Genomic DNA, 49,224 nt, shown 5'->3' with positions numbered 1-49,224 from the left:
TAAGAAATCTGGTAAAGGTAAAAAAGCTGCTGGCGCTGCGGGTGCTGCCGGTGTTGCTAAACATCACCATGATGAGAAAAATAAAAATCATGAAGACAAACATGCTAGTCATGATCAACATCATGACACTAATGACAAACGCAATAACCAACATGACAAAGATTTCGATCATGAACGACGTAACAATGATAATAAAGATCATGATAAGAAATCTGGTAAAGGTAAAAAAGCTGCTGCTGTTGGAACTGGCGCTGCAGGTGCCGCTGGAGCTGCTGGATTAGCAAAACATGAACATGACAAACATAAAGATAATCGCAATCAACATGACCATGGGCGTAGAGACGATAGAAACAACAATAGAGACGACCGCAATTATGACCGTAGAAATGATAACCGTGACAATAAGAAAAAAGGTGGAATAATGAAGATATTATTACCACTGATTGCTGCAGTGCTTATACTTGGTGCAATTGCTATCTTTGGTGGAATGGCATTAAACAATCATAATAATAGTAAAAACGATGATAATAAAGTTTCTGACCAAAGTAAGAAAGATTCTGATAAAAAGGCAAATGATAAAGATAAAGCTTCTTCAGACAAAGACAAAGATAAAAATAAAGATGGCAATAAAGACAGCGACAAAGATAAAGCTTCTTCAAATAATAGCGCTTCAAATTCAGATGAAAATGGTAATAGTGCTAACGGTGGTGCTGCTGGTTCAGATCAAAATGCAAATAGCACAGATAATTCATCTAACCAAAACGGTACTGCTAACAACCAAAACCAAGGTACACAAAATAATCAACAAAATAATGGTAACTCTACACAAGGTAACAATAACAATCAACAAAATACCCAAGGTCAACAATCTCATACTGTAAACGGTAAAGAAAACCTATATCGTATCGCAATCCAGTATTACGGTGAGGGTACTCAGCAAAATGTTGATAAAATCAAACGTGCTAATGGTTTAAGTAGTAATGACATTCATAACGGTCAAACGTTAGTTATTCCTCAATAGAAACCATAAAGCACACTATAAAAAACGTTCTCTCGGCAATTGCCAAGAGAACGTTTTTTAATTTAACTTCATTCTTTTATATTTATATTCACATGAATATACTCAATTTTTTTTAATTTTATTCTTTTCATGCTTAGCTAAAATCATTAATAACTGATATAATAATTTGGTGATTAAAGGAGGGCAAATCATGCAAAGAGTTGAAAGCATTATAATTGGTGGTGGCCCATGCGGTTTAAGCGCTGCTATAGAGCAGAAGAAAAAAGGGATTGAAACTTTAGTAATAGAAAAAGGGAATGTTGTAGAATCAATTTACAATTATCCAACTCATCAAACTTTCTTTTCATCAAGTGATAAGTTGAGTATCGGAGATATTCCATTTATTGTCGAAGAAAGTAAACCGAGACGAAATCAAGCGCTCGTCTATTACAGAGAAGTTGTTAAACATCATCAATTAAACATACATCCATTTGAAGAAGTTTTAACAGTTAAAAAAATTGATAATAAGTTTACCATTACAACAACTAAAGATGTTTATGAATGCAAATTTTTAACTGTCGCGACAGGTTATTACGGCCAACATAATAAATTAGAGGTTGAGGGCGCTGAATTACCTAAAGTATTTCATTACTTTAAAGAAGCACACCCATACTTCAATCAAAATGTGGTAATTATTGGTGGTAAAAATTCTGCAGTAGACGCAGCTTTAGAGTTAGAAAAAGCTGGAGCAAATGTAACAGTCATTTATCGTGGTGAAAGATATCCAAAAGCGATTAAACCATGGATATTACCAAATTTTGAATCACTCGTTAACCATGAAAAAATAACTATGGAATTTAACGCTAATGTAACACAAATTACTGAAGATACAGTCACTTATGAAAAGGATGGACGTACAATTGAGATTCCAAATGATTACGTGTTCGCAATGATTGGTTACCATCCTGATTACAATTTCCTAGAATCTATTGGTATAGAAATCAATACTAATGAATATGGTACAGCACCTGTTTACAATCGTGAAACGTATGAAACAAACGTTGAAAATTGCTATATCGCAGGAGTCATTGCCGCAGGTAATGATGCTAATACTATCTTCATTGAAAATGGTAAATACCACGGTGGCATTATTACACAAAGTATACTTAGTAAAAAACAAACACCACTTGAGTCATAATAAAATAAACGAGTTGTATACCTTGACTTAGAGGCATACAACTCGTTTTTTATAAATTATTCTTCAAAATAATTTTTTAATTTTTGATGATTCATGTTTTGACTTAGACCAACTAATAATTTAAGTCTTGCTTTAGGTCCATTTAATCCATTTGAAAATATAACACCCTTTTCAAACAAATCAGCACCGCCACCTTCATAAGCATAGACAGGACTTACAATACCGTTAAACGATCTTGAAACAAGAACGATAGGGATGTAGTTATCAAGGATTTGCTTAAGTCCATGTAAACATGTAGTGGGTAAGTTACCTTGCCCGAGAGCTTCTACGACTATACCGTCGACACCTTGGTTCGCATAAAACTCTAAAAGGTCACTACCCATTCCCATATAAGACTTAATAAGAGGCACATACAATTGATGGTTTATCATCTTAAAAGAAGATTGACGATAGGGATGATGATGAAATTGTACTCTATCTTTTGTTAAAACCCCAAGAGGTCCATGGTTAGGGCTTTGAAATGTATTGATATTAGAAGTGTGGGTTTTGGTTACATTTCGAGCTGTATGTATTTCATCATTAAAGACCACCATTACGCCTTTTCCTGAGGCATCATTAGAAGAAGCAACTCTTATTGCAGAAATGAAATTATATAAACCGTCAGAACCAATTTCATTAGAGGATCTCATGGCTCCAGTAATAACAACAGGTTCTTCAATTTTAAGTAATAAGTCGAGTAGAAATGCTGTTTCTTCCAAAGTATCAGTTCCATGAGTAATAACATAACCATCATATTCACTTATTTCAACGCATTGAATAATTTTATGTTGAAGTTGAGTAACTTTTTCTATAGTCATGTGGGGAGAAGGAACATTAAATAAATGTGTCTCTTCCACTCGAGCGTATTGACCAATAATATCTTGATGTTTTGATATAGGATTATCATCATTGGTTACAACTTTATTTGAAGCATCTTGTGACATACTAATAGTGCCACCAGTATGTATAACAAGGAGTTTTTTCATTGTCTTTCCTCCTATTAATCTTTTACTTTTTTATGATAAAATAATATTTACAAAACAACAAGGAAGGTTAATGAATAATGAGTTCAATCAATATTGCATTAGACGGTCCAGCAGCTGCAGGAAAAAGCACCATTGCTAAGCAAGTTGCTAGCCGTTTAACTATGATATATGTTGATACAGGAGCAATGTATCGTGCCATAACATATAAATACTTACAAAATGGCAAACCAAGTAATTTTGACGAGTTAATTCAAAGTACTGAGTTAGAATTAACTTATGATAAAGAAAAAGGACAAAGAATTATTTTAGATGGGAAAGATGTGACTGATTATTTGAGAGAAAATGACGTCACTAATCATGTTTCTTACGTTGCTTCAAAAGAACCTGTTCGTTCATTTGCAGTACAAATTCAAAAAGATCTAGCAGCCAAAAAAGGGATTGTTATGGATGGAAGAGATATAGGTACGGTTGTATTGCCTAATGCTGAACTTAAAGTTTACATGATTGCTTCCGTTGAAGAGAGAGCAGAACGTCGTCAAAAGGAAAATGAATTACGTGGTATTGAATCTAATCTAGAGCAATTAAAACAAGAAATTGAAGATCGTGATAACTACGACATGAATAGAGAGATTTCACCATTAAAGAAAGCTGACGATGCAATCACATTAGATACAACTGGAAAGTCTATTGAAGTAGTAACTAACGAAATTTTATCTATGGTAGATCATCTTAAATAAGTATAATTTATTAAAGACTATAATTGATGTACCACTTGGTATATGATTATAGTCTTTTTATTAAGCATATCAGTTTAACTAAGTATTAATGTTCTATATAATTAACTTGGAAAATAAGATTTGCATCCGTGAATAGTTACAAACTATATTTTTTCAAATTTATAATTTAACATATCTTAATAAGTAGATATCATTGAAATAATATTAAGGAATTGATGGATGCATTTAAAAGATTTAAATCATAATCTAAGCCATAATATTAAATGAAGTGGTTGGCTTATGACTGACAGTCAACTTTCTTAAGTGATTAACTTGAATAAGAAAGTATATTTAAAGTAGAATTTCTTGACAATTCTGTCAGTTTATAAGATGTTATAATTATGTAGTGTATAAGGAGGCAAACAAGATGACTGAAGAATTCAATGAATCAATGATTAATGATATTAAAGAAGGTGACAAAGTCACTGGTGAGGTTCAACAAGTTGAAGATAAACAAGTTGTTGTGCACATCAACGGTGGTAAAGTTAATGGTATCATCCCAATCAGTCAACTTTCTACTCACCACATCGAAAATCCAAGTGAAGTAGTTAAAGTCGGCGATGAGGTTGAAGCTTACGTCACTAAAATTGAGTTTGATGAAGAAAACGACTCAGGCGCGTATATTTTATCTAAGAGACAGCTTGAAACTGAAAAATCATATGAATACTTACAAGAAAAACTTGATAATGATGAAGTGATTGAAGCTGAAGTTACTGAAGTAGTAAAAGGTGGATTAGTCGTAGATGTTGGTCAAAGAGGATTCGTACCAGCTTCACTAATTTCAACTGATTTCATTGAAGATTTCTCTGTATTTGATGGACAAACTATTCGCATTAAAGTGGAAGAGTTAGATCCTGAAAACAATAGAGTCATTTTAAGCCGTAAAGCTGTAGAACAAGCTGAAAATGATGTTAAAAAAGCATCATTATTAGATTCATTAAGCGAAGGTGACGTTATTGACGGTAAAGTAGCTCGCTTAACTAACTTTGGTGCTTTCATTGATATCGGTGGTGTAGATGGTTTAGTTCACGTTTCAGAACTATCACACGAACATGTTGAATCACCTGAACAAGTTGTATCTGTAGGTGACAATGTAAAAGTCAAAGTCAAATCAGTCGAAAAAGATTCTGAGCGTATCTCATTATCAATTAAAGACACTTTACCAACACCTTTCGAAAATATCAAAGGTAAATTCCACGAAGATGACGTTATTGAAGGTACAGTTGTACGTTTAGCTAACTTCGGTGCATTTGTAGAAATTGCACCTGCCGTACAAGGTTTAGTTCATATTTCTGAAATCGACCATAAACATATTGGTTCACCTAGTGAAAAATTAGAACCAGGTCAACAAGTTAACGTTAAAATCTTAGGAATAGATGAAGAAAATGAAAGAATTTCTTTATCAATTAAAGCTACATTACCTAAAGAAGATGTTATCGAAAGTGATGAATCTACAACACAATCTTATTTAGAAAATAATAATGATGAAGATAACCCAACTTTAGGGGATGTTTTCGGAGATAAATTTAAAGACCTTAAATTTTAATATAATCGATTAATTTTCTTGTATATTTTATATTATAAACTCCAATTAAGTCTTAGAACTTTAAGTAGTTCTTAGAACATTAATTGGAGTTTTATTTTTCTATGAAAATTGTAAAAAGCCCTTTATACATGACGATAAACATCTAATGAAGTTTTGAATAAGCGCATTCATGTGATAAAATTATAGAGATTAAGAAAGAGAGGAAGTTACCTTATGACTAAACCGATAGTTGCAATTGTAGGCAAACCTAATGTTGGTAAATCTACAATTTTTAATAGAGTAGTGGGCGAACGTGTATCGATTGTTGAAGATACCCCAGGCGTAACACGTGACCGTATCTATTCTTCTGGTGAATGGTTAACTCATGAATTTAATATCATTGATACGGGTGGTATTGAAATTGGGGATGCACCTTTCCAAACTCAAATACGTGCACAAGCAGAAATTGCTATCGATGAAGCGGATGTTATCATTTTCATGGTGAATGTAAGAGAAGGACTTACACAAAGTGATGAAATGGTTGCACAAATGTTATATAAATCTAAGAAACCTGTTGTATTAGCAGTAAATAAAGTAGATAATCCTGAAATGCGTAATGATATTTATGATTTCTATTCATTAGGTTTTGGGGATCCTTATCCAATATCTGGGTCACATGGCTTAGGACTTGGGGATTTACTTGATGCCGTAGTTGAGAACTTTGGCGAAGAAACCGAAGATCCTTATGATGAAGATACAATTAGACTTTCTATTATAGGTAGACCAAATGTTGGTAAATCTAGTCTAGTTAATGCAATTCTAGGGGAAGAGCGTGTTATCGTTTCAAATGTTGCAGGTACAACTAGAGATGCTGTGGATACTGAATATTCATATGAAGGACAGGATTATGTTCTTATTGATACTGCAGGTATGCGTAAAAAGGGGAAAGTCTATGAATCCACTGAAAAGTATTCAGTATTACGCGCTTTAAAAGCAATCGAACGTTCAAATGTCGTACTTGTCGTCATCGATGCTGAACAAGGTATTATTGAACAAGATAAACGTGTAGCTGGATATGCTCATGAAGAAGGTAAAGCAATTGTTATTGTTGTAAATAAATGGGACACCGTTGAAAAAGATAGCAAAACAATGAAAAAGTTCACTGAAGATGTTAGAAATGAATTTCAATTCTTGGATTATGCTCAAATTGCATTTGTATCAGCTAAAGAGAGCTTACGTTTAAGAACACTTTTCCCATACATAACTGAGGCAAGTGAAAATCATAAAAAACGTGTTCAAAGCTCAACACTTAATGAAGTCGTAACGGATGCAATTTCAATGAATCCAACACCAACAGACAAAGGGCGAAGATTAAATGTATTCTATACAACACAAGTTGCAATAGAACCACCTACCTTTGTAGTTTTTGTTAATGATGTAGAATTAATGCACTTCTCATATAAACGTTATCTAGAGAATCAAATTAGAAATGCGTTTGGTTTCGAAGGAACGCCAATCCATATTATTCCTAGAAAGAGAAATTAATTAAAAAAGGGGATTTAATTATGACAAAAATAACAGTTTTTGGCATGGGTAGTTTCGGTACTGCACTTGCTAATGTTTTAGCCCAAAATGGTCACGACGTATTAATGTGGGGAAAAAACAACGATAGTGTTAACGAATTAAATACGCACCATATGAATAAAAATTATTTAAAAGATGCTAAATTAGATGAAACGATTCAAGCAACAACTCATCTTGAAGAAGCAACACAACATGCAGATGTTTATCTAATGGCTCTACCTACGAAAGCAATGAGAGAAGTAGTTACTAATATTGATAAACTGCTTACTTCTAAAAAAACATTTATACACGTTGCTAAGGGAATTGAAAATGTACCATTTAAACGTGTGTCTGAAATGATAGATGATTCTATTTCATCAGAACACAATGCGGGTATTGGTGTTCTTTCAGGTCCAAGTCATGCAGAAGAAGTAGTTATTAAACAACCCACTACTGTAGCAGCATCTTCTAAGGATGAGAAAATCAGTGCTTTAATCCAAGATCTATTTATGAATGATTATTTACGTGTTTATACTAATAATGACTTGGTGGGTGTTGAACTTGGAGGCGCACTCAAAAATATTATAGCCGTTGCTAGCGGTATTGTAGCGGGTATGGGCTTCGGTGATAATGCTAAAGCTGCGCTAATGACGCGCGGTTTAGCAGAAATTAGTCGTCTAGGAGAAAAATTAGGTGCTGATCCAATGACTTTCTTAGGATTAGGAGGTATTGGTGATTTGATCGTGACATGTACCTCAACACATTCAAGAAACTATACGCTTGGCTTTAAATTAGGACAAGGTAAAACAATGGATGAAGCTTTACAAGAAATGAAAATGGTAGTTGAAGGTGTTTATACGACTAAATCTGTTTATCATTTAGCTAAAAAAGAACATGTAGATATGCCTATTACAAGTGCATTATATCGTGTACTATTTGAAGATGTACCTGTTAATGAGAGCGTTAAAGAGCTTATGGGTAGAGGTAAAAAAGCTGAATGACAAGTGTATAATTACACTTTTAGAAGGAATATTCAAAAAATTCATCATGAAACGCGTAAAATCAATGTTTCTAACGCATAAATCGTTGCGATGACAGTAATCAGTGTGTTAAAGTCAAAACATAATGATATTTAATATATCATTATAAAACCTCAGGAGGTGAATTCATAATGAATAAGACAGATTTAATCAATGCAGTTGCAGAACAAGCAGACTTAACTAAAAAAGAAGCTGGTTCAGCAGTTGACGCTGTATTCGAATCAATCCAAAAATCACTTGCTAAAGGTGAAAAAGTACAATTAATCGGTTTCGGTAACTTCGAAGTACGTGAACGTGCTGCTCGTAAAGGTCGTAACCCTCAAACAGGTAAAGAAATTGACATTCCTGCAAGTAAAGTACCAGCATTCAAAGCTGGTAAAGCATTAAAAGATGCTGTTAAATAATTTTACTTACAAAAAGCCCCACAGGGGCTTTTTTTATTTTTAGACCAACTTTAACAACTCTGTTGTTATTAGTTGGTTTTATGCATTAGTCAAAGACAAATGTAATCCTTTTACTTTTTTATAAATAAATAGGTGTTCTTATGCATTAGTCAAAGACTAAGGCATTCATTTTACAACTCTGTTGTTATTAGTTGGTTTTATGCATTAGTCGAAGACTAATGTAATCCTTTTACTTTTTTATAAATAAATAGGTGTTCTTATACATTAGTCAAAGACTAATGTATTCCTTATATTATTTAATAGTAGGTATTCTTTTTTACATACTTAATTTTCTTTTTAAATAAAATAAATTGACTAAATAGGGGGAGGATAATGAACCTAACAAAGGAATTAATTTTTTATTCTACCCCCAATTTTTTTACATATATAACATTAAGAGTAATATTTACATTAACACTTTTAAACAAATGGAGTTTTACTTAAAAGAACAACTCCTATAGATTTTAATTTCATACATATAATGTTAATATTATTATGATAATATCGTGAGGTGTGAACATGGAAACGACAATAAGCAAACTAAATAAACAAATAGAACAAAGGCTTAAAGGTATAAACGATTACGAATCAATTCATATTAATTCTTCTTTAGGAAATTTACTTGATTCATATTCTATTCCTGAAAAAGCTAAGCTTGCTTGCCTCACTATTGACACTTCAATGAGTCATCTAGATGATATTGCTAAGAATAACTTATCTAAAAATGGAATTTTAATTGGAGATTTGCTAAGTGCTCATTATTATACGTTATTAGCAGAAATTAATGATCTTTCTTACCAATTATCAATGAGTGAAGCTATTGTAAAAGTAAACGAATTAAAATCTTCACTTCATCAGCAAACATTGTCAGAATATGAGATAAATGAAGCTATCATTGATATTGAAGTACTTTTCCCTTATATTACGCTTGCTCATTTTGGAAAGAAAGTTGATAAGTACGCTTTATTCTATGAATTAACTAACAATGATGATGGCTATTATCCTTCATATTTAAATCAATATGATGAACAAGCAATCGACCAATATTTCAATACAATTAATCAAAGCTATATAAAAAGAAGAGGTAATTAACATGGGTGAAAATCAAGCAAAAAAAGAACAAGTACATACAGTATTCCAAAATATTTCTCAAAAATATGATCGATTAAATAATATTATTAGCTTTGAACAACACAAAGTTTGGAGAAAACACGTGATGAAACACATGCGTGTTAAAGAAGGTAGTCAAGCATTAGATGTTTGTTGTGGCACTGCTGATTGGACAATCGCATTAAGTAAAGCAGTCGGCAACAAGGGACATGTGACTGGATTAGATTTTAGCGAGAACATGCTAGAAGTTGGAAAAGAAAAAACATCTTCATTAAACAATGTGAAACTTGTTCATGGTGATGCTATGAACTTACCATTTGATGATAATACATTTGATTATGTGACAGTTGGATTTGGACTTAGAAATGTACCAGATTATCTTGTTGCATTACAAGAAATGCACCGTGTACTAAAACCAGGTGGTATGGTAGTATGCCTTGAAACAAGTCAACCTACTTTACCATTATTCAAACAAGTTTATAGCTTATACTTCAAGTTTGTAATGCCTATATTCGGTAAAATGTTCGCTAAGTCTAAAGAAGAGTATGAATGGTTACAGCAATCAACATTTAATTTTCCTGATAAGCAAACGTTAAAACGTTTATTCTTTGAAGCAGGATTTAATGATATAACAGTACGTAGCTTTACAGGTGGCGTTGCTGCAATGCACCTTGGCTATAAAGAAAAAGATTCTACCAAAGGTGATTAACGTGGCAAAGTTAAACATTAATAATGAAATAAAAAAAGTTGAAGAACGTTTGGAACGTGCGATTCAAAGTACGGATCAAACTCTAGAAGAGGCTTCTTTCCACTTATTATCTTCAGGTGGTAAAAGAGTACGTCCTGTTTTTGTAATTTTAAGCAGTCAGTTTGGCACAAGTGAAGGTACTTCAGAAGATACCTATCGTGTGGCTGTAGCACTAGAACTCATTCATATGGCTACACTCGTCCATGATGATGTTATTGATAAGAGTGACAAGCGTCGAGGACGTCCCACAATTTCTAAAAAATGGGATCAAACCACTGCTATATTAACAGGAAACTTCCTACTTGCATTAGGTCTTCAACATCTATCTGAGATTAAAGATGCTCGCGTTCACTCTATTATTTCTAACTCTATTGTAGACGTATGTAGGGGAGAGTTATTTCAATTTCAAGATCAATTTAATAGCGAACAAAATATTACAAATTATTTGCGTCGTATTAATCGTAAAACTGCTTTACTGATTCAATTAGCTACTGAAGTAGGTGCAATTACTTCTGGTGCTTCTAAAAAAACTATACGCAAATTGAAACTTATTGGTCATTATATTGGAATGAGTTTCCAAATCATTGATGATGTTTTGGATTTCACAAGCTCAGAAAAGAAATTGGGCAAACCTGTAGGTAGCGATTTGATGAACGGTCATATTACTTTGCCAGTACTTTTAGAAATGAGAAAGAATAAGGATTTCAAACAAAAAATCACTAACTTAAATGCTCAAAGTCCTCAATCTGATTTCGATACATGTATTCAAACTATTCGAAAATCCGATAACATTGAAGAATCTAAAGCAATAAGTGAGAAGTATTTAAATAAAGCAATTGCTTTAATTGAGGAATTAGAAGAGGGACCTAATAAAAATTTATTTAAAAAACTCATTAAAAAAATGGGCAGTAGAAATAAGTAAGTTCTGCGAAAAGTATTGAAAGCGCTTCACTATCCTGTTACTATGAAATGGTGGCAGGATAAAAGCTTATCTTGTTCGATAGGAAATAAACCTATACATATTTCGGTAAATGAATGAAACACAACTTACGGGGGGACACGCAAAGTGGAACGTACATTTTTAATGATCAAACCAGATGCAGTACAAAGAAATTTAATTGGAGAAATTATTTCAAGAATTGAAAACAAAGGGTTAAAACTTGTTGGTGGTAAATTGATGCAAGTACCTACTGAATTAGCTGAGAAGCATTACAGCGAACATGAAGGTAAACCTTTCTATGAAAAATTAATTTCATTTATAACTTCAGCTCCTGTTTTTGCGATGGTTGTAGAAGGTGAAGATGCTGTCGCAGTATCTCGTCACATTATCGGTAGTACTAATCCTTCTGAAGCCGCACCTGGTACGATTAGAGGCGATCTTGGTTTAACAGTTGGAAGAAACATTATTCATGGTTCTGACTCTGTAGAATCAGCGCAACGTGAAATTAGTTTATGGTTTAATAGCAATGAAATTGCTGATTATACATCACCAAGAGAAGACTGGTTATACGAATAAAAAATATAAATAAATGAATTTCATTTTATCCACTAAGAACCGATTTAGCGAAAGTTAAATCGGTTCTCTCTATTTTCACCAATGAAGTTACATGACGCTAAAGTTCAAGACTTATGTTGTGTGTATGAATATGATAATATATTAAACATATTACAATTTAATGCATTAAAGAAGAGAAAGGAGTGTGCGCTCATGAGATACCTCACTTCAGGTGAATCACATGGTCCACAACTTACAGTCATCATTGAAGGTGTACCAGCTAATTTAGAAATTAAAGCTGAAGATATTAATAAGGAAATGTTTAAACGTCAAGGCGGATATGGTCGAGGACGTCGTATGCAAATCGAGAAGGATGCAATTGAAATTGTTTCTGGAGTAAGAAATGGTTATACGCTTGGGAGTCCAATTACTTTAGTCGTGACTAACGATGACTTTACGCATTGGAGAAAAATTATGGGCGTAGCACCAATAAGCGATGAAGAAAGAGAAAACATGAAGCGTACCATTACAAAACCTAGACCTGGACATGCTGATTTGGTTGGAGGAATGAAATATAATCATCGTGATTTAAGAAATGTATTAGAGCGTTCATCTGCTAGAGAAACCGCAGCACGCGTCGCTGTAGGGGCTGTCTCTAAAATACTCTTAGAACAACTAGATATTCATATGTACAGTCGTGTGGTTGAAATAGGTGGCGTTAAAGATGAAGGCCTTTATGATACTGAAACTTTCAAAGCCAATATTGACAAAAACGATGTACGTGTAATTAATGAAGATATCGCACAACAAATGCGTGATAAAATTGATGAAGCAAAAAAAGAAGGCGACTCAATTGGTGGTGTAGTTCAAGTTATGGCAGAGAATATGCCTGTTGGCGTAGGGAGTTATGTTCACTACGATCGTAAATTAGATGGTCGCATCGCGCAAGGCGTTGTAAGTATTAATGCTTTTAAAGGTGTTAGTTTTGGCGAAGGATTTAAAGCCGCTGAAAAACAAGGTAGTGAGATTCAAGATGAAATTCATTACGATAGCGATAGTGGTTATTATAGAGCTACGAATCACCTTGGAGGATTTGAGGGTGGTATGAGTAATGGGATGCCAATCATTGTAAATGGAGTAATGAAACCTATTCCAACACTCTATAAACCTTTAAACTCAGTAGATATCAATACTAAAGAGGACTTCAAAGCGACGATTGAACGTTCTGATAGTTGCGCGGTTCCTGCTGCAAGTGTGGTATGTGAACATGTTGTAGCTTTTGAATTGGCAAAAGCATTACTGGAAGAATTCCAATCTAATCACATCGATCAATTAAAATCACAAATCGAAGAACGTCGTCAGTTAAACATTGAATTTTAAATACACCATCCTTAAGAGGTGATAAGATGAAACTTGAAACAACTTATGAAAATAACAACTATCCAATTATTGTGGAGCACGATGCAATTGAATACTTGGATTCTTTTACCAAAGATTATGACAAAGTATTCTTCATTATTGACGCTAATGTGTATCACCAATTTTCAGAGAAAATAGATACCTTAACTAAAAAGCATCATGCGCAGAAAATTATCATTCCTGCTGGCGAACAAACTAAAACATTTGCCCAATACAATCAAACAATGGAGTCATTATTAAGTCATCAATTAACACGACAAACATGTATTATCGCTTTAGGTGGAGGGGCAACAGGTGATTTCGCCGGTTTCATTGCTGCAACTCTATTAAGAGGTGTAGGATTTATCCAAGTTCCTACTACGATTCTCGCACATGATTCAAGTGTTGGCGGAAAAGTAGGTATTAATTCAAAGCATGGTAAAAATCTTATCGGTGTCTTTTATCGACCTAAAGCTGTCATCTATGATTTAAATTTCTTAGAAACGCTACCTTATACTGAAGTTTTGAGTGGTTATGCTGAGGTCTATAAACATGCATTATTGAATGGTAAGGAAGCTACGCAAAATATAGAGGCGCATTTTAGTTCTGATAAACAGTTAAAATCTTTAAATCAACTAGACTATTACTTATTTAAAGGCATAGAAACGAAATTGCACATCGTTGTTGAAGACGAAAAAGAAAAAGGTATGAGAAAATTTCTTAACTTAGGTCACACTTTTGGTCATGCTGTGGAATATGAACATAAAATACCACATGGTCATGCAGTAATGATAGGCATTCTCTATCAATTTATTGTAGCTAATGAAATGTTGCATACCGAATATGATATTCAACATTTCATTAATTATCTCCAATGTTTAAATTATCCTTTAGAAATTATCCCTAAGCTTAGTTTTGAAGACACATATCAATTTATGTTACTTGATAAGAAAAATAACAGTGAAGGTATTCAAATGGTCTTACTTCAAGATTGGGGTAGTCCTATTGTACTTCATGTTGATAAAACGAGACATCTTAAAGCATTTAATCAATTACAGTCATATTTTAGGTAGGTGATAAACATGACTAATAGTGAAGTTATCGACATCAATGGCCCTTTAAAGGGTGAAATAGAAGTTCCCGGAGACAAGTCCATGACACACCGAGCAATCATGCTTGCATCTCTAGCGACAGGTCAAACTACAATTTATAAGCCTTTACTTGGAGAAGATTGTCGCCGTACTATGGAAATATTTGAGTTATTAGGTGTTAAAATAACTGAACATGAAGAGACAATCATTATTGACTCACCTGGTTATCAACAATTTAAGACACCACACCAAGTGTTGTATACGGGGAATTCTGGAACAACAACACGTTTATTGGCGGGACTACTTAGTGGTTTAGGAATTGAAAGCGTACTATCTGGTGATGTTTCTATTGGTAAAAGACCTATGGATCGTGTCCTAAAACCATTGTTACAAATGAATGCTCATATTTCAGGTATTGAAGGAAATTATACCCCTTTAATTATTAAGCCATCTATTATTAAAGGTATAGAATATCAAATGGAGGTTGCTAGTGCTCAAGTAAAAAGTGCAATTTTATTTGCGAGTATCTTTTCAGAGGAAGCAACAACCGTCACTGAAATTGATGTGAGTAGAAATCATACAGAGACAATGTTTGAACATTTTAATATTCCAATAGAGATTGAGGGTAAGACGATTCGAACTTCACCTCATGCAATTCAACACATCAAAGCACAGGATTTCCATGTGCCTGGAGATATTTCGTCAGCAGCGTTCTTTATTGTAGCCGCGCTAATTACACCTGGAAGCGATATTACAATTCATAATGTTGGCATTAACCCGACACGTTCAGGTATCATAGACATCGTTGAACTTATGGGGGGTAATATTGAATTAAACAACGTGACTCACGACGCTGAACCTACAGCTTCTATTCGAGTTAAATACACCCCAACTTTAAAGCCAATTACTATTGAAGGTGATATAGTACCTAAAGCGATTGACGAACTTCCTGTAGTCGCATTATTATGCACTCAAGCTTCAGGTACTTGTATTATCAAAGATGCAGAAGAATTAAAGGTAAAAGAAACGAATCGAATAGATACAACTGCTGATATGCTCAATATGCTAGGTTTCAGCCTACAACCAACAAACGATGGATTGATTATACATCCTTCTGAATTTAAAGCGAATGCAACAGTAGATAGTCAAACGGATCATCGTATAGGTATGATGTTAGCTGTAGCTTCGTTACTAAGTTCTGAACCTTTAACAATAGAGCAATTTGACGCAGTTAATGTATCTTTCCCAGGTTTCTTACCAAAATTAAAGCTTTTAGAAAATGAGGGAAAATAAATTATGGAAGATATCTATAAATTAATAGACGATATCAATCTACAAAAATTAGAGAATTTAGACTCTCGTGTAAACGAAGCATTAAGTTCAAATAACGATGACGCGTTATTTATCTTAGGCGAAACATTATATAATTTCGGTTTAACACCTCAAGGTTTAGAAGTGTTTAGAACGTTATATCATAAATATCCTGATGAAAGTGAATTACTTATTTACTTTATTGAAGGATTAATGTCTGAGAATCAAACTGATGAAGCATTAGAATATTTAGCTGAAGTTGAAACATCAACTGAAAAGTTAATGCTAGAAGCTGATTTATATCAACAAATTAATATGTTGGAAGTTGCCATTGATAAGCTTCAAGAAGCGTTAGAAATTGAACCTAACGACCCAATTATACATTTCGCTTTAGCTGAATTACTATACTTTGATGGACAATATTTACGCGCTACAACTGAGTATGAGACAGTACTAGAGACAGGCGAATACCAAGTGAATGGCGTTAATTTATTTTCAAGAATGGCCGACTGTAGTTTACAAAGTGGTAACTATACCGATTCTATTGGGTTATTTGATGAAATTAGTGAAGATGAAATGAACTCTGAGGATTATTTCAAGAAGGCTATTGCTTATGAAAAGAACGATTTAACGCAAGAAGCGATAAAAATCATGAAGACATTATTGTCTAAAGATCCTGACTTTATTCAAGGTTATTTCTACTTACAATCATTATATGAAAATGAAAAGAACTACCCAGATGCGATTGAAACTGGTAAAGAAGGGCTTAGACTAAGTCAGTTCTACAAAGAGCTTATGGTGTCTACAGGTAGCTTAGAAATAGAGCATGGCGATGCGAATGAAGGTGTTGAATTATTAAAACAAGCACTTGAAGTCGACAATGCCTATCATGAACCATTGCTAATATTAAGTGATTTATACCGAAATGAAGAAGATTATGAAGCAATTATTCAACTTCTTACCTTTGTAGATGAGGAAGACTTAGACCCTGTGTTTATGTGGCATTTAGCATATGCTTATGGTCATGAAGAACGCGATAAAGAAGCTCAACATTTCTTCGAATTAGCATACCCGACTTTAAATACACAGTCTGAATTTTTAAGCGATTATTATTTCTATCTATTAGAAATTGGACATAAAGACAAAGCAAAATCAATTTTAGATAAATTATTAGAAATTGACCCTAGTAATGAAACTTGGCATGATGAAGCTACGAGAATCCAATCTTAAGTGGGTGAATACTAATGAATGAATCGCTCATACGAATGAAGCAAAGCTTTTTGGAATATTTACTATTTCAATACCGTTTCAAATCACGCATTACCGTTTGGGTACTTAATTACTTAAAAGCAAATCATGACAAACTGAACCTTGTTCATTTCGTAAGTGGAAAAATTAAACAACATCATACTTTAGAAATTGCAGAAGTAAACGCACATGCTTCTGCAATTCAATTTACTAAAGACGATCAAACATACATTAACACGAACGAAATCTTTGAATATATCGCTAATAATACAATTCGTCTAGATATTCAAATACATTTTGCGGATAATCATAAGTATGAACCTCGCTACGACGATTTAATCTTGGCACAATTGATTCATTCACCAAGTTACTCCGCATACGTACAAGATTTATATGCGATTTCAATGAATCAAAGAAAGCAATCTTCTTTGATTGAAAATTTACAAGAAAATATTGATTTGAGTTTACAAATGAATGAACCAGAAAGATTTTATCAACTTACACAAATTTTAAATGCATTGAAAATGAAAGACGTTGATGCTATACACGAGGAAGAACAATGAGTGACTATAAATGGATATGGGAAATGACACTTTATAGGAAATGGGTGCTTATTTTCTTAATTATATGTAATGTGGCAGGAACGATTTACGGCTATGATTGGTATAGTGGACAACTATATATTACTCCACGTTATTTTAAACCATTTGTACCTGATAGCCCCACAGCATCACTTTTTCTAAGCTTATCTATCATGCTCATGTTGTTTAACAAACGTTCCGCAATTTTAAATGCTCTAGCCTTTGTAACTTTAATTAAGTATGGCGTGTGGGCAGTTATCATGAATATTCTTATGTTTGTTGAGCAGGGTGAAGTGACAATTAACGGTATTATGTTAATTGTATCCCACGGTATTATGGCCGTTGAAGCTATCTATTTTTATCCACGCTTTAAAGTAACAATGACTGGGTTCTTAGTCGCTTTAATATGGGTATTGATTAATGACATAATCGATTATGGTTTCGGTCAATTTCCTTATTATGACTTTATTGCTTCACATACATTTCAAATCGGAGTATTATCAGTATGTCTGAGTATAAGCGCCTTAATTTTATACTTAGTTTTACAACGTTTTATGAAAGTTAAAACATTTGATTAAACACTATTTTGTCAGTAAAATAATACTAGAGGAGAGTGAGTTTAATGTCTTTAATATCTATGATTATATATTTCATAATATTAATGGTCATCCCTATGTGGGCTCAACATAAAGTTAAATCTAATTATGAAAAGTATTCACAAGTGAGATCCACTAGTGGTAAAACAGGTAGAGAAGTTGCTGAAGAAATACTACATGCAAATGGTATTTACGATGTTGATGTCGTTAAAGGTGACGGATTCTTAACAGACCACTATGACCCTAGTAAAAAAGTTGTTTGTTTATCTCCTGCAAACTACGATAGACCTTCAGTTGCTGGTACAGCAATTGCAGCCCATGAAGTTGGGCACGCAATTCAACACCAACAAGGTTATGCACCATTAAGATTTAGAAGTGCACTTGTACCACTTGCTAATATCGGTAGTTCTTTAAGTTACATGGTTATCATGTTAGGTATCGTGTTAACTGCTTTCGGAAGTGCATTTGGTTCAACTGCATTATGGATTGGTGCTGGATTAATGTCACTTGCAGTATTATTCTCAATCGTGACATTACCTGTTGAGTTTAATGCTAGTTCAAGAGCAATGAAGCAAATCACTGCTTTAAATATCGTAAATGAGAAAGAATACAAACACGCTAAGAAAGTGTTATCTGCAGCAGCAATGACTTATGTTGCTTCAACAGCAGTAGCATTAGCTGAACTTGCACGTATCATTTTACTTGCAAGATCAAGCGAATAATTAAATAAATACTTTTTATAAACCTGGTTAAGATTACATGTAGATGTAATACTTACCAGGTTTTTTATTTTCAACATAAATCTACAGTTTCTATTATTGCACTTGAAATGCATCAACTAACAAATTGTAATATACTATATGAGAAACGCATTAAAGGAGAATACCATAAAATGAAATCGATGGAACAAATGCAAAAAGAAGTTGACGAATATATTGGTCAATTCAAAGCAGGCTACTTCTCACCACTAGCAAATCTCGCTAGAATGACTGAAGAAGTAGGAGAGTTAGCAAGAGAAATTAATCATCATTATGGTGAAAAGAAGAAAAAAGATTCTGAAGCTGACAATACCATCAAAGCTGAATTAGGAGATAACTTATTTGTATTATTATGTATCGCTAATTCACTAGATATAGATATGACTGAAAGTTTTAATGAAACGATGGAGAAATTTAATACACGAGATAAAGATCGTTTCGAAAGAAAATAATATATAGAAAGGATGGGCACAGATGAAAATCGGTATTACTTGTTACCCGTCCATGGGCGGCTCTGGAATCATTGCAACAGAGCTTGGTATAAAGATGGCTGAACGCGGACACGACGTTCATTTTATTACCTCGAATATTCCTTTTAGAATACGTAAACCTTTACCGAATATTACTTTCCATCAAGTTGAAGTGAATCAATATGCAGTATTTCAATATCCGCCATATGATATCACATTAAGTACTAAAATATCTGACGTCATTAAAGAATACGATTTAGACGTTTTACATATGCATTACGCCGTACCACACGCGGTTTGTGGCATTTTAGCAAAGCAAATGTCCGGCAAAGATGTAAAGATCATGACTACACTTCACGGCACAGATATTACAGTGCTTGGTTATGATCATTCGCTTAAGAATGCTATTAAATTTGGTATCGAACAGAGTGACATTGTTACCAGTGTGAGTCATTCTCTTGCACAACAAACATATGAAATTATTGATACAAATAAAGAAATTGTACCTATTTATAATTTTGTTCGTGAAAATGAATTCCCAACACGACATAATGAAGAGTTAAAGGATTGCTACGGCATATTACCTGAAGAGAAGGTACTCATTCATGTATCAAACTTCCGAAGAGTAAAACGTATTGATACAATCATTGAAACATTCGCCAAAGTACATGAACGAATTCCTAGTAAACTAATATTACTTGGAGACGGTCCAGAATTACTAGATATGCGCCAAAAAGCTCGCGAACTCAATGTAGAAGAGCATGTACTATTTTTAGGTAAACAAAATGATGTAAGTGCATTTTATCAACTATCAGATCTCGTGCTACTTTTAAGTGAAAAAGAAAGTTTTGGTTTAACTTTATTAGAGGCAATGAAGACGGGTGTATTACCAATTGGTACAAATGCTGGAGGTATCAAAGAGGTAATTAAGCATGAAGAGACGGGCTTTATAGTAAATATTGGTGACAGTGAACAAGCAGCGCAATATGCGATTCAGCTCTTAGAAAATCCCAATTTATATAAACAAATGCAATCAAAAATGCTTGAAGATATTCGTGATCGCTTTGCTTCAGAATTGATTACTGATCAGTATGAACATTATTATAAAAAAATGTTAGAACAAGGTGAAAATTAAGATGAGTAACGAGTTATTTGAACGTGCCAAACCAATATTAGATCATATTCAGCATCATGGATTTGAAGCATACTTCGTTGGGGGTTCAGTTCGTGATTATCTCATGGGACGAGACATCCATGATATTGATATTACTACCAGTGCAACGCCTAATGAAATTGAAGATATTTTTGAGAAGACCATTCCAATAGGTAAGGAACATGGTACTATCAATGTCGTTTATCATCATGAAAATTATGAAGTAACAACATTTCGTGCTGAAGAAGATTATGTGGATCATCGTAGACCGAGCGAAGTGCACTTCGTACGTGATTTATACCAAGACGTACAACGTCGAGATTTCACTGTAAATGCCATTGCAATGGATTCTAATTATAAAACCTATGATTATTTTGAGGGTGAACGCGATTTAAAAGAACGGCTGATTCGTACAGTAGGTGAACCTCGTGAACGATTTGAAGAGGATGCGTTACGTATCATTCGAGGACTACGTTTTCAAGCTCAACTCGATTTTAAGATTGTAGACAATACATTTGATGCGATGCGCAAGCAGATTGCTGATATTCAATACCTATCTATAGAACGCATTGTTGTTGAACTAAAGAAACTCATTAAGGGTATCAATGTTGCTCAAAGTTTTAATCAAATGAAGGAGATAGATGCCTTTAAGCACATTCCATTCTTTAATTCATTTAATATGCAACGCGTTCATATCGATGAACCATTAGAATTTGAAATGTGGATTGCTATCATGCTAGCTCAGCAACCGATGACTGATACACTTAAATTACTAAAGATAAGCAATAACGAAAAATCTAATATTCACACCTTAGCGAATTTAATTAAAACATTACCACAGGTACAATCTAAGCAGGATTTAATTATTGTGATTTATGATAATGACATAAAAAATATTAAAAATGTATTAGCTACTAAGGAAACAATCAAGAAAAACAATCTTAACACACCTAATCCTTTAATCTTAAATGAACGTTCTATTGAAGAAGTTTATAACCAGCTACCTATCCATCATCGAAAGGAAATGGCTATCAATGGTAGTGATATTATCCAACACCTTAATACGAAATCAGGACCGTGGTTAAAAGATGTGTTAAGACAAATAGAAGTGGCAATTATCACACAACAAATTAAGAATACTAAAGTTGAAATACTAGAATGGGTGGATGCGAATGTCAAAGTATAGTCAAGACGTAGTAAGAATGTTATATGAGAATCAACCAAATTACATCTCAGGGCAATTTATAGCTGATCAACTTAATATATCACGAGCAGGCGTTAAAAAAATTATCGATCAATTAAAAAACGATGGTTGTGACATCGAATCCGTCAATCATAAAGGTCATCAGCTCAATGCACTCCCCGATCAATGGTACAGTGGCATTGTTCAACCCATCGTAAAAGATTTTGATTCAATTGATCAGATAGAAGTTTATAACTCAGTTGATTCAACACAAACTAAAGCTAAAAAAGCATTAGTAGGCAACAAATCATCATTTTTAATTTTAAGTGATGAACAAACAGAAGGACGAGGACGCTTTAATCGCAATTGGAGTTCATCTAAGGGTAAAGGTCTGTGGATGTCTCTAGTATTAAGACCAAATGTTCCATTTGCAATGATTCCCAAATACAATTTATTTATCGCATTGGGAATTAGGGATGCCATTCAACAATTCTCTAATGATCGTGTAGCAATTAAATGGCCTAATGATATTTACATTGGGAAAAAGAAAATTTGTGGTTTTTTAACTGAAATGGTAGCTAATTATGATGCTATAGAAGCAATTATATGTGGTATAGGTATTAATATGAATCATGTTGAGGACGACTTTAATGATGAAATACGTCAGATTGCAACAAGTATGAGGTTGCATGCTGATGATAAAATAAATCGTTATGATTTTCTAAAAATACTACTCTATGAGATTAATAAACGTTATAAACAATTCTTAGAGCAACCATTTGAGACGATTCGAGAAGAATATATTGCAGCAACAAATATGTGGAATCGTCAATTAAGATTTACCGAGAATGGTCACCAATTTATAGGTGAGGCATTTGATATCGACCAAGATGGTTTCTTACTTGTGAAAGATGACGAAGGGAATTTACATCGACTAATGAGTGCAGATATAGATTTATAAACACTGAAGACAAGGAGAGAGGGCGTTATGGGAATTGCAACCTATGCAGTTGTTGATTTAGAAACAACTGGTAATCAACTAGATTATGATGAAATTATTCAAATAGGCATTACTTTCGTACGCAATCATAAAATTATTGATACTTATCATTCAATGATTCGCACTGATTTAGAAATTCCTCCATTTATTCAAGCTTTGACATCTATTGAAGAGGACATGCTCGCTCAAGCACCTTATTTCAATGAAGTTGCTGAGGATATTTACGACCAAATTAAAGATTGCATTTTCGTGGCACATAATATTTCTTTTGATCTTAATTTCATTAAAAATGCTTTCAATAACTGTGACATTCAATTCAAACCTAAGAAAGTGATGGATACACTTGAATTGTTTAAAATCGCGTTCCCAACAGATAAAAGTTACCAGTTAAGCGAGCTCGCTCAAGCACATGATATACCCTTAGACAAAGCACATCGTGCCGATGAAGATGCTACAACGACTGCAAAGTTAATGATTAAGGCCTTCAAAAAGTTTGAAAGTTTACCTTTAGATACGCAAAAGCAACTTTATTATTTAAGTAAAAATCTTAAATATGATTTATACAATATCCTTTTCGAAATGGTAAGAACAAATCAATCGAAACCATTGGATGACCAATTTGGTCAATTCGAACAAATCATATATCGTAAACAAGTAGATTTAAAAGGTCCACAAACAAAGTTTGAAGGTTCTCTTAAAACACTTTATAAAAAAGCTACGAAAGCTCTAAATATGACTTATCGTCCTCAACAACTTTATCTTTCAGAAATTATTCTTGATCAACTGATGCATAGTGATAAAGCAATGATTGAAGCGCCTCTAGGAAGTGGTAAGTCCCTTGCATATTTACTTGCAGCACTCATGTACAATATTGAGACTGGGCGACACGTGATGATATCTACAAATACTAAAATACTGCAGAGTCAGTTACTTGAAAAAGATATTCCTGCATTAAACGAGGCATTAAAATTTAAAATCAACGCATCTCTGATCAAAAGTAAAAATGATTACATTTCACTTGGTTTGATTAGTCAAATCTTAAAAGATGATACTAATAACTATGAAGTTAGCATTCTAAAAATGCAATTATTAATTTGGATTACAGAAACAACTACAGGTGATATCCAAGAATTAAACTTAAAAGGCGGACAGAAAATGTATTTCGATCAAAAGATTGAAACTTACGTTCCTGTACGTCATGACATCCATTACTACAATTTTATAAAACGTAACGCTCAAAATATTCAAATCGGTATTACGAATCACGCACATTTAATTCATTCGGATGCAGAAAATTCAATATATCAATTATTCGACGATTGTATCATTGATGAAGCACACCGATTACCAGATTATGCCCTAAATCAAGTTACTAATGAATTGAACTATTCTGATATTAAATATCAATTAGGCTTAATCGGTAGAAACGAAAATGAAAAACTACTTAAAGCTATAGACAAATTAGAACAGCAACGTATTCTTGAGAAATTAGATATAGCACCTATTGATGTATTCGGACTTAAATCAAACATCAATGACATCCACGAATTGAATGAGCGTTTATTTACAACGATTTATGAAATTATTCAGTCATCTGAAGTCTATGACGATGAAGTTCATAAGTATCATTATGTTTACCAATTTGAGACTGATAATATATTAAAAGATTTACACGCTCTCATTGATAAACTAAATAAAACGTTGGAAATTTTTAATGGCATTAGCCATAAAACAATTAAATCAATTCGTAAACAGTTACTTTATCTCAACGATAGATTTAAACAAATAGAGCAAAGTTTAAAAGATAATCATACAAGTTATATTTCAATCAAAAATCTAACTCAAAAGTCTACAATTCGTTTGCTTGTTAAAGACTTTGCAGTAAAAGATATTTTAACAACTCAAGTTCTTGATAAATTTAATTCGCTCACTTTTATTTCCGGTACGTTAACTTTCAATCATTCATTTGATAACTTTAAGAATTGGTTTAACGATCATACCAAATTTAATACATTTGAAGTATCAACATCGATGAAAGCCTCTAAAAATACGAGCGTTTTTATTCCTACTGATGTAGCTTCTTATAATTATAAGAATATTGAAGACTACGTGGCATCAATTGTGGATTATCTTGTCGAATATGTCACTATGACTCAATCAAAATGTCTCGTCTTATTTACAAGTTACAAGATGATGCATATGGTTCAAGATATGTTAAACGAATTACCACCATTTGAGGACTACGTGATACTCACTCAACAACAGAATCAAAATTATAAAATTGTTCAACAATTTAATAACTTTGAAAAATCTATCTTGTTAGGTACATCAACATTCTTTGAAGGCTTCGACTTTCAAGCTGATGGTATTAAGTGTGTCATGATAGCTAAGCTACCATTTATGAATAAACACAATACGAAATATTGGCTTATGGACACTGAATTTACGTCAACGTTCAAAGATTACGTCCTTCCAGACGCTGTCACTCGCTTTAGACAAGGATTAGGTCGTTTGATACGTAATGAGGATGATAAAGGGCTTATAGTGTCGTTCGATGATCGCTTAGTCAATAGTAATTTTAAGAATTTCTTTGCTCAAACCTTGGAAAATTATCGCCAGAAAAAAGGGGATATTCAACAATTCAATAAATTACTAGGGCACATTCAGAAATCAATTAAAAAAGGAAAATAGAGTTTAATTTGACGTAGCGAAGTCATTTTCAAGAAAGCAATCACAGAAGTCAACATGTAGAAGTTAATAGAAGATTTTGTTAAAATAAATAAGTATTAAAAAGAATAGAAAAATAGGAGTTTGGTTATGAAGACTACGATTAAACAGGCGAAACAACATCTAAACCAAGAAGTAACGATTGGTGCTTGGTTAACAAATAAACGTTCTAGTGGTAAAATCGCGTTCTTACAATTACGTGATGGTACTGGATTTATGCAAGGCGTGGTAGTGAAATCAGAAGTTGATGAAGAGACCTTCCAATTATCTAAAGAGATTACTCAAGAATCTTCATTATATGTAACAGGAACAATCACTGAAGATAATCGTTCTGATTTAGGCTATGAAATGCAAGTAAAATCAATTGAAGTCATTCATGAAGCGCATGATTACCCAATCACACCTAAGAATCACGGCACTGAATTCTTAATGGATCACCGTCATTTATGGTTACGTTCTAAGAAACAACATGCCGTGATGAAAATTAGAAATGAAATTATTCGTGCAACATATGAATTCTTTAACGACAATGGCTTTACTAAAATTGATCCACCAATTTTAACTGCAAGTGCACCTGAAGGTACAAGCGAGTTATTCCATACTAAATACTTCGACCAAGATGCATTCTTATCTCAAAGTGGCCAATTATATATGGAAGCTGCAGCTATGGCACATGGTCGCGTATTTTCTTTCGGTCCAACGTTCCGTGCTGAAAAATCTAAAACACGTCGCCATTTAATTGAATTTTGGATGATTGAACCAGAAATGGCATTTACAAATCATGCTGAGAGTTTAGAGGTACAAGAACAATATGTCACTCACGTTGTACAATCAGTGCTTAAAAATTGTGAATTAGAACTTAAAGCACTTGACCGTGATACGACTAAATTAGAAAAAGTAGCAACACCATTCCCAAGAATTTCATATGATGATGCGATTGAATTCTTAAAAGAACAAGGCTTTGATGATATAGAGTGGGGCGAAGATTTCGGAGCACCTCATGAAACTGCAATCGCTAATCATTATGATTTACCAGTGTTTATAACTAATTACCCAACTAAAATTAAGCCGTTCTATATGCAACCTAACCCTGACAATGAAGATACAGTATTATGTGCTGATTTAATTGCACCAGAAGGCTATGGCGAAATCATCGGCGGTTCAGAGCGTATTAATGATTTAGATTTATTAGAACAACGTATTAAAGAACATGAATTAGATGAAGAAAGTTATAGTTATTATTTAGATCTTCGTCGTTATGGCAGTGTACCACATAGTGGTTTTGGTCTTGGTTTAGAAAGAACAGTTGCGTGGATTTCAGGAGTAGAACACGTGCGTGAAACTTCACCATTCCCACGTTTATTAAATCGTTTATACCCATAATAGAGGTGAAATAAGAACTTCATTTTCAAAATGATGCCAAAACGTCCAGTCAATTGATACGGCTGGGCGTTCATTTTAAATAGGAGGGGAAAACACTTGGATTTGTTTCAACTTAAAACACGTCCTGTCGTAATTCGAAGAGAATTATTAGATCATTATGCGGAATTAGGTATAGATGAACAAGATTTAGTGATTCTGATTAAATTGATTTACGCATCAGAAACATCTAATAAGCAGCCCTCTATAGAATTGCTTCAAAAAGGGTCTCATATGCAACCTCGTGAAATCACTGCCGTCATACAAAATTTAATACAACACGAATTATTAGAATTAAATGTGAGTAAAGACGAAGAAGGTAAATTCACTGAGTATATGAATTTAGATCCTTTTTATGAGAAATTAAGCCTAATACTAAAGAAACAAAATTTAAATAACCAAGAGCAAGATAGTAAAGAGCAATTTAAACAACTATTTCAATTGATGGAACAATCCTTTGGGAGACCACTTTCACCCTACGAAATAGAAACATTAAACCAATGGATAGATGTGGATCAACATGATTTATCCGTCATTCAAGCAGCATTAGACGAAGCACTGAGTCAAAACAAATTAAGTTTTAAATATATAGATCGCATACTGTTAAATTGGAAGAAGAACAATGTTAAAACAGTAGATGACTCCAAAAAAATAAGAGAACAATTTAATCAGAAGCAACCTAAAATGAAACATGTAGTCAAACAAGTTCCTAAATTTGATTGGTTAAATGGAGAGAAACCAGATGATAAGTAAAAAGAAAGCATTAGAAATGATAGATGTCATTGCGAATATGTTTCCAGACGCAGAGTGTGAATTAAAGCATGATAATGCATTCGAACTCACTATTGCTGTATTACTGTCAGCTCAATGTACGGATAATTTAGTCAACCGTGTGACACGTTCACTCTTTGAAAAGTATAAAACACCGGAAGATTACCTTAATGTTAGCGATGAAGAGCTTCAAAATGATATACGTTCAATAGGACTATATCGTAATAAAGCGAAAAATATAAAAAAATTATGTCGTTCATTACTCGATCAATTTGATGGACGTATACCAGAGACTCACAAAGAATTAGAAAGTTTAGCAGGTGTCGGACGAAAAACTGCAAATGTGGTGATGAGTGTAGCATTTGGAGAACCTTCTTTAGCTGTGGACACGCATGTTGAAAGAGTTTCTAAACGTCTAGGTATTAATCGATGGAAAGACAATGTTAGACAAGTTGAGGATCGTCTTTGTGATATCATCCCACGCGAAAGATGGAATAGAAGTCATCATCAACTTATTTTCTTTGGAAGATATCATTGTTTAGCTAGAAAACCTAAATGTGATATATGTCCTTTATTAGATGATTGTAGAGAAGGTCAGAAACGTTATAAAGCTAGTTTGAAGGAAGCGTGATTTATAGTGATTAAGAAAGATGATTTCGAACAATTAGAAACACTACTCGATAAGTTAGCGAGTCAGAAGAAGTTAAAATCTCAAGAGGCTAAACCTATTATTGATGATTATTTTGAGATGATACTTAATTACTTTAAACAAATTAATGAAATCAGTGAAATCAATTTTGATCACTTAAATGAGTATCCTGTAGTACCTATGAATTTTGATGAACGGTATCACTATATGATTGCTAGAAAATATCATTTTATGGGATATAGACAAATGAAAACGTTAAAAAGTGAGTTAATTAAAATGAATGCCTCTTATCAAATAAGGAAGAAGCGCAATCGTTAAGTAAGCCTATTTAAAAATTTAAGAGTCAAATTGTATTGTTATGAAAGGGAAGATGTTCCTCCAAACAATGCAATTTGACTCTTTTAATATATAAAAAGAGTCCCAATTTCAAAACATGAAATTGGGACCTTTGCTATATCAATTATGATGCTTTGTTATCAAATATAGCATTTAAGTTAAATAAACGAGTTAGTGCGTTACCAGAGCTACTTTGAGAAGAGCTACTGTTATTGCTAGAACTATTACCTGAGTTTGAAGATGAGCTATTGCCTGATGACGAATCACTATCTCCGTGAACACTACGGTTAGTAGTGTCGTTGTCTGGGTGACCTTTAACAGATAAGTTATCCGCATCACTACCATTAACATCATTAGGTTTCTTGAAGTCTTCACCATCTTTAGAAGAGATATCAGACATTACATCTTCGAATAAATGTTGTGGATATTCTTGCTCAGTATGTCCTACAAATGAGTTAGTACCGTATTGTTTAACTTTATTGAAGCCCATCCAAATTGACATTGAATATTGAGGGCTGAATCCGTTAATCCATACGTCTTTGGCTGCACTGTCTGGTAAGTTATATTTTTGATAAATTTCAGAACCATAAGTACCAGTACCAGTTTTAGCACCCATATTAACTCCTGAAACACCGTGTCCATAAGCTGAACCGTATGCTTTGAATGTGCCTTTCAAGATTTCAGCTAACATATAAGCTGTATAATCTTTCATCGCTTTGTGACTAGTATGATCATATTCAATAGTGTCACCATCATTAGTGACTACTTTTTGAATAGAGTGAGCATTGTTATAAGTACCACCATTAGCAATTGCAGCAAATGCTGAAGCTAATTGAGTAGGTGAGAATTCAGAAGATGAACCACCAAGTACTTCAGATGGACCTATTTTACTGTTGTAATCTAAGCCAACTTTAGAAGCGAATTTCTTAGGCGCATCGTTACCTGCTTGTTTCTTAACTTGTTGCCAAGTTTTAAGAGCAGGAATATTGAAACTTTGACGTAAAGCATCATAAGCAGAAACTTTACCATGACTTTTAGTGTCATAGTTTTTGAATTCTGAACCATCAACCCAATATGAAGATTCGTCTTGGATTGCGTGGTTAGTAGCCCATTGCATATTTTCAATAGCTGGACCATAAGCTAAGAATGGTTTTAATGATGAACCAGTAGGGTGAGCATCTGTAGCTTGGTTACGTTCTACGACATTTTTGTAGTCACGTCCGCCTGAAATAGCTACAAGACCACCAGTTTTACTATCTAAGATTGTAGCACCAACTTGTTGGTCATCATTTTTATAGTAGTTAGAACCACCATTATTAACACGATCTTGAAGCGTTTTTTGAACGTCTTTGTCCATGTTAGTGTAAATTTTAATACCACTTTGTAGGACGTTGCCTAAGTTCTTGTCTTTGAAGTATTTATTATTCATTAATTCTGATTCAACGAAGTTAACGTAAGAATCATACTCTGAATCATTATTATTAGCGTTCACTTGACGATCTTTCTTAGAGCGTTCTACTAAGTTCGCTTTTAGATCAAGTTTCTTAGCATCAGCATATTCTTTATCAGTAATTCTGTGATGTTTATGCATTAAATAGAGCACTGTGTCTTTACGGCTATTCGCTTCTTTAGGGTTATTGTAAATATTATATAAGTTAGGAACTTGTGGTAAACCTGCAAGATAAGCTTCTTCAGCTAAGTTTAAGTCCTTCAAGTCCTTGTTAAAGTAATATTTAGCTGCAGCTTTGACACCAGTAACACCATCAGAATAGTAAATTTTATTCAAGTAAACTTGGAATATTTCATCTTTACTATATTCTTGTTCAAGACGGTATGAAAGGTAAGCTTCTTGAGCTTTACGACCGATAGATTTTTGTTGTGTTAAGAATGAATCTTTAACAACTTGTTGTGTTAAAGTTGACGCACCCTGAGCACCAAATCCACCAGTTAAGTTCTTCCCAATAGCACCAAATAAGCGTTTATAGTCTAGCGCACCGTGATGATAGAATCGATTATCCTCTGTTGCTAAAACGGCATATTTCATGTGTTTTGGTACGTCTTTAATGTTGACGTGTTCATGACGTTGACCGTTATCTAACGTTTTAACTAGATCCCCATTCTTATCATAAATCTTGGCCGGAATTGGGTCTTCTAGTTTCGACTCAGTAAATGCTGGCGCTTTCCATGCATAGTAAGCAAACAACAAGATACCAAGTAACAACAGAACGAAAAAGGCGATAATCATAAAGCCGATTATCTTGATAATCGTTCTCTTAACATTCCTATTCTTTTGTTCGTCGGACTTCCCACCATTTTTACTATTATTTTTTTTAGGTTGGGAAGACCCTTTATTTTCCGTCATACGCGGTCCTCACTTTCATCTAATATCAACTTATCAACTGCCTTGAGGTAATTCAATCTTGGTTGATATTGATAAGGAATATGGTAACCATTTTTCCGAATTTCTTCAACTGTAATCGATTTTTTGATTTCTTGAGTATATCTTTCCCAGAAAAATTCAAACTTAGAATATGGCAATATATAGACTTCATCAAGTGTTTTGAAACGTATCATAAGAAAAACAATTCCCTTTTGAAGATATGTATTTTTCATATGTTCAACTTGATGTGCATGTATATTATTAAGGGGAAAAGAAGTTTTATTCTTCGTTTCCTTTGCCTCGAAATCGATATAATACCCATTATAAACGCCGTTATAATCGGTAGTTGAAGGTGTACGAAAATAAGCTTCATTAATCACAGCCTTACTACGTTTAGGATAGTGAACATTGACTATCTGAACGGGAGTAGGCTTCTTGTGAATGACTGCTATGCCACTTTTTAAATAGAACGTATTGGATTGTTCTATATCTTTTTCAAGCGACATTCCGCGTCCACCATATTCAATGTTACTTGAAAAGGGTGAAGGCTTTCGTCCGTCCGAAGACTTATTTTTTGAGTATGGCTTACCATTAGGATAATTCATAATATTCACCACACAAGTTTGATGAGAAAACTTTAGATATGTAAATGAAAAAACTCAATCAAACTCTAGTATTTGAATGTATATGTTATTTAACAAACATACATCATTCATTATTTTAACGTGATTAGCCTATTCTGTCACGATTTCTTTCATAAATGAAAGATAAACGTAATCTATAATTTATTATTTATTAAAATTATAGTTATTTAAACGAGACTTAAATGATAAAAGTAACATAAATCTTTCAAAACAAATTCGCCGATAACAAAATCTTTATAAATCCAATCATGTCTAATCAATGAAAGAATGATACTTTGCATGACTTAAGCTTTCTTATTGTGTTAAATTAACTTTGTAGGAGGCATCCTAATGCGAAAACTAATAGAACAACTTATCTCGGATATTGATGAAATGAATCATCGTTTTGAAAGAGTAAAATCTTCAGAAGTTGATTATGACTTTTATAAGGTAGTAAAACCTTATGCACATTCGATTGATTCAAAACTTAATGAATTAAACAATTATTATCAACAAATCATTAATACGCCGTATATGACACCATTAAAATTTAATTTACTTATATCAAACATTCAATCGCTATCTGTCGAATGTCATTTTAAACGTACGAGTAGAAAGCTTTTCACAGAAAAAATAAAAAGCGTACAGTATGATTTAAAAAATATTTTAACGTATCATGTTTAATGAGGGAGAATATGGTTAAAACTGTATATGTTACTGGATACAAATCTTTTGAATTAAATATATTCAAAGATGATGCACCAGAAGTTTCATATTTAAAGAAGTTTATATCTCATAAATTAGAACAATTATTAGATGAAGGTCTAGAATGGGTGCTGATTCAAGGTCAAATGGGTATTGAGTTATGGACAGCTGAGGTTGTTTTAGACTTAAAGAAAGATTATCCAGAATTAAAGTTAGGGATTATCACACCTTTCTTAGGTCATACGCATCGTTGGAATGAACAGAACCAAGCTAAATACGCTTCAATCGCTCAACAAGCAGATTTTACGGAGAGTATTCATCATACTGATTATCAAGGGCCTTTTCAGTTTAAACAAGCAGATCAATTCATGCTAGATCATACCGACTATACCATTCTAATTTATGATGAAGAACAAGAGGCAAGCCCTAAATTCTTCAAGACTATGTTAGTTGAATTTATGGATAAAACAAACTATACTTGTGATATTGTGACGTTTGATGAACTCACTGACTTCATCAACGACTTGCAGTGGTCTCAAGATCAAAGTTTCGAATGAGGTGGATAAAAGATGTCAGATGTTTCATTAAAATTATCAGCAAAAGATATTTATGAGAAAGATTTCGAAAAAACTATGGCTCGTGGCTATAGAAGAGAAGAAGTAGACGCTTTTTTAGACGATATTATTACAGATTATCAAAAAATGGCGGACATGAATAATGAAGTTGTTAAGCTATCAGAAGAAAATAATAAATTAAAAAAAGAACTTGAAGAGTTAAGACTTCGCGTTGCTACAACAAGACCACAGGAAAATAAAAACTTTTCTTCTAATAATGGCAACAACTCATCAAACAATGTAGATATTTTAAAACGTATTTCTAATTTAGAAAAAGCAGTTTTCGGTAAGTAATAAAAATTTTTGTTACTTATTCACATGAAATTGTGTTATAATCGCAAAAGTGATATTTCGGGTAATCGCTATAGCAATATAGAGGAAAGTCCATGCTCACACAGTCTGAGATGATTGTAGTGTTCGTGCTTGATGAAACAATAAATCAAGGCATTAATTTGACGGCAACGAAATAACCTAAGTCACATGATATGGTTAGAATAGTTTGAAAGTGCCACAGTGACGTAGCTTTTATAGAAATATAAAAGGTGGAACGCGGTAAACCCCTCGAGTGAGCAATCCAAATTTGGTAGGAGCACTTGTTTAGCGGAATTCAACGTATAAACGAGACGACTTTCACACGAGCGTGAAAGTATGTAGACAGATGGTTACCACCGACGTACCAGTGTAACTAGTACACGTGATGAGTACAACGGTACAGAACATGGCTTACAGAAATATTACGACTAGTTTAGCTCTCCCTTATATATGGAGAGCTTTTTTATTGTTTATATTTATGGGCGCAAATGCTCTCATGAAAGCTATTTGTTTAATCATTTTCAAAAAATAAAAATGAGTTTATCCTTATATTAAAAAAAGATGATGAATTTGGTAAAATAAACACAATACAAATAAAGGAGCAATGAAATGTTTCAATTATTAGCAGTCTGTCCAATGGGACTGGAAGCAGTCGTGGCTAAAGAAATACAAGAACTTGGTTATGAAACACAGGTTGAAAATGGGCGCATCTTCTTTGAAGGTGATGAAGCAGCCATCGTTAAATGCAACTTATGGTTACGTACAGCTGACCGCATTAAGATAGTAATGGGGCGCTTTGATGCTAAAACATTTGATGATTTATTCGAACAAACAAAAGCTTTACCGTGGGAAACAATTATCGATAAAGAAGGTAATTTCCCCGTTCAAGGTCGAAGCGTAAAATCTACATTGCACAGTGTACCTGATTGCCAAGCAATTACTAAAAAAGCCATCGTCGAGAGACTTAAAAAGGCATACGATGAAAAAGGTTGGTTAAATGAGACTGGTGCAAAATATCCTGTAGAAGTTGCAATACACAAAGATAATGTTTTATTAACTATTGATACATCAGGTTCAGGATTAAACAAACGTGGTTATCGTCTAGCACAAGGGGAAGCACCAATCAAGGAAACATTAGCTGCTAGTTTAATTCGTTTAGCAAATTGGAAAGGTGATTCTCCACTAATTGATCCATTCTGTGGTTCTGGTACGATTGCGATTGAAGCATGTTTAATTGCACAAAACATTGCCCCTGGATTTAATAGAGATTTCGTATCTGAAGAATGGAATATCATGCCTCCAAATATTTATGATGAATTGCGTGATGAAGCAGATAGAATGGCAGATTATGATAAAGAAATTGAAGTTTACGCATCTGATATTGACCCTGAAATGGTAGAAATTGCTAAACGTAATGCTGAAGAAGTTGGACTGGGCGATATTATTCAATTTAATGTTAAAGACGTTAATACTTTAACTATTGATTCAGAAGGACCAGTAGCATTAGTAGGAAATCCGCCATATGGTGAACGTATAGGTGATCGCGAAGAAGTAGAAGAAATGTATCGCTATATTGGTTCACTAATGAAGCAACATCCTTATTTATCAACATATATTTTAACCAGTAATAAAGAATTTGAGTATTTAGTTAACCGTAAAGCAACTAAACGTCGTAAATTATTCAATGGTTATATCGAATGTACGTATTATCAATATTGGGGTAAAAAACCCGATTTTAAAAATTAAGGTTTACTTTTTATTATTTCCGTGTAATAGTAGTAACCTAAATATTCAATTCATTCGCACTCTTATCTCGACTATAGTACAGTTGAATAGGAGTGTTTTAATTTTAAAAATACTAAAAAATAAAATATTGAAGATGTTTAGAAAGGGGATTATAAATATGAAAACAGTATTAATCATCGGAGCTAACGGTAGAGTGTCTATCGAAGCAACTAAAATTTTCCTTGAAAACTCTAGTTTTAATGTAGATTTATTCTTAAGAAATGCGCACCGTATCCCTGACTATGCTTCTAACCGTGTAACAGTATATGAAGGCGATGCAAAAAACTTAGAAGATCTTGAGAAAGCATTAGATGAAGTTGATGTAGTCTTTGCAAGTTTATCTGGATCACTTGATAGACAAGCTAAGACAATTGTTGAAGCTATGGCTAATAAGAATGTTAAACATTTAATATTTGTGGCAGCACCTGGTATCTATAATGAATTACCTGAACAATTTAACGAATGGAATAAAGAACAATTTGGAGATAAATTAAATCTATATCGCAAAGCATCGGACATTATTGAAAATTCAAATTTAGATTATACTATCATCCGTCCAGGTTGGTTAACTGATAAAAATGAAAATGTTTTTGAAGTTACTACTAAAGATGAGACATTCAAAGGTACAGAAGTTTCACGTAAAAGTGTTGCTTCATTAGCTGTTCAAATCGCTAAAAATCCAGAGCTACATTCTAAAGAAAATATTGGTGTTAATAAACCTGGAACAGAAGGCGATAAACCTGCATGGTTTGATTAATAAATATGCCATTTTAACATAGGTTTTACTTTGTCTATGTGATAAAATTTAAAATATCATAACTTTTGAAAATTAGGGTTTGTCTTCTAGACTAACCTAATTTTTTTAATTTTTTTGAAGTTGATATACATAAATTTCTTACACTTTTTATAATAATCAGAGTAAAAACCTCTATCACATATCGATGGAGCTAAAGGGGATACAAAACACATGGATAACACTGAACAATTAGATATTTTATATAAGTTGAAAAAGGAAGTTGAGAAATCGAACAACTATGCTTTAGTTAACACTATTAACCAAGTAATAAAAAAAGTATATCTTAATCAATTTACCGCTTCTTTCGTTGGTCACTTTTCAGCTGGGAAATCAACGCTAATTAATCTATTACTTGAACAAAATATCTTACCTAGCTCACCAGTACCTACAACAAGTAATACTGCAGTCGTGTCAGTCGCTGAAGAACCAGGAATCATCGCGAATTTACCTCACCAACAATACACTAAATTAAAAACTTATGATGATGTGAAACAAATGAATCGTCAAAATGTGGATGTTGAATCAGTAGAAATTAACTTCCCATCAAATAAATTCAACAACGGTTTCACACTACAAGATACACCTGGCGTAGACTCAAATGTTGCCACACACCAGTCTAGTACTGAACAATTTATGTATACGAGCAACATTCTCTTCTATACTGTAGATTATAATCACGTACAATCTGCATTAAACTTTAAATTCATGCGACGTATTAATGAAGTAGGTATTCCTATCGTGTTTGTCATTAATCAAATCGATAAACATAATGAGGATGAAATATCATTTGATACATTTAAATCACGCGTGGAGAAATCAATTAAAGATTGGGATATTGAATTAACAGATACTTATTATGTATCTAAATTTGAGCATCCAGAGAACCAAATTAATGAATTATCTAATTACCTCGTTTATATGGACAATCAACGAGAATCTGTCGAAGATTACGTGAATCGTACTATCGATTTTATTACTGAAGCACAACTTGCTTATATCCAAAATGAAATCCAAGACATCCTCGATACACTTGATATCGAAGAGGAAGACTTTGAGCAAGCTTACATGAAGTTCCAACAAAATCAAGAAGTAAGCGAAGAAGCTCAACTATTAAACGACTCTGATAAATTACTCAATTATTTAAAGCAGAAACGTAAAGATATTTTAGATAACGCTTATATCATGACACATGATATGCGAGAACAGTTAAGATCTTATCTTGAAAGTAAATCTGAAGACTTCAAAGTAGGCGGGCTTTTCAATAAGAAAAAGAAAAAAGAAGAAGAACAGGAACAACGACTGAATCAAGCTACTGACGCGTTACAAGATAAAGTGAACCAACAAATACGTCAGCCACTTCGAGAAGACATGTCATTCTTAACACGCTTTATAAATGACAGTGAAGTTAATAATCAAATCCTAAACCAAGATTACCTTATAAAGCCATCATTAATTTCTGATTTATATCAACCTCAGACAAGTATTAGCAACACGTATGTTCTTACATTTTCAGATGAAGTAGTGAAAGCTTTAAATAAACATATTGAACATGAATCAAACCCTATCTTCAAAGATGCTGTGAATCACGCTCAAGCAAGCGAGTTAACAACAGAAGATAATGAGGATAAACAAGAATATGAAAAATTCATTGAGTTGAAAAATTTAAGAGAATCGTTAACTACTCATAATTATCAACATTATTATATCCATTTAGATGATTCACTGGATAAATTAATCGGAAGAACTGAAGCAAATTTCGAACTTAAAGAAGAAAATTCAACGGCTTACCACCACAAACATGAACAGGTCAACCATGATGAAGCAGAAACAGCAAATCAAGTTGATATTCAGAATGCACTTCAAGTAGTCGAAGATGTCCCTCTATTTGATCGTACGAAAAAGGACATCAAAGACACAATGCATCGCCTCAATAATCAAATCACTAAAATTGGTGTATTCGGAACTTTCAGTGCAGGAAAAAGTAGTTTAATCAATGCTTTATTAGGCGGTCAATATTTAGTAAGTTCACCAAATCCTACAACAGCAGCGACAACTGAATTATCATACGGTGAAGAAAGCCAAATCACCTTAAAATCATCTGAGCAATTACTAGATGAAGTCAACAATGTTCTTGAATATTACAATGCGTCATATGATTCATTAGAATCATTTATTAACAGTGATTTGAAGAAACTTAAGACACAACTTGAAAAGAATCAACTCGCATTTATTGATGCCATTGAGAAACATTATGATATGTATCTAGACATGTTAAATGAGGGAGAAGTGCATACCGTCTCTCAAGAAGACGTTAAAAAATGGAGTGCAGAAGATGAATACGCTACATTCGTTAAGACCGTGCATCTTAACCTTCCACTTGAATGGTTAAAAGGTAAAATTATCGTCGATTCATTAGGACTTCACTCTAATAATCAACGACACACTAACGAAACTGAGCAGATTCTTACTTCTTCAGATTTAATCCTCTACGTAAGTTATTTTAATCATTCATTCACGGATAACGATAAAGCTTTTATCGAGCACATGAAAGCGATGAATCAATTAAATGAGAATCAAGCATTCAAGATGGTTATTAATGCAGTAGATTTAGCTGAAAATGAAGACGACCTCAACACAGTGCGTGATTATGTTGCAGATGCACTTGGACAAGTTAACCTTCATTCTGAGATATTTAGCGTTTCTAGTCGTAAAAGCTTAAAAGAGGGCGATCAAGGTATAGATCAATTGCGCGATAGCATTCAGCGATTTGCTGATGTCGAATCTAAAACCATTTTAGAACAACAGATGGTTCATCAAATTCAACAAATGAATGATTCCTATAAAGAAATGATTGAAGAGTTCCATAATAATAAGGAACAAATACAAGCTAGACAAGAAAAATTATTAAACATTAAAGACCAAGATAGACTTAATAGCCAATTGATCAATACTACATCGCAACATACTAATAACGAAGTTGATGAACAAATCTATCATTTAAACAATAGACTCAATCTTCAATTATTAGACGAAGTGAAATCAGTGTATAACAGTCAAATGACTCAAAATAGTGATTTTAATGAAGAGAAAAAGATTTCTACTAAAACTTATCTTGATCAAATTCATCAACGATTATATTTAGAACAATCATTAATTACTGAAAGAATCAAAAAGTATTTTAATTCTCAATTAGAAGAGCAAATTGCACCAATTATCAAGAAGTTAAATCACATACACGTACTAGTTAAAGCTCAATTTGATGTAGAACCTGATGTAAAGGAAACACCATTTTTAAAAATAGATTTAAATGATATGATTGCAGCCTTACCGAAGCAATTAACAAAACGTAAAATACTAAATCCTAATTCACAACGTGATATCCAAGAACAAATTGCAAATGTAACATTAGAATTGTTACAAGATGGTTTGAGTGAATTAAAACAAGAACTGAACGACTATGTGCAGCAGATGTCACGTCAAGCTGAGACGCAATTCAAACAACTAGAGCAACAAATTCAAGAACAAATTGATGAATTACTATCATTCAAATTAGATGATACGCTCATCCAACAGCTGGAAACTAAATCTAAACAACTTGATGAAATCATTTAAGAAGAAAGAAGGACGCTATCATGACAAATAGAGTATTACTCGTGGACGGAATGGCTCTACTATTTAGACATTTTTATGCAACGAGTCTACACAATCAATTTATGTATAACTCTAAAGGTATTCCTACAAATGGCGTTCAAGGCTTTGTAAGACATATCTTCAGTGCAATTAAAGAAATTAATCCTACACATGTTGCAGTATGTTGGGATATGGGGCAACAAACCTTTCGCAACGAAATGTTTGAAGGGTATAAACAAAATCGGCCAGAACCACCAGCAGAACTTATACCACAATTTGATTACGTTAAAGAAATCTCACAACAATTTGGATTTGTAAACATTGGTGTAACTAATTATGAAGCTGATGATGTGATTGGGAGCCTCGCTCACAGTTATTCTGATAACAATGAAGTTTTTATCATTACAGGAGATAGAGATATTCTCCAATGTATAAATGAGAATGTAGAAGTTTGGCTTACTAAAAAAGGATTTACTATTTATAATCGCTATACTCTAGATCGATTTAAAGACGAATACGGATTAGAACCCAAACAATTAATAGATGTTAAAGCATTCATGGGAGATACGGCAGATGGTTATCCTGGAGTAAAAGGTATCGGCGAGAAAACAGCTATCAAATTAATTCAAAATCATCATAGCGTTGAAAACGTAATCCGAAATATATCTACATTGACACCAGCGCAGCAAAAGAAAATTAACGATAACATTAACAATTTACATTTATCAAAATCATTAGCTGAAATTCACACTCAAGTGCCACTTGAATCAGAACAGCTCTTTAATGAAATGGCATACGCACATGAACTAAATGAAATACTTTCAATTTGTAACGAACATGAGTTGTATGTTTCAGGAAAATATCTAGCAAGCAACTTTTAACCATTAAACCAAATGGACTTATCGAAATTAATTCGTAAAGCCATTTGGTTTATTTTATACCCATCATCTACGCAACATAAAATTTATTTTATATAAATATTGTGAATTAATTTCACTTTCTTTATATAAATTGATATTATTGTTTAGAACAAATAAAATATTGTTCGAAACTCTATTGTGATAGATGAGTGAGCATGCCGCATTCAAATTATGATTTTATAATCCGACATTAGATCTAAATTTTATTAAACTCATTTTGAATGGTATTCTTTTCATTTTAAATATCGTCATTATGGTCAATTTTAAGCACACGATATATTAAATCACATCAAACAACAAAGACATAACATCTAGAATAGGAGTGAACAATAGCTTTGAATAATCGAGATAAATTACAGAAATTTAGTATCAGAAAATATGCCATTGGAACATTTTCGACTGTAATCGCAACCCTGGTATTTATAGGTTTTAATACAGGTCAAGCTCAAGCAAATGAATCAGATCAACCTGCTACAATAGTTAAAAAAACTGCACTAAATGGAGGTGAAGAAGACTCCACTGCAAAACAACAAACTAACTCTAAAATTGACCAAAATAAAAATGATGTCTATACAGTACCTGAAAACGAGACTGAACTTTTATCAAATGTACAAACATCTAATAGTAATAGTGATGAAATTAAAGAGAGCACGGGAGAAAATACTAAGAACTCACCATCTAACTATCCTAATGATAAAAACAGTCTTAAGATAAAAACACACGCTGTAAAATCTTTAACAGGTGATAAAGAAAAACAAAAAGATAATTTAAAAGAAAAATCAATTATCAATAAACAATCTACTAAAGAAGATTCAAATAATAAAAAAGTTGAAGATACTAACAAACCAAAACTTGTTCAACCGCCTTTAGATAAGACTAGACTACAAGCTTTATATGATGCGTCATACCATGATTACAGAATGATAGATACTGATAAAGCTAATACAATTGAATATAATAAAGTTAAAGCTACTTTTGACAAAATTAATGATTTTCTTGGTAATAGTGAAAATTCTGAATCAAAACAGCTTGATTTGATGTACCAACAATTAGAACAAGCGATTGAATTAGCTCGTACGCTGCCAATGCGTACAACTAAAATAAATAAAAACAACCGTTCTACTAGAAGCGTTAATAAAGATCGGGCTAGTAGTAAATCTAATTCAGCTTATTTAGATGCATGGACTGAATATTATGTATCAAGTGATGATGATGGTTCCGGATATCCAATAGGAACATTTTTACACGCTTCTAATAAAGGGGCGCCTTATCAATTACCATCAACACCCTATAACACATTACATGCATCAGATGTAAAAGGTATCGCTTATATAACTACTAAAAGGGTTAAAGATGGTTACGAGTGGGATATATTATTTAACAAAGGACACTCAAATCATGAGAATATGATTTATTGGTTTGGAATCCCACGTGATCAAACACCGGTAGGTCAAGTGACATTTTCTATCATAAACAAAAATGGAACAAGCTCAGCATATGGTGGTGTGGGCTCAGGTTCAGGCGCACCTTTACCTAAATTTTGGCAAACTGCTGAAGGCATTGATCCCGCTGTAGCTAGATATTTTAGACATGGTTCCGCTCATGGTTATCCATTTTATAATACGCCTACCGTTCAAATAAATAACTTTTGGGATTTTGCTCGAGGTAGCAACGAATATGATCGTAATTCTTATTTCAATCGAAATGGTGCATCATCTACAGCGCGTTATTATGGTGACGAAAACTTTGCTTTCTTAAATGGTGAGAGACCTGAACTAGGACAAGGTTTAGATTCAATATATAGCTTTATTGGTAAAGGAGATGTAAGTTATAGAATTTCCTTTAAAACTAGTGGTCTTCCAACAGAACGTCTTTATTATGCAGCAGGTGGTCGTGCACTAGAATTTAGACAATTATTTAATTACAACCAATTATATGTTGAACCGATGAAAGAATATCAAAATCGTATTCAATCTTTCGTAGAAGTTAAAAATCGTACTATGCATTTAGGTAATACTAAGTATGTATATGATCCATCTATAGGTAAAAATACCGATCGAGCTATATTGGACTCTGATGGAGATCATACTATTGATTATGCCGACGATCCTTTAAGTTATGTAAAACATATAAGTAGATCTATCTTTGGTTTTATGCGATATAATGATGCTTACGACCAAGTCCGCATTTTCGGTGCAGATGAATTAAATCCAGTTGAAATCGAGAGTACATTCTCAAAGAATAATCTGGAGGAAGCTGCTCGCACAGGAAATCCAATTAAGCTAATGATTGGATTTAACGCGCGAGATCGTCACCATAACCCAGAAACTCTAGTTCCAGTAAATTTGTATGTTAAACCAGCTCTTAAACAAAAGATTTCTTATTGGCATAACAATGAAGGACAAAGTATTGAAAGTTATTCAGAATCTAAAAAAGCTGGTCATCCAGTATATGAAATTATGGCTGGAGATATGCATAATAATTCGCCTAAACAGCAAGATATACGTGTTCAACTAACGAGTAATGAACCTATTAGAGATAATACTTGGTCGGTATATGGATACCCAAATACATTGAGATTAGAAGAATCTAAAGGTCAAACTAATAATGCCAACGAGAAAAACTTCTCTTTAGTCGGAACATTAGCACCTGGAGATTATTTTATTACAGTAAGTTTAGGAGATAGAGAAGAACAATTCGAAGTACGTGCTAAACCTAATCCTCCGATAATTGAAACAACTGAAATGCAACTTAGAGGAAAAGCAGGTCAAAAGCCAGAAATTATAGTTACTAATGTGCCACACGAAACTAATGCTAAAGTTTTACTTGTTGTTGGAGGACAAAACGGTTCAACTGATCCTTTCTCAGATCCTTATACTAAACCTGAGAACTATACAGTGATAGCAAGTGCAGATGCTACACCTACTGGAACGGTTACTTTTACAGCTAGTGATTATGTACAGGGTCTTCCAAGAGCCGCTGAATTAAAAGCTATCACTTATTTTAACGAGAATGTTCAATCTAACTTTAGTAATATCATTACTCTATCTAGTGATAGCACACCTCCATCATTTGGTGAGCCTGTAGGATTAAACGCAAAATATTATAGAGATAATCATGTCTCATTCTCTATACCTGTAACTGAAAATCACGGAGGTTCTGGACTTAATCAAATACGTGTAGAAGGATTACCATCTGGATGGACTCAGACCTTTGTTAAAAATTCTAATAACGAAACTGGTACTTTAACAGTTTCAGGTACTATCAGTCGTAGTCAAGCTCTAAATAGTGTTATTTCCCTTAGATTAACAGCTACAGATAATGATAATAACCAACAAACTAAAACTATCAATGTAAATGTTGGGAGCTTAGCGACTGACTATCCACTTACTCCTTTGTCTGCTGGTAATAGAATTCTTGTAGTAAATCCTACTAATTTTACTACACAAGAAAAAAATCAAGGTAAAGATAAAGTACAAAGACTAAATACTAACAAATCGACTTACTTAGCAAGCTCTAATCCTTTAGTTCCTCAAGATAACGGTAACATTCTTGTAAATTATAAAGGTGGGTCTCAAGGGACAGTGAATGCTGGTAACATCTACACATATGATCCAATTCGTAAAGACATATATGCTGATACAGATGTCACTGACCCTAAAATTGCAACAATATTCGTACCTAAAGGCTCAAGATATGAAATAGGACGAGATTTAAGAAAGTACTTCTCATTGAGTAATGGTCAAGATATTCCAACAAATACGACATTTACAGTTATGTACCCTAATGACACATTGCCAACAGGCGATCAGATATCTCACTTTGGAGCTGAAACGCATAGTTATAGTATTACAGCGGTTAATGCATATAATCAAAATGCAACAACACTTACATTGCGTGTTAAAGCTGTGGATGTTATAGCGCCATCTGGTAATTTACGAGTTTATCGATTAAATCCATCAACACTAAGTGATGAAGAGGTTAACAAGGTTAAACAAGCTTTTGTTGAAGCCAATCGAAGATTAGACATCCAACTTAGTGATATTACTGTAAATAACCCAACTAGTGGTGGTGCAAGTACTGTAAATGTTGTAGTTCGAAAAGATAAATATAATAAAACTTTTACATCACATCCAGGTGATATGAACTTTTTACGTTGGACAAATATTCGAGATGATTATACTATCTCATGGTCGAATGATAAAATAGCTCACCGTGATACAGATGGAGGTTTATCATGGTCTCCAGATCACAAATCGATTATTTATAGATACGATGCAACTAAAGGATCATCAATTACTTTAAATCAAATATTGCCTTTATTAACTGCTCGCACAAGCATACCTTCATTGAGAAACGACATATCAGGTGACGATAAGGCTTTAGCAATTGCTGGAGGGACACCTAAATATAAAACCACTGGTTTCTCAACTAAACTCAATACTTTAGATAACTTACGTTTTTACACTAAAGATGGGCAAGTAATACAGGTATTAGATTTAGTTCAGGCTAGTACTGGAATTGAAAATGCTGAAGTAAGTCACTCTAATCGCATTTATAATGAAAGAAACTCTCAAGTTTCAAGTGGGGAAGTACCTGCTGCTAATGGTGCTCAAGCATTCAATGTCGACAAAGTTATTAAAGCTAATGGGTCTAACAATGGAGTTATGGGTGTTATATACAAAGCTCAACTTGTCCTAACGCCATATGGAGCTAAACAATATATTGATAACATTACAGATTCAACAGATGACTCTGCTAATCTCATGGAGGTCACTAATAATGTAATAGATGTTTATTTCGTGCCAAGTGATAACGTCAAACCTGTAATAAGCTTTGGTAATTATAATAACCACGTCGTTTTTTCTGGTGAAACATTTAGAAATAATATGACTGTAACAGATAATTATGGAGTACAATCAGTCTCAATTCCGCAAACTAGCGATATCGCAGTGTCAAAAAATAACAGTAATACAGAAATAACAGGCACAGCTCCTAATGTAACGAGTCAAACTACTAAGGCAGTAAAAGTTATTGCCACTGATAAAAGTAATAATCAGACAGAACAATCATTTAATGTGCTTATTAAACCTTTAAAAGATAAATATCATGTTACTAGTAGTTCAACAATTCAGAACCCTATTAGAATTAGTAGTATACGAAATGGTACCACTTTAACTCAAACTGAAAAAAATACTGTAATTAATTCATTAACAATTACTAACAATGAACCTAATAGAACTTATGTCACAGCTCCAAAAAATGAAATTCGTTCTAAAGAAGTCAGTAACGTCACAAATACAAATAATAATTCAAGTGTTACAGTTACAATTACTTATGCAGATAATACGACTTCTCAAATAAATGTATTAGTTAAACAAATCATACCGGAAATATTTGCAGAACCTAGATACACTGTACAGGGCCAAAATTTCCCTGAAGGAAAAGGTGCTAACCCTAAAGACTTCTTTAAACTAAAAAATGGTAGTCCTATAGAAGCTAGAGTAACTTGGGTTAATAATAGAGGTCCAAATATTAATAGTAATCAAATTGGCGTCGAACAAAATTTAGAAGCAGATATTTTATTTGACGGAGAATCTACGCCAATACGTAAAAGTACTTCCTATAAAATAGTCAAATCTCAACCTAAAAGGATTTTTGAAACAACAATAAATGGACAATTTGTTTTTCGTCCAGATAATGCTGATTATGCTGGTTCATATGTGCAACCATTCAATCATTCATGGACACAAGGTATGAACTTTGAATGGGGAGACAACCTAGGAACACCAAGTTCAAGAACTCCTGGGGCATTTACTCGAGTTGCAACAGTCATTTATCCTAATGGCGAAAGAGAAAATGTGAATGTACTTTACGAAGTTAAACCTAACAAACCAGTCATAGATAGTAATAGCGTTATTTATAGAGGCGGATTAACTCATCAGCAAATTTTAGTTAGAAACGTACCAAATAATGCTAATGTATCTCTATACCAATCTAATGGTTCAATTATTCAAAATACAACGCAAACAGTAGATTCTAATGGTGTGGCTACTGTAACTATTCAAGGCATATTACCTACAGGTAATATAACAGCAAAAGTTTCAATTACTGAAAATAATTTAACTTACGCAAAAGTCACTAGTAATGGTGTAAATAATGTGACTGAGAATATTACTGTTACCTCTGATGCTAGTAATCCTGTTAATGTTACAGAAGGTATGCATGCTAAAAATGGTGGTATTAAATTTGTAAAAGGTTCTAATTTCAATTTTAATAACTTTAATAACTTTATAAGTAATGCTCCATCAGGTTCACAGTTCTCTTGGGTCGACAGTCCTGACACTTGGAAAAATACTATCGGAGAATCAGAAAAAGTTATAAATGTCACTTTACCTAATCATCAAGGTACACGAACAGTTAATATTCCAGTAATGGTTTATCCAACAGTATCTGCTGTTACACCAAATAGAGATAAATTTGGCATTGATTTAAGTCGAGGAACTGATGTAAACAACTATATAATTTTTGAAGGTAATAATAGATATGGAGCAACAACTTCTTGGAAGGATAATCGCCAACCAGACAAAAATGTTGCAGGTATACAAAACTTAACTGCTTTAATTCATTATCCAGGTATTGACACACCAGTAGAAGTACCAGTAAAAGTATGGGTGTATAAATTTGACTTTGCTAATTCAGTATATAAAATTCAAATCGGCCAAACCTTCCCTGGAGGTACTTGGGTTAAAAAATATGTACATTTAGAAAATGGAGACGACTTACCTACAAACGGCTTTTTATATTACTGGAACCCTAAAACTACAGGTTCAAATACTTCACAATGGCAAAGTTTAGCTTATACTAGTCAAACGTTTGTAAAGACAGGTACTTACGATGTATTAGATGCTAATGGTTACCCTTGGCAAGAATCACAACCTGGTACATTCATAGTAACGAGTGCTCAGCCTAACAATGCAATTATCACTGAATCTAATTCAGGAGAAGTTACCATAACTCCAGGTGCAGTGAGAGAAGTACCAATTGAAGGCACAACTTCTCACACTCAATCGATTGCAGATAAGATTGTAATTAATAAAAACGGCCACAAACTAACAACATTTATTAAAAATAATGAAGGTCGATGGATTGTTCAAAATGGTGAGCCAAATGTAAGAGGAGTATTGGCTAGCGATAATGGTAGTTCAATATTAATAAATAGACCTGCTATCGCGACAGGAGACACACTTCAAGCATTAGCTACTGAAGGATCTGGGGAAACTATTAGTCCAATAGCAGAGAGCGGGTTATTCACTGTAAAAGCTCCTCAGCCAGAGCAAGCAAGTGCTAAAGTATGGGAAAACGGTACATTTGAAATAACACCAGATAATAGAGCTCATTCTAATAATCCAACTGCTAAAGTAGAAGTTACTTATACAGAAAAATTAGAAAATAGCCATGAGTTATCTAAATCATTTACAGTTACTCATAATAATAATGGCACTTGGTCAATTACTAACAAACCTAGCTATGTTTCCTTCAATCAAAGCAACGGAATAATTATTTTCAATGCTAATAGCATTAAACCTGAATCACAAGTAACAATTATCTCTAGAGCAGGAAGCGGAAACACTGAGAGCAGCAGTACTAACACAGTAGCTGCACCTCCACTTCACACCGTAGTTATTAATGAAATCATTAAAGAACAAGGTCAAAATGTAAGTAATGAGGATGTGAATAATGCTGTTCAAGTAGCCAATAAACGTAATGCAGTAATTAAAAGGGGTGCAACACTTCCCACTCACCTTGCAGGAGGAAGTACAACTCAAATACCTGTAACCATTAACTATAATGATGGTAGTACGCAAGAGATCACAGAAACTATTAGAACAAAAGTTAATAAAACTGAATTAATTAATGCTCGTAATCACTTAGATGATACTATCAGTAAAGAAAATAAAACACCGGCTAGTATTAGAAACTTTGACCAAGCTATGGCTCGAGCTCAAGCTCAAATTAATCAAGCTAAAAATGAAGCTGATAAAGTTATTAATACAGAATTTGCAACACCTCAACAAGTAAATAACGCTTTGAGCCAAGTTAAAGCAGCACAAGCAAAGATTAATGAAGCTAAAAGTTTACTACAAAATAGAGCTGATAATAGTCAATTAGTAAGAGCTAAAGATCATTTACAACAAGTTTTACAACCAGCTGCCTCTACGAATGGAATGACTCAACAAAGTGCTCAAAATTATAATGCTAAACGTCAAGCAGCTGAACAAGCGATCCAAAATGCTGCTAATGTAATTAATAATGGGGATGCAACTGCTCAACAAATTACTGAAGCTAAAAATAGAGTTAACCAAGCCGAAAGAGAGTATACAGAAGCTAAAAATAATTTAAGAGCAGATAAAACTCAATTAGAAACAGCTTATAATCACTTAAATCAACAAGTAAACTTAACAGATAAAACACCGTCTTCTGTTACAAGATATAAACAAGCCTTAGAAGGTTTTAAAAATGAATTAAACGCTGCAAAATCTGAAGCTAGTGGTGTACTTAACAATAACAATCCTACAGTCTCACAAGTTAAAAACGCTTTGGATAAAGTTAATGCTGTTCAAACAAAAGTTAATCAAGCTGAAGCTTTATTACAAAATAAAGAGAATAATTCTGCACTTGTAAATGCTAAACAACAATTGCAAAATGCCGTAAATCAAGTTCCTTCTACTACAGGAATGACTCAAGAAAGTATTAATGTATATAGAGCAAAACAACAAGCTGCTCAAAACGAAATACAAGAAGCTCAGAATGTAATTAATAATGGCGATGCTACTGCTCAACA

38 protein-coding genes and 1 other RNA gene are annotated in these 49,224 nt (G+C 33.3%); 36 read left to right on the top strand and 3 right to left on the bottom strand.

Annotated features, from left to right (window positions below; genetic code table 11):
• Both ebpS and ypdA read left to right on the top strand, forming a co-directional pair.
• Window positions 1-1,021 (top strand): elastin-binding protein EbpS (ebpS, locus tag HMPREF2642_RS11890; RefSeq protein ID WP_256276646.1); only part of this gene is annotated, 1,021 nt, incomplete at its 5' end.
• A gap of 190 nt (window positions 1,022-1,211) precedes the next feature.
• Entirely contained in the window at window positions 1,212-2,198 is a 987-nt protein-coding gene (gene ypdA, locus HMPREF2642_RS09740; RefSeq protein ID WP_023350237.1) for a bacillithiol disulfide reductase YpdA, read from the top strand.
• A 56-nt stretch (window positions 2,199-2,254) separates the two neighbouring features.
• Here ypdA and HMPREF2642_RS09735 read toward each other — a convergent pair whose 3' ends face one another.
• The gene (locus HMPREF2642_RS09735; protein WP_049427652.1) at window positions 2,255-3,223 is read right to left on the bottom strand and encodes an asparaginase; all 969 of its coding nucleotides are present in this window, start codon (window positions 3,221-3,223) and stop codon (window positions 2,255-2,257) included.
• Window positions 3,224-3,300: 77 nt separating this feature from the next.
• Here HMPREF2642_RS09735 and cmk point away from each other — a divergent pair, with 77 nt between their 5' ends.
• The 25 genes from cmk to HMPREF2642_RS09610 all read left to right on the top strand — a co-directional run bounded on the left by cmk (window position 3,301) and on the right by HMPREF2642_RS09610 (window position 28,596).
• Window positions 3,301-3,960 (top strand): (d)CMP kinase, encoded by a 660-nt coding sequence (gene cmk, locus HMPREF2642_RS09730; RefSeq protein WP_002433890.1) that lies wholly within the window; start codon window positions 3,301-3,303, stop codon window positions 3,958-3,960.
• Window positions 3,961-4,366: 406 nt separating this feature from the next.
• Window positions 4,367-5,545: a 30S ribosomal protein S1 gene (gene rpsA, locus HMPREF2642_RS09725; RefSeq protein WP_070597821.1), complete on the top strand. Its 1,179-nt coding sequence runs from the start codon at window positions 4,367-4,369 to the stop codon at window positions 5,543-5,545.
• Between the two features lie 213 nt (window positions 5,546-5,758).
• Window positions 5,759-7,069 carry a ribosome biogenesis GTPase Der gene (gene der / locus HMPREF2642_RS09720; RefSeq protein WP_002453287.1) on the top strand — a complete coding sequence of 437 codons (1,311 nt, stop codon included), beginning with the start codon at window positions 5,759-5,761 and terminating at the stop codon, window positions 7,067-7,069.
• A gap of 20 nt (window positions 7,070-7,089) precedes the next feature.
• Entirely contained in the window at window positions 7,090-8,088 is a 999-nt protein-coding gene (locus HMPREF2642_RS09715) for an NAD(P)H-dependent glycerol-3-phosphate dehydrogenase (RefSeq protein ID WP_070597820.1), read from the top strand.
• Between the two features lie 170 nt (window positions 8,089-8,258).
• Window positions 8,259-8,531, top strand: coding sequence for an HU family DNA-binding protein (locus HMPREF2642_RS09710; RefSeq protein ID WP_002433931.1), 273 nt, complete (start codon window positions 8,259-8,261; stop codon window positions 8,529-8,531).
• A gap of 558 nt (window positions 8,532-9,089) precedes the next feature.
• Window positions 9,090-9,662: a heptaprenyl pyrophosphate synthase subunit A gene (locus HMPREF2642_RS09705; protein WP_049428702.1), complete on the top strand. Its 573-nt coding sequence runs from the start codon at window positions 9,090-9,092 to the stop codon at window positions 9,660-9,662.
• Window position 9,663: 1 nt separating this feature from the next.
• Window positions 9,664-10,389, top strand: coding sequence for a demethylmenaquinone methyltransferase (locus HMPREF2642_RS09700; protein ID WP_002433785.1), 726 nt, complete (start codon window positions 9,664-9,666; stop codon window positions 10,387-10,389).
• 1 nt (window position 10,390) lies between these two features.
• The gene (locus HMPREF2642_RS09695; protein ID WP_049428700.1) at window positions 10,391-11,350 is read left to right on the top strand and encodes a polyprenyl synthetase family protein; all 960 of its coding nucleotides are present in this window, start codon (window positions 10,391-10,393) and stop codon (window positions 11,348-11,350) included.
• 144 nt (window positions 11,351-11,494) lie between these two features.
• Window positions 11,495-11,944 (top strand): nucleoside-diphosphate kinase, encoded by a 450-nt coding sequence (gene ndk, locus HMPREF2642_RS09690; RefSeq protein ID WP_023350242.1) that lies wholly within the window; start codon window positions 11,495-11,497, stop codon window positions 11,942-11,944.
• Window positions 11,945-12,136: 192 nt separating this feature from the next.
• Window positions 12,137-13,303, top strand: a complete 1,167-nt coding sequence (gene aroC / locus HMPREF2642_RS09685) for a chorismate synthase (RefSeq protein WP_049428699.1) — start codon at window positions 12,137-12,139, stop codon at window positions 13,301-13,303.
• A 26-nt stretch (window positions 13,304-13,329) separates the two neighbouring features.
• Window positions 13,330-14,394 (top strand): 3-dehydroquinate synthase, encoded by a 1,065-nt coding sequence (gene aroB / locus HMPREF2642_RS09680; protein ID WP_049428697.1) that lies wholly within the window; start codon window positions 13,330-13,332, stop codon window positions 14,392-14,394.
• A gap of 9 nt (window positions 14,395-14,403) precedes the next feature.
• Window positions 14,404-15,705, top strand: coding sequence for a 3-phosphoshikimate 1-carboxyvinyltransferase (aroA, locus tag HMPREF2642_RS09675; protein ID WP_023350245.1), 1,302 nt, complete (start codon window positions 14,404-14,406; stop codon window positions 15,703-15,705).
• Between the two features lie 3 nt (window positions 15,706-15,708).
• On the top strand, window positions 15,709-16,953 hold the full coding sequence (locus HMPREF2642_RS09670; protein WP_049428696.1) for a tetratricopeptide repeat protein: 1,245 nt from the start codon (window positions 15,709-15,711) through the stop codon (window positions 16,951-16,953).
• A gap of 14 nt (window positions 16,954-16,967) precedes the next feature.
• Window positions 16,968-17,534 (top strand): YpiB family protein, encoded by a 567-nt coding sequence (locus HMPREF2642_RS09665; protein ID WP_037549175.1) that lies wholly within the window; start codon window positions 16,968-16,970, stop codon window positions 17,532-17,534.
• Window positions 17,531-18,130 carry a DUF1405 domain-containing protein gene (locus tag HMPREF2642_RS09660; RefSeq protein WP_049307528.1) on the top strand — a complete coding sequence of 200 codons (600 nt, stop codon included), beginning with the start codon at window positions 17,531-17,533 and terminating at the stop codon, window positions 18,128-18,130. Before HMPREF2642_RS09665 ends, HMPREF2642_RS09660 begins: the two co-directional genes overlap by 4 nt.
• A 44-nt stretch (window positions 18,131-18,174) precedes the next feature.
• On the top strand, window positions 18,175-18,870 hold the full coding sequence (locus tag HMPREF2642_RS09655) for a zinc metallopeptidase (RefSeq protein ID WP_070597819.1): 696 nt from the start codon (window positions 18,175-18,177) through the stop codon (window positions 18,868-18,870).
• 170 nt (window positions 18,871-19,040) lie between these two features.
• Complete coding sequence (locus tag HMPREF2642_RS09650; RefSeq protein WP_002453277.1) at window positions 19,041-19,358, top strand: nucleotide pyrophosphohydrolase; 318 nt, start codon at window positions 19,041-19,043, stop codon at window positions 19,356-19,358.
• Window positions 19,359-19,380: 22 nt separating this feature from the next.
• Window positions 19,381-20,511 carry an N-acetyl-alpha-D-glucosaminyl L-malate synthase BshA gene (gene bshA / locus HMPREF2642_RS09645; RefSeq protein ID WP_023350248.1) on the top strand — a complete coding sequence of 377 codons (1,131 nt, stop codon included), beginning with the start codon at window positions 19,381-19,383 and terminating at the stop codon, window positions 20,509-20,511.
• A gap of 1 nt (window position 20,512) precedes the next feature.
• A complete protein-coding gene (locus HMPREF2642_RS09640; RefSeq protein WP_049428692.1) occupies window positions 20,513-21,715 on the top strand; it encodes a CCA tRNA nucleotidyltransferase in 1,203 nt (400 codons plus the stop codon).
• Window positions 21,702-22,673 (top strand): biotin--[acetyl-CoA-carboxylase] ligase, encoded by a 972-nt coding sequence (locus HMPREF2642_RS09635; protein ID WP_049428691.1) that lies wholly within the window; start codon window positions 21,702-21,704, stop codon window positions 22,671-22,673. Before HMPREF2642_RS09640 ends, HMPREF2642_RS09635 begins: the two co-directional genes overlap by 14 nt.
• Window positions 22,674-22,700: 27 nt before the next feature.
• Entirely contained in the window at window positions 22,701-25,403 is a 2,703-nt protein-coding gene (locus tag HMPREF2642_RS09630; RefSeq protein WP_070597818.1) for a helicase C-terminal domain-containing protein, read from the top strand.
• A gap of 126 nt (window positions 25,404-25,529) precedes the next feature.
• Entirely contained in the window at window positions 25,530-26,822 is a 1,293-nt protein-coding gene (gene asnS, locus HMPREF2642_RS09625) for an asparagine--tRNA ligase (RefSeq protein ID WP_049428687.1), read from the top strand.
• Between the two features lie 96 nt (window positions 26,823-26,918).
• On the top strand, window positions 26,919-27,611 hold the full coding sequence (locus HMPREF2642_RS09620; protein WP_002433943.1) for a DnaD domain-containing protein: 693 nt from the start codon (window positions 26,919-26,921) through the stop codon (window positions 27,609-27,611).
• Window positions 27,601-28,260, top strand: coding sequence for an endonuclease III (gene nth, locus HMPREF2642_RS09615; protein WP_002433690.1), 660 nt, complete (start codon window positions 27,601-27,603; stop codon window positions 28,258-28,260). Before HMPREF2642_RS09620 ends, nth begins: the two co-directional genes overlap by 11 nt.
• 6 nt (window positions 28,261-28,266) lie before the next feature.
• Window positions 28,267-28,596 carry a YpoC family protein gene (locus HMPREF2642_RS09610; RefSeq protein ID WP_049428685.1) on the top strand — a complete coding sequence of 110 codons (330 nt, stop codon included), beginning with the start codon at window positions 28,267-28,269 and terminating at the stop codon, window positions 28,594-28,596.
• Between the two features lie 142 nt (window positions 28,597-28,738).
• Here the strand turns inward: HMPREF2642_RS09610 and HMPREF2642_RS09605 are convergent, their stop codons facing one another.
• Window positions 28,739-30,976, bottom strand: coding sequence for a transglycosylase domain-containing protein (locus HMPREF2642_RS09605; protein ID WP_023350255.1), 2,238 nt, complete (start codon window positions 30,974-30,976; stop codon window positions 28,739-28,741).
• Window positions 30,973-31,599 (bottom strand): Holliday junction resolvase RecU, encoded by a 627-nt coding sequence (recU, locus tag HMPREF2642_RS09600; protein WP_002433974.1) that lies wholly within the window; start codon window positions 31,597-31,599, stop codon window positions 30,973-30,975. Before recU ends, HMPREF2642_RS09605 begins: the two co-directional genes overlap by 4 nt.
• Before the next feature lie 369 nt (window positions 31,600-31,968).
• Between recU and HMPREF2642_RS09595 the strand changes: the two genes are divergently transcribed.
• The 9 genes from HMPREF2642_RS09595 to ebh all read left to right on the top strand — a co-directional run.
• Window positions 31,969-32,301 (top strand): DUF1798 family protein, encoded by a 333-nt coding sequence (locus HMPREF2642_RS09595; protein ID WP_002433589.1) that lies wholly within the window; start codon window positions 31,969-31,971, stop codon window positions 32,299-32,301.
• Window positions 32,302-32,312: 11 nt separating this feature from the next.
• Entirely contained in the window at window positions 32,313-32,879 is a 567-nt protein-coding gene (locus HMPREF2642_RS09590; protein ID WP_002433797.1) for an SLOG family protein, read from the top strand.
• A 12-nt stretch (window positions 32,880-32,891) separates the two neighbouring features.
• A complete protein-coding gene (gene gpsB, locus HMPREF2642_RS09585) occupies window positions 32,892-33,230 on the top strand; it encodes a cell division regulator GpsB (protein WP_023350258.1) in 339 nt (112 codons plus the stop codon).
• A gap of 53 nt (window positions 33,231-33,283) precedes the next feature.
• Window positions 33,284-33,667, top strand: an RNA gene (gene rnpB / locus HMPREF2642_RS09580) — RNase P RNA component class B.
• A 190-nt stretch (window positions 33,668-33,857) separates the two neighbouring features.
• Window positions 33,858-34,994, top strand: a complete 1,137-nt coding sequence (locus HMPREF2642_RS09575; protein WP_037549159.1) for a THUMP domain-containing class I SAM-dependent RNA methyltransferase — start codon at window positions 33,858-33,860, stop codon at window positions 34,992-34,994.
• A gap of 157 nt (window positions 34,995-35,151) precedes the next feature.
• Complete coding sequence (locus HMPREF2642_RS09570; protein ID WP_049428679.1) at window positions 35,152-35,790, top strand: SDR family oxidoreductase; 639 nt, start codon at window positions 35,152-35,154, stop codon at window positions 35,788-35,790.
• A 210-nt stretch (window positions 35,791-36,000) separates the two neighbouring features.
• Window positions 36,001-39,441, top strand: a complete 3,441-nt coding sequence (locus tag HMPREF2642_RS09565; RefSeq protein ID WP_049428677.1) for a dynamin family protein — start codon at window positions 36,001-36,003, stop codon at window positions 39,439-39,441.
• A gap of 20 nt (window positions 39,442-39,461) precedes the next feature.
• Window positions 39,462-40,340 (top strand): 5'-3' exonuclease, encoded by an 879-nt coding sequence (locus HMPREF2642_RS09560; RefSeq protein WP_064212358.1) that lies wholly within the window; start codon window positions 39,462-39,464, stop codon window positions 40,338-40,340.
• 374 nt (window positions 40,341-40,714) lie between these two features.
• The coding region (ebh, locus tag HMPREF2642_RS09555; RefSeq protein WP_070597817.1) for a hyperosmolarity resistance protein Ebh at window positions 40,715-49,224 on the top strand (8,510 nt) is incomplete at its 3' end.

It is taken from the genome of Staphylococcus sp. HMSC055A09 (genome assembly GCF_001809655.1).
Lineage (GTDB): Bacteria > Bacillota > Bacilli > Staphylococcales > Staphylococcaceae > Staphylococcus > Staphylococcus capitis.
The sequence above is the reverse complement of the archived record's forward strand: the minus strand, read 5'-3'. Positions and strand labels throughout refer to the sequence as shown.

Bases quoted from the DNA above. Each gene is read 5' to 3' on its own strand.
- HMPREF2642_RS09565 (WP_049428677.1), top strand. From the start codon at position 36,001: ATGGATAACACTGAACAATTAGATATTTTATATAAGTTGAAAAAGGAA.
- aroC (WP_049428699.1), top strand. From the start codon at position 12,137: ATGAGATACCTCACTTCAGGTGAATCACATGGTCCACAACTTACAGTC.
- HMPREF2642_RS09560 (WP_064212358.1), top strand. From the start codon at position 39,462: ATGACAAATAGAGTATTACTCGTGGACGGAATGGCTCTACTATTTAGA.
- HMPREF2642_RS09635 (WP_049428691.1), top strand. From the start codon at position 21,702: ATGTCAAAGTATAGTCAAGACGTAGTAAGAATGTTATATGAGAATCAA.
- HMPREF2642_RS09660 (WP_049307528.1), top strand. From the start codon at position 17,531: ATGAGTGACTATAAATGGATATGGGAAATGACACTTTATAGGAAATGG.
- recU (WP_002433974.1), bottom strand. From the start codon at position 31,599: ATGAATTATCCTAATGGTAAGCCATACTCAAAAAATAAGTCTTCGGAC.
- ypdA (WP_023350237.1), top strand. From the start codon at position 1,212: ATGCAAAGAGTTGAAAGCATTATAATTGGTGGTGGCCCATGCGGTTTA.
- HMPREF2642_RS09665 (WP_037549175.1), top strand. From the start codon at position 16,968: ATGAATGAATCGCTCATACGAATGAAGCAAAGCTTTTTGGAATATTTA.
- HMPREF2642_RS09630 (WP_070597818.1), top strand. From the start codon at position 22,701: ATGGGAATTGCAACCTATGCAGTTGTTGATTTAGAAACAACTGGTAAT.
- bshA (WP_023350248.1), top strand. From the start codon at position 19,381: ATGAAAATCGGTATTACTTGTTACCCGTCCATGGGCGGCTCTGGAATC.
- HMPREF2642_RS09655 (WP_070597819.1), top strand. From the start codon at position 18,175: ATGTCTTTAATATCTATGATTATATATTTCATAATATTAATGGTCATC.
- HMPREF2642_RS09670 (WP_049428696.1), top strand. From the start codon at position 15,709: ATGGAAGATATCTATAAATTAATAGACGATATCAATCTACAAAAATTA.
- HMPREF2642_RS09590 (WP_002433797.1), top strand. From the start codon at position 32,313: ATGGTTAAAACTGTATATGTTACTGGATACAAATCTTTTGAATTAAAT.
- HMPREF2642_RS09595 (WP_002433589.1), top strand. From the start codon at position 31,969: ATGCGAAAACTAATAGAACAACTTATCTCGGATATTGATGAAATGAAT.
- cmk (WP_002433890.1), top strand. From the start codon at position 3,301: ATGAGTTCAATCAATATTGCATTAGACGGTCCAGCAGCTGCAGGAAAA.
- HMPREF2642_RS09700 (WP_002433785.1), top strand. From the start codon at position 9,664: ATGGGTGAAAATCAAGCAAAAAAAGAACAAGTACATACAGTATTCCAA.
- der (WP_002453287.1), top strand. From the start codon at position 5,759: ATGACTAAACCGATAGTTGCAATTGTAGGCAAACCTAATGTTGGTAAA.
- HMPREF2642_RS09735 (WP_049427652.1), bottom strand. From the start codon at position 3,223: ATGAAAAAACTCCTTGTTATACATACTGGTGGCACTATTAGTATGTCA.
- HMPREF2642_RS09570 (WP_049428679.1), top strand. From the start codon at position 35,152: ATGAAAACAGTATTAATCATCGGAGCTAACGGTAGAGTGTCTATCGAA.
- HMPREF2642_RS09575 (WP_037549159.1), top strand. From the start codon at position 33,858: ATGTTTCAATTATTAGCAGTCTGTCCAATGGGACTGGAAGCAGTCGTG.
- HMPREF2642_RS09650 (WP_002453277.1), top strand. From the start codon at position 19,041: ATGAAATCGATGGAACAAATGCAAAAAGAAGTTGACGAATATATTGGT.
- nth (WP_002433690.1), top strand. From the start codon at position 27,601: ATGATAAGTAAAAAGAAAGCATTAGAAATGATAGATGTCATTGCGAAT.
- aroA (WP_023350245.1), top strand. From the start codon at position 14,404: ATGACTAATAGTGAAGTTATCGACATCAATGGCCCTTTAAAGGGTGAA.
- HMPREF2642_RS09640 (WP_049428692.1), top strand. From the start codon at position 20,513: ATGAGTAACGAGTTATTTGAACGTGCCAAACCAATATTAGATCATATT.
- HMPREF2642_RS09605 (WP_023350255.1), bottom strand. From the start codon at position 30,976: ATGACGGAAAATAAAGGGTCTTCCCAACCTAAAAAAAATAATAGTAAA.
- asnS (WP_049428687.1), top strand. From the start codon at position 25,530: ATGAAGACTACGATTAAACAGGCGAAACAACATCTAAACCAAGAAGTA.
- rpsA (WP_070597821.1), top strand. From the start codon at position 4,367: ATGACTGAAGAATTCAATGAATCAATGATTAATGATATTAAAGAAGGT.
- HMPREF2642_RS09710 (WP_002433931.1), top strand. From the start codon at position 8,259: ATGAATAAGACAGATTTAATCAATGCAGTTGCAGAACAAGCAGACTTA.
- HMPREF2642_RS09715 (WP_070597820.1), top strand. From the start codon at position 7,090: ATGACAAAAATAACAGTTTTTGGCATGGGTAGTTTCGGTACTGCACTT.
- HMPREF2642_RS09705 (WP_049428702.1), top strand. From the start codon at position 9,090: ATGGAAACGACAATAAGCAAACTAAATAAACAAATAGAACAAAGGCTT.
- aroB (WP_049428697.1), top strand. From the start codon at position 13,330: ATGAAACTTGAAACAACTTATGAAAATAACAACTATCCAATTATTGTG.
- gpsB (WP_023350258.1), top strand. From the start codon at position 32,892: ATGTCAGATGTTTCATTAAAATTATCAGCAAAAGATATTTATGAGAAA.